The organism is Bacteroides difficilis (genome assembly GCF_048319815.1).
In the GTDB taxonomy this organism is placed as follows: domain Bacteria; phylum Bacteroidota; class Bacteroidia; order Bacteroidales; family Bacteroidaceae; genus Bacteroides; species Bacteroides zhangwenhongii.
The window spans coordinates 865072-922742 of the sequence record NZ_CP182814.1 but is presented as its reverse complement, the minus strand read 5'-3'; the positions used below and the strand labels follow the sequence as shown (position 1 = coordinate 922742).

The window sequence follows — 57671 nt, the reverse complement described above, 5'->3', positions numbered from 1 at the left end:
ATGAGAAGATTGATACGCTTTACAACGGGAACATTCAGGTCTATGTGGATTCTCTGTATGCCACGTCCCAAATAACCTCTTCCAAAGGTCTGAAACGTTTCTTGGAGCGGGATACTACCTATAACTTATTTGAGGATCCGGCTGTAGCTTTAAGTCTCGATCTGATAGTGAAGTATTATGAGATGAATCAAAGTATCTCTGAGGCTTCCGAACAGATAGAACAGGGGGAGCGTGTGTTCAATGCTGCCATGCGTCGTATGTATGCCGACCGTAACTTCTACCCCGATGCTAATTCTACCATGCGTTTGAGCTTTGGGACGGTGAACGGTTACTCACCTTTTGACGGAGCTGTTTATGATTATTATACGACTGTAAAAGGAATCTTTGAAAAGGTGAAAGAGCACGCCGGAGATATTGACTTTGCTGTCCAACCGGAACTGCTGAGTCTGTTTTCTTCCGGTGATTTCGGTAGATATGCTAATGAAAAGGGGGATATGAGTGTTTGCTTTATCTCTAACAATGATATTACGGGAGGAAATTCCGGCAGTGCCATGTTTAATGGTAAAGGTGAATTGTTGGGATTGGCATTCGATGGTAATTGGGAAGCAATGAGCAGTGATATTGTCTTTGAACCCGAGCTTCAACGTTGTATAGGTGTAGACATCCGTTATGTACTTTTTATTATAGAAAAGTACGGAAAAGCAGGGAATCTTATCAAGGAGTTGAAAATAGCCAAATAAAACAGTTTATATGTATACCGAAGTCTTTTTCACCACAGATTACACGGATTAACACAGATTAAGAGAGGAGAAACGTTTTATTCTTTTCTTTCTTCAATTCACGTTTAATCTTCGTCTTAATCTGTGTTAATCCGTGTAATCTGTGGTGAATCTATTTCTTCGGTTTTCTGCGTGCCCATCCTTCTTCGCTGAAGTCAGGCTCTTTGTCTTTGAAGAACGCCTGCCAATCATCCTTCTTTTTAGGACCACGTGCGTTTGCATATCCCCGTTCGGCACGGCTTGGTTTCTCTTTCTTGCCCGCTTTGGAGCCTTTCACCGAGACCTCTTTGGGCTTTCTATCCTTGTTCTCACGGCGTGGGGCACGTTCTTTGCCTCCTTCTTCGTTGGATACTTCCACTACCACTTTGCGTCCGTTCCATTTACTGCGACTTAAAGCTTTTACTACATTGATCGTCTCCTTTTCCGGAACTTCGAAGAAAGAGAAGTTCTGCATCAGGTCGATACGTCCGAGCTCAATACGTCCGCGTGTATTGCTGTTGAGCAGACCGATAAGATCGCTAGGGAAGAAACTGTCCGTCTTACCCAAGTTGATGAACAGACGGTTGAAGCCCGGAGCGGCTTTCCTGCTTCTTTTCTCGAAACCACCTTCTTTGCGATCACCCCGTCCGGCACGTTCTCCGCGACTGTCGGTCGGGATCTCTATTTCGGCACGGTTACGGTAATATTCAGCGAAACGGTTGAACTCATGCGACACCATGCGTTTAATCAAGTCTTCCTTGCTTAACCACTCCAGTTTGCGGTAAATGTCCGGCATGAACTCGGCAATCTCTTCCTCATTGACTTTCACCTTTTCAAGCTCGTCAATCACTTTCAGCAACTGCTTCTGACAGATTCCGGCTGCCGTCGGCATTTCGCCCGGAATGAACTTTTTGCCGATAATGCGCTCTATCTCGCGCATCTTTCCTTTCTCGCGGAGGTTGATGATAGCGATAGAAGTACCAGTCTTTCCGGCACGTCCCGTACGACCGCTACGGTGGGTATAACTTTCCGTGTCATCCGGCAATCCATAATTGATGACATGAGTCAGGTCGTCCACGTCCAGACCACGGGCAGCTACGTCCGTAGCGACAAGCAGTTGCAAGTTGCGGATACGGAATTTTTGCATTACAGCATCGCGTTGCGCCTGCGAAAGTTCACCGTGCAGTGAATCGGCGTTATAACCCTCCTGCATCAGTTTGTCTGCAATCTCTTGAGTTTCCTTACGTGTGCGGCAGAAGATGATACCGTAGATCTGCGGATAATAGTCAACGATGCGTTTCAGCGCTTCGTATTTATCTTTGGCGTGCACCGTATAGGCAACGTGCTTTACGTTACTGGTGCTTTCGTTTTTACGACCAATCGTGATTTCTTTTGCGTTCTGCAGGTAATTCTTTGAGATACGCGCGATTTCCGGGCTCATCGTTGCCGAGAAAAGCAATGTGTTACGCTCCTTCGGAACATCGGCAAGAATAGCGTTGATACTTTCCGTAAATCCCATGTTCAGCATCTCGTCCGCTTCGTCCATCACAACGTTGCGGATAGTCGATAGAGATACGGTTTTGCGTTCCATCAAATCCAGCAAACGTCCGGGAGTGGCGACAATGATATGTACCCCCCTTTTCAAGCTGCGTATCTGACTGTCGATAGAAGAACCGCCATATACAGGCAGCACTTTCAGTCCGTCAATGTATTTGGAATAATCATTCAGATCACCTGCTATCTGGAGGCAAAGCTCACGGGTAGGGCAGAGGATAAGTGATTGTGGAATTCTGTTTTTTACGTCAATCTGTTGGAGCAAGGGCAAACCGAATGCGGCTGTTTTACCTGTTCCTGTCTGTGCAAGAGCTACTACATCATTATTTTCTCCTAAAAGGTACGGAATCACTTCTTCTTGTACCGGCATGGGATTCTCATATCCCATCTCTTCAATTGCTCTACGTATCTCCGGAGAAACGCCAAGCTCTTCAAATGTCTTCATTAAATCTCTGTATATCTTTTATTTCGGCTGCAAAGATAGTCAATTTATTAACAATATACTGCGTAACTGCTCTATTTCTTCTGCCGAAAGTCCGATTCCTTTTTTCAAGTAGGCTTGAACGCTTCCATATTCCGACTCAATTTGTTCTTTGGCGGCATTCAGGAAGTCCTCTTTGGCCGAGTAGATGGTGGTAATTGCTTCCTGTGAATTCACCGGTAGCTCGTAGGCGTATTTTGAGGCTTTGGGTATATTGAAATAGTCGTTGCTTAGACGGTAATCGGACATAATCACGTCTTCATTCACCCCTAATGCAGCAAGCAGTAAGGCCGACACTACTCCTGTCCGTCCTTTTCCGGAGGTACAGTGAATCACGGCAGGATAACAGTCCGGATTGAGAAGTACGTTGAACACCTCCTTGAACTCTTTTTGATAATTTGCTACCAGTTCACGGTTCATCCGTTCTACCAGACGGTAAATGGTGTCACTCTTTATTTTCTCTTTCTGGATTCCTTGCAAGATACTTTCCATATTGCCTGTCGGAATAGGTATATGCACAATCTTGAATTCGTTATCACTCAATTGCGGGTAGTTATGGCGTTCTTCTTCCGAACGGAGGTCGATGATGGTTCGTACACCCATGTTTTTGAGTTCCCGTCGTGAGCAGGGGGAAATGCTGTCTATCTGTGCGGAACGATAAAGCATACCCCAACTGATGATTTTCCCTGTATCAGTAGATTTATATCCTCCCAAGTCACGGAAGTTCTGTATGCCGGGAATATTGACATTACGGGTAGCCACTCTGACCCGGTATTTGTTGTTGAACACCATCAGATAGTAATAACGCTGGGACGGGTCCTCCGTTATAATTGTCATCTTACCGCTGGAGATATTGCTCATTGCCACCGGAGAATCTTCCGGAATCGATGTAGGAGAAGTGGAAGCGTATACTTGTACCCGCCCTTTCAGTAAAGGAGTGGTCTCCCATTTGATGACGCAGTTTCCTACATTGTTTTCTTCGCATACCACTGATATGGTCGGCGGGGTGTCGGAACAGGATGGAAGCACCAATAGAATGGTAAGCCAGCTTAACAGGTTCTTGTACATAGTTTCTTTGTCTGGGTGAATCATATACGCAAAGTTAGGAATTACCGGCAGATGTGGTAATTCCTTTGCGATAATTAGCCAAAGTTAATAGTAATTTACGTGTGTTCCCGTTATCGGTATCCCTTTGCGAATTCCACCGAAACCGAATTGCTGAAACTGCGGCAAACTTCGGCGGCAAAGTCTTTTCCGCACTGAATGATTTTATCCCAGATCTCTTCATTCAAATTATTCAGGTCGCGGTAACGGACATCATATTTAAGCAGTCCGTAGATCAGGCCTGCGTTAAAGTTATCACCGGCTCCGATGGTGCTGACGGCTTCCAACGGCTCTATCGGGTATTCTTTGCTGACCAGGTTGGTACGCAAAGACACTTTGTCGCCACCGGCGGTGCAGACAAAACGGGGACAGTAGAACTTTATCTTATCTTTGTATATTTTGTCTACGTCCTGCATATTATACATGTAGAGGAAGTCCTCCAAAGAACCGCGCACAATATCTGCATATTCCAGATTCTCGATAATGGTAGGGGCCAGTTTCATCGCTTCATTCTTGTGTGAAGAACGGAAGTTCGGATCATAGTAGATAATGGCTCTCTTCTCACGCGCCTGATCTAGTAATTCGAGAATCTTCTCCCTTAGAACCGGATTCAGTGCGTAATAAGAACCCACCATGACAATGTCGTCTTCCTCTAGTTTCGGAAACAGAACATCCAGACGTTGCTTCGGGTAGTCCTTGTAAAAGATATATTCAGCGTCACTTTGCTCATTGAGAAAAGCGAGCGATACAGGTGATTTGCCGTCGGGAAATACATTCACATGATCGGTTGGGATGTTGTTTTCACGCATGAATTGCAGGATGATATTCCCTACACGGTCATTGCCGGTCTCACTGATGAAACCGACGTTGACTCCCATTCTTCCTAAGGACACGATGCCGTTGAACACGGAGCCTCCCGGCACGGCTGCGGAAGGCTGTTCTCCTCGAAAGATGATATCGAGGATGGTCTCTCCGATACCGATTACTTTTCGCATAGTGACCTTGATTTTTCTCCCAGATAACCGCCGTGGTGGCGTTTCGAATATTCTTCTATGGTGAATTGGGTCTTTTTCATGGTCTGTACCACTAAGATATCGCCGATGACGGTCATCGCGGTTGTCGAGGTGGTAGGAGTCATTCCTAATGTACAGACTTCAGCCGGTTTTCCGGTGCTCAGGCAGACATCCGATTCTTGTGCCAACGGACTGTCCGGATTTCCGGTGATCACGATGAACTTCAAGTCCGGATCGAGGTTATGTGCCAGCCGGGTCAGTTCGACAATCTCACGTGTCTTGCCGGAATTGGAGATTAATAAAAGCAAGTCGTTCTTCTGCAGGATTCCCAAGTCGCCGTGTTGCGCTTCGCTTGGGTGCAGGAAAACGGACGGAATACCGGTGGAACAGAAAGTAGTAGCAATGTTCATCGCAATTTGTCCGGCTTTTCCCATGCCGGAAGTAACCAGTTTCCCGTTTTTCTGATGTACTTGTTCTACAATCAGTTGTACAGCTTTCTCGTATGCGTCTGTTACAGGGATGTTGAGCACGGCTTGTGCTTCCTGTTGCAATAGTTGTTTGATGGAGTCTATCATATAATCAGTTTATTTTTTCTTTTAATTCTTCCGGCGTGTTTGCTATTTCGTAATAGGTGGAGAAAGGCTGCCGGGCAAATCCTTTATCCTCTAATGTCTTGAGTGTTTTCAACAGTTCGTCATAGAAACCGTATTCGTTGTAGAAGATGACTTTTTTCCGGTGGTATCCGATAGAAGCGGCAGCCATTACATGGAATATCTCGTCCAATGTGCCTATGCCTCCCGGCAATGCTACCAGGATATCCGATTGCTCTGTCATGATATCTTTCCGGTCACTAAGGTTGTGGGTATGGATCACTTCATCAAGGAACGTGCAGACACGTCCTTTCTCTTCCAGTTTGGTAGGAACTACCCCGATTACTTTACCGCCGTTTTCCTTCACGGCACGCGCTACGCATTCCATAAGTCCGAGATCGGCTCCTCCATAAATCAACGTTTTACCTGTTTTACCCATCCACTCGCCGATTTGGCGGGCACTTTCAAAGTACATTTTGTCAATGTTTGCGGCGGCAGAACAGAATATTCCTATCTTTTCCATATACGTTGTTACTGTTATAGTCCACAAATATCTGCAATTTTCTATAAACAGCAATAAGTTTTATTGTATTTTTGCGGCATAATTCAATAAGGAAGTAGAAAACAATGCATTATAACGAATATACACTACCGAATGGCCTTCGTATTATCCATGAACCGACTCTCTCGAAAGTAGCTTATTGTGGTTTTGCCATCGACGCCGGAACACGCGATGAGGCGGAGCACGAACAGGGGATGGCTCATTTTGTGGAGCATCTCATCTTTAAGGGGACGGAGAAGCGGAAAGCCTGGCATATCCTTAACCGGATGGAGAATGTAGGCGGCGACTTGAATGCCTACACCAATAAAGAAGAAACGGTAGTCTATTCCGCTTTCCTGACCGAACATCTGGAACGGGCGCTCGAATTGCTGGGGGATATTGTGTTTCATTCCACTTTTCCCCAACACGAGATTGAGAAGGAAACGGAGGTTATCATTGATGAAATCCAATCATACGAAGACACTCCGTCGGAATTGATATTCGATGATTTCGAGGATATGATTTTCCGTAACCACCCGTTGGGGAGGAACATCCTGGGTAAGCCGGAGCTGTTGCGTAGCTTTCGCACCGAAGATGTCCTTTCATTTACGCGCCGGTTCTATCAGCCGGGAAATATGGTATTCTTCGTTCAAGGGCAATATGACTTCAGAAGAATAATCCGTCTGGCGGAGAAGTATCTGTCGGATGTCCCTGCCGGAGAGGTAAACAGCCGACGTGTGCCTCCTTCGCTTTATGTTCCCGAGCATTTGACAGTCGCTAAGGATACGCATCAGGCTCATGTGATGATTGGCAGTCGTGGATACAATGCGTATGACGATAAGCGTACGGCGCTTTATTTGCTGAACAATATTCTTGGCGGTCCCGGTATGAACAGCAAGCTGAATGTATCTCTGCGCGAACGTAGGGGACTGGTATATAATGTCGAGTCCAATCTGACTTCTTATACCGATACGGGAGCTTTCTGTATCTACTTCGGCACTGATGTTGAAGATATGGATACCTGTCTGAAACTGACCTATAAAGAGTTGAAGCGGATGCGGGATACGAAGATGACTTCGTCCCAGTTGGCGGCGGCCAAAAAGCAACTGATAGGACAAATAGGAGTGGCTTCGGACAATTTTGAGAATAATGCTTTGGGAATGGCGAAGACCTATTTGCATTATCACAAATACGAGTCGTCCGAGCTTGTCTTTAAACGCATAGAAGCTTTGACGGCGGAACAGTTGTTGGAGGTGTCCAATGAAATGTTTGCAGAGGAATATTTGTCTACGTTGATTTACAAATAATTAGTAGGCGGTCTTGCTTTTCGCTGATTAAATTCGTATCTTTACAGGTTTTATTCTTTTCTCTAAAGAGATGTCACTCTATAAGGTGCCGTTTGTCACCCTATAAAGTGCCTTTTGTCCCTTTGTAAGGTGCCGATGGTCACCTTGCAAGGTGACGACTTCCCGGCTACATAAAACCGCACTGTTTTCTGCACTGAACATTCTTATTCTCTGCACTGAAGAGTCCTAAACATAGTAAGAAAAGAATTATGGCTTATTACAATTTGAAGAAAAAACCGTCCCTTACCACGAAAGAGGGTGAGAAGGAAACAATGTATGCCGACATTGTGTATAGCGGAACGATTACGGCAGAGCGTCTTATCCGGACAGTGGCCCAAAGAACCGGTTTCAAGGAGGGGATGATAGAAGGAATCCTTTCCGAGTTGCAGAACGAGACGTTGGAGTACCTGAGTGAAGGATATCGGGTGGAGTTGGGAGAGTTCGGATTCTTCTCTGCCAAAGTAAAGTCCCGCCTGGTGGAGAACAAGAATGACTTGCGTTCAAATTCCGTTTCCTTTGATGGAGTGAATTTCCGTGCGTCCAAGTCTTTCCGTACCGGTATCAGGGGAGACTTGGAGCGTAGGAGGTGTATTGGTTTCCGTACTTCGAAAGAGTGGGACAGGGAGCAACTGGAACAAATTGTATTGCAGCATATCCGGAAGCATGGGTTCATCACAAGGACTACTTATACTGAAATCACAGGTCGCTTGAAGAACTCCGCGCTTGCCGACCTCAAGTCTTTTGCGGCCGAAGGGGTTATCAAGAGAGTGGGACGTGGCAATCAGATGCATTTTATTGTGCCGCCCGTTGACGATCTGTAGCTTGTGTGCGCATTTGCGGAACGGATGAAGAGTGATTCTAATTAAAAAAGAGGAATGCTACTTGTTTTCGTCTGTATAATTCGTATTTTTGTAGCAGATACGTGTGTGATAACAATCTAAAAACAGAAGCAGTATGTTGGTAACGGGTAGAAAACTTCCTATCGGGATTCAGACTTTCGAGGATATTCGCAATGACGGGTATCTGTATGTGGACAAAACGGCATTGATGTGGACTATAGCGAACATTGGCAAGCCTTTCTTCTTAAGTCGTCCGCGCCGGTTCGGGAAAAGTCTGTTGATATCTACGTTCGAAGCTTACTTCAAGGGGAGACGTGAGCTTTTTACGGGGCTTGCTGTGGAAGAGTTGGAGAAGAAGTGGGAAGAGCATCCAGTGCTTCATCTCGACTTGAATGCCCGTAAGTACACCACTCCGGCGGATTTGGATGCTATTTTAAATCAGCACTTAGAACGATGGGAAGCGGTGTATGGAGAAGAAAAGCGTGACCGTGCTTCGGAAGAACGTTTTGCTTATGTCATCCGTCGTGCTTCCGAACAAACGGGCAAGGGCGTTGTGGTATTGGTGGATGAGTATGATAAGCCACTGTTGCAGGCCATTCAGAATGAACCTCTTCTTGAGTCTTACCGTTCTACCTTAAAGGCTTTTTACGGGGTATTGAAGAGTGCGGACCGTTACCTCCGTTTTGCGTTTCTGACCGGTGTCACAAAGTTTTCTCAAGTTAGTGTGTTCAGTGACTTGAATCAGTTGAATGACATCAGTATGAATTATGATTTCTCTACTCTTTGCGGTATCACGCATGAAGAGCTTCTTTCCAATTTTGAGCCTGAACTTATGGCTTTGTCGCGTGCCAATGGCATGAATGTGGAGGAAGTTGTGGATGCGATGACTCGTCAATATGACGGTTATCATTTTCATCCCAATGGCGAAGGTGTATTTAATCCGTTCAGTGTTTTGAATGCGTTCTTCAGTAAAGAGTTTGGCAATTACTGGTTCCAGACCGGTACACCTACTTTCCTTGTAGAACTGTTGAAAGAGAGCGATTACGATCTTCGTTTGTTGATGGACGGTATAGAGACAGCCGCTTCCGCTTTTACCGAATACCGTGCGGATAGAAAGAATCCTATCCCGTTGATTTATCAGAGTGGTTATCTGACTATAAAGGAATATGACAGGGAGTTTGGATTGTATCGTTTAGGTTTTCCTAACGATGAAGTACGCTATGGTTTTCTCAACTTCTTGGTGCCGTTCTATACGGCGGTAACAGATGAAGAGCGAAGTTTTTATGTGGGTAAGTTTGTCCAAGAACTGCGCAGTGGCGATATCGATGCTTTCATGCGCCGCTTTGAAGCCTTCTTCGCTGATTTCCCATATGAACTGAATGACCGTACAGAGCGTCACTATCAGGTAGTCATTTATTTGATATTTAAATTGATGGGGCAGTTCACCCAAGCGGAGGTCCATAGCTCACGGGGTCGTGCAGACGCTGTTGTAAAGACTCCTAAGTTTGTTTATGTGTTCGAGTTTAAGTTGAAAGGAACTGCCGGACAGGCCCTGCAACAGATTGAAGAGAAAGGCTATACGCTTCCATATGTGGCAGAGGGCCGGCAAGTGATAAAAGTCGGTGTGGAGTTCAGTGCGGAAAAGCGGAATGTGGAGCGCTGGATGGTGGAAGAAGAAAAATAACTGAATAACTAACCTTTGTATTTTAAAGCTTGATATTCCAATGAAAAAGAATAGTCTGTTATTCCTTGTATTTCTTTCTTTGCCGTTATATACTTGGGCCGATAAGACTTTAGATTCACTCTTGAACGTGCTTGACCGGACGATTCAAGAGCATGAGACATACGTTGCCCAGCGTGAGTCGCGTATCGGACATCTTAAGTCATTGGTAAATGGAACAGAGGTCAAGTCAGCGGAACATTACAACTTGAATAATCAGATATACAAAGAATACAGAGCTTTTATCTGCGATTCCGCCATTCATTATTTGAATGAGAATATACGGATTGCAGAGTATCTGCATGATACAGACCGGAAGATAGAAAGCAAGCTGCAGCTCTCATTACTATTATCTTCAACGGGGATGTATACAGAGTCTATCGACGTTTTGGAGTCGGTAGGCCGTCAGGAGGTAGCCGCTCGCTTAATCCCGGATTATTACACTTGTTTCGATCATGTGTATGGAGAATTGAGCGTTTATACACAGGATAAAGCCCTTTCGGGACATTATTGGAGTATCTCGCAGGCATATAAGGATTCTTTGTACGCCATATTGCCGCCTGCATCGGAAGAACGTCTGTTGATGCGTGAAGCGTTGCTTCGTGACCAACATCAATATGAGGAAGCCTTGAAAATAAATGACCTCCGATTAGCGGAGATGGAGCCGTATACACCCCAGTATGCGATTGCTACTTATCATCGTTCCCTCATCTACAAATATAGTGGGGATCATCTAGGGGAGGAGAAGAATCTTTGCATCTCCGCTATTTCAGATATCCGTTCGGCTATTAAAGATCATGCGTCGCTGTGGATGCTTGCCCAACTGCTTTACGAAGATGGTGATATGGAACGGGCATATCAATATATGCGTTTTTCCTGGAATGCGACTAAGTTTTACAATGCCCGTTTGCGTAGCTGGCAAAGTGCTGATGTACTTTCACTGATTGACAAGACTTATCAGGCAATGATTGAAAAGCAGAATGGTCGTCTCCAGCAATATCTGTTGCTTATCACTACATTGCTAGTACTGTTGATAGTGGCTTTGGGCTATATCTATCGTCAGATGAAGAAACTTGCGGATGCACGAAACCATCTTCAACAGGCTAACGAGCAGTTAAACGGACTGAATGAGGAGTTGAGGCAGATGAACAGTTGCCTGTCCTCCACCAACATAGAACTTTCAGAGTCCAATCAGATTAAGGAGGAATATATCGCGCGGTTTATCAAGCTGTGCTCCACCTATATTAACCGTCTGGATGCTTATCGGCGTATGGTGAATAAGAAAGTATCCGCCGGACAGATAGCGGAACTTTTAAAGATAACCCGTTCGCAGGACGCTCTTGACGAAGAGTTGGAAGAGTTGTATGCCAACTTCGATACAGCCTTTCTACATCTGTTCCCCGATTTCGTGAAGAAGTTTAATGACCTGCTGCAGGATAATGAACGGATTGTATTGAAGAAAGACGAACTGTTGAATACCGAATTACGTATTTTCGCTTTGATACGTCTAGGCATTGAAGACAGTTCACAGATCGCCGAGTTCCTTCGTTATTCGGTGAACACAATCTATAATTACCGTGCAAAAGTGAAGAACAAAACTCGTGGCTCGAGAGAGGATTTTGAGGATTTAGTACGAAAAATCCGCTAATCAAGGCTGTAAACTATCCACTTTTTTAGACTGAAGAAAAGAGGGTAAGCGTTTGGAAATGAGATGTTTGCCTTTTAGTGGTATCCACTTATTGCCCCCTCCTTATGAATCCGTTCTCATTTCTTTATAATTTTGACCTGTGCTTCGGAAGCAATGAGAGGAACTCCATTGCGGACGGACGTTTATTATTAACTTTAAAATTAGTACGCATGAAAAAGAACAGGCGAAAAATCCTTTCGGGGAGTCGCAAGATTCTCTTTGCTATTCTGGCAATGTTTCTATCATTGAGTGCATCCGCACAACAAATTACTGCCTCCGGTCAGGTGCTGGATGCGCAGAACGAACCGCTTATCGGTGTTAGTGTACAGGAAAAAGGAACGACTAACGGTGCGATTACCGATCTGGATGGTAACTTTTCATTAAATGTTCAACAAAATGCCATTCTGGTATTCTCTTATGTGGGCTATAAGTCGCAGGAGATGAAGGCTGCCCGTCAAATGAAGGTTACACTTCAGGAAGATAATGAAGTGCTCGATGAAGTGGTGGTAATCGGTTATGGCTCGGTGAAACGGAAAGATGTGACGACAGCCATTTCTTCCGTATCCACCAAAGATCTGGATATGCGTCCCATTGTATCTGCCGGACAGGCCATTCAGGGTAAGGCGGCAGGTGTATCGGTCATCCAGCCCAATGGTACGCCGGGAGGCGAGATGTCTATCCGTGTGCGTGGTACTACTTCAATGAATGGGAGTAACGATCCGCTATATGTAGTAGACGGAGTGCCGGTAGACAATATCAAGTTCCTTTCTCCGAATGATATTGAGAGTATGCAGATCTTGAAAGATGCTTCTTCCGCATCTATATACGGTTCGCGTGCCGCTAACGGTGTGATCCTTATTACGACAAAAGCAGGTGCGACGGGAAATGCGAAAGTTTCTCTGACTGCCCAGTTCGGACTGAATAAAGTGGCCGATAAAGTGGAGTCCTTGAATGCGGCACAGTACAAAGAATTGCAGGACGAGATCGGACTGGTGTCTCTGCCTGACGGATTGCCCGACCGCACCGATTGGTTTGACGAGACATACCAGACAGGGAAGACCCAGAATTATCAGATTGCTGTATCCAATGGCAACGAGAAGATGAAATACTACCTTTCTGCCGGATATCTGAATGAACAAGGCGTGTTGGACATCTCTTATTACAAACGTTATAACTTCCGTGTGAATCTCGAAAATCAGGTTCGTAAATGGTTGACCGTTAGTGCTAATATCTCTTATTCCGACTATACAAGCAATGGAGGAGGCGCTATGGGAACAGGAGCGAATCGGGGAGGTGTTATTCTGGCGGTTATCAATACTCCGACGTATGCTCCGGTTTGGGACGCTTTGAACCCTAACCAGTATTATAATAATTTTTATGGAGTGGGCAATATCACCAATCCACTGGAGAATATGGCACGTGCAAAGAACAATAAAGATAAAGAAAATCGTTTATTGGCTTCCGGTAACGTGTTGCTGACGATTCTTCCTGAGTTGAAATTCAAATCGACACTTACTCTTGACCGCCGTAATGCTGTCAATACTACTTTCCTTGATCCTATTTCCACTACTTGGGGACGCAACCAATATGGAGAGGCTTCGGATAATCGGAACATGAATACGGTCCTGACATTTGATAATGTCTTGACTTATAATAAGAACTTCAAAAAGCATGGACTGGAAGTCATGGCCGGTTCGTCGTGGACGGATTCCGACTATTCAAACAGTTGGATTAACGGTTCTCATTATCGTGATGACCAGATCCAGACCTTGAATGCGGCCAATAAGATTTCTTGGGATAATACCGGAACAGGGGCTTCCCAATGGGGTATCATGTCATTTTTCGGACGTGTAGCCTATAATTTCGACAGTAAGTATCTGCTGACTGCCAATATCCGTGCTGATGGTTCCTCTAAACTGCATCCTGACCATCGCTGGGGGGTATTCCCATCATTCTCTGCCGCTTGGCGTATCTCTTCAGAGAAGTTTATGGAAGATCTGACCTGGATTGATGACTTGAAGCTGCGTGGAGGTTGGGGACAAACGGGTAACCAATCGGGTATCGGAGACTATGCTTATCTGCAACGTTATAACATCGGTCGTATCGAATGGTTTAAGAAAGGTGAGGAAGGGGATAAGACGGATTATGCCAATGCCGTACCGACCATCAGTCAGGCGAACTTACGTACATCCGATTTAACTTGGGAGACAACCACACAGACAAATATAGGTTTGGATCTGACAGTCTTGAATGGACGGTTAACGTTCAATGCGGACTACTACTATAAGAAAACAAAGAATATGCTGATGAATGTATCTCTGCCTGCCGGTGCTGCCGCAGCCACTTCGATAGCCAGAAACGAAGGTGAAATGGTGAACAAGGGTTTTGAACTTTCTATCAGTTCGAAGAACTTCCGTGGCGGAGCATTTACTTGGGATACGGATTTCAATATTTCTTTCAACCGGAATAAACTGACGAAGCTGGAACTGCAAAAAGTGTATTATGATGCGAAGACAGCGGATGTAGTCAATGATTATGTTGTACGTAATGAGCCGGGGCGTGCCTTGGGAGGTTTCTATGGCTATATCAGCGACGGTGTGGACCCGGAAACCGGTGAACTGATGTATCGTGACTTGAATCATGACGGTAAGATCTCATCTTCCGACCGTACTTATATCGGTGACCCGAATCCGGATTTCACTTACGGTATGACCAATACATTCTCCTGGAAAGGATTTAATCTGAGTATTTTTATACAAGGTTCATACGGAAATGATATTTATAACGCCTCACGTATCGAAACAGAAGGTATGTATGACGGTAAGAATCAGTCGACCCGCGTGTTGGGACGTTGGAAGATACCCGGACAGATAACGGATGTGCCGAAAGCTAATTTTAAACTGTTGAATTCTACTTATTTCGTGGAGGATGGCAGTTATCTGCGGTTGAAAGACGTCTCTTTGTCATACAACGTGAAAGGCAAACTCTTGAAGAAATGGGGAATCACCCGTCTGCAACCTTATTTTACAGCTACCAACCTGCTGACGTGGACCAGTTACTCCGGTATGGATCCGGAAGTGAACCAATGGGGCAATAGTGGTACAGTGCAGGGTATCGACTGGGGAACTTACCCGCATTGCAGATCATACGTGTTTGGTATTAATGTTGAATTCTAATGAAAGGAAAGATTATGAAACTAAGAACTATATTTTGTGGATTGACGTCCGGTCTGTTATTGGGGATTTCTTCCTGTTCACTGGATTATGAGCCATTAGACACCTATTCGGATGTGACAGAAGGAATAACGGATAACGGAACGAAGATTGTGTTCAAGGATAAGGCAGCTGTTGAAAGCCATCTGACTACGCTTTACAATCAGATGCGTGACCGTCAGGAACATTGGTATGTGGATTTGTTGCTGATTGCTGATTCTCATGCGGATAATGCCTATGCAGGCACTACAGGAGCGGAAGTCGTTCCGTTTGAAAATAATTCTATTGAAGGATCGAATTCTGTATTGGAGCGTGACTGGAACCGTTATTTGGAGGATATTGCCCGTGCCAATAAGCTGATTTGCAACATCGACCAGGTGAAAGATAATTCATTGACTGCCGATGAACGGGCACAGTATAAAGCGGAAGCGGAGATATTCCGTGCTATGATTATGTTTGATATGGTGCGTCTTTGGGGAGACTTCCCGGTGATTACAACTGTGGCGGATGATATTACTTCGGATAATATTGAAGATGTATATTCCCAGTATTTCCCTGAGCAGAATACGGAGCTTGAAGCTTACCAGCAGATTGAGAGAGACTTGTTGGACGCTGTGAAGTATGCACCGGACAATACACCGGGCAATAAGACGTTATTCACCAAATCGGTGGCACGTACATTATTAGCTAAGATTTATGCGGAAAAGCCGTTGCGTGACTATACGAAGGTAATCCAATATTGTGATGAGGTGAAAGCGGATGGCTTCGATTTGGTAGAAGACTTCAGCGATTTGTTTGGCATGAACGACGCTAATACGGATGCGAAGGTACGTAACACAAAGGAAGCTATTCTTGAAGCACAGTTTACTCCCGGAGCGGGCAATTGGTGTTCATGGATGTTCGGACGCGATTTGGTGAACTGGAATACCAACTTCACATGGGCGAAATGGGTAACTCCGTCACGTGACTTGATTAATGCTTTCAAGAAAGAAGGTGATGAGGTTCGTTTTAAAGAGTCGGTTGTTTATTATGACTGCTCATGGAGCAATTATTATCCGTCGGATAATTATCCGTTCATGTACAAATGCCGTTCGGCCAATAGCAGTATCATAAAATATCGTTATGCTGATGTGCTGTTGCTGAAGGCAGAGGCATTGATAATGCAGGATACACCTGATTTGGAAGCGGCTGCCGGTATTATTGATGAAATACGGGAACGTGCCGGTTTGGGGAAACTTCCTTCATCTATTCGTGAAAACAAGAATTCCATGATTGACGCTTTGCTTAAAGAACGTCGGTTGGAGCTGGCTTTTGAAGGACAACGGTGGTTTGACTTAGTACGTCTGGATAAGGTAGAAGAAGTGATGAATGCTGTGTATGCGAAAGATTCAGGACGCAAGGCGCAGGTTTATGCTTTCGATAAGAACTCCTATCGCTTGCCTATCCCGCAGTCAGTAATTGATGCGAATGATAAGATTCAACAGAATCCGGGTTATTAATATATTAGAAACTTAAGATTATGATAAACATGAGAAATATAGCATTGACTTTTTTAGGATGCTTCACCATATTAGCTGCATGCAGCAACAGTGACGACGCAGAAAAACCGGTAGCACCTGTTCCAACCGGAGATGTGACGATTTATGCAACGACCAACAGCCTGACACGTGATTTAACCCGTGATGCGGTTAACTTCAGCTCGAAGGATAACTTGGCACCTACTTCTATCACGCTGGATCCTACAGAACAATACCAGACAATGGATGGTTTCGGGGCAGCCATAACGGGAGCTACCTGCTTTAATCTTTTAAAGATGCAGCCGGCGGACCGCCATGATTTCCTGACCGAAACATTCTCTGATAACAGTGGTTTCGGGTTTAGCTATATTCGTATTTCGATTGGTTGTTCGGACTTTTCGTTGAGCGAATATACTTGTTGCGATACGAAAGGAATAGAGAACTTTGCTTTGCAGAGTGAAGAGAAAAACTATATCTTGCCGATTCTGAAAGAGATTCTGTCCATTAATCCTTCTATTAAGATTATTGCAGCTCCATGGACTTGCCCTTTGTGGATGAAGGTAAAGAGTTTGGAAGATCTTACCCCGCTGACGACGTGGACAAGCGGACAGCTGAATCCTGCTTATTATCAAGACTATGCTACCTATTTCGTAAAATGGGTACAGGCATTTAAGGCCGAAGGTATTGATATTTATGCTGTGACTCCTCAAAATGAACCATTGAATCATGGCAATTCGGCTTCGATGTACATGAGTTGGGAAGAACAGAGAGACTTTGTGAAAACTGCGCTCGGACCTCAGTTCAAGGCTGCGGGATTGGATACAAAGATTTATGCCTATGATCATAATTATGACTACAGCAATCTTGAGGCAGAGAAACAGTATCCGGTCAAGATTTACGGTGATAGCGATGCATCCCAGTATATAGCTGGTGCAGCATATCACAATTATGGCGGCGATCGTGAGGAACTGCTGGAAATCCATAAAGCTTATCCCGAGAAAGAACTACTGTTTACGGAAACTTCTATCGGTACATGGAATAGCGGACGTGACTTGTCAAAGCGATTGCTGGAAGATATGAAAGAAGTTGCATTGGGAACAGTGAACAATTGGTGTAAAGGGGTGATTGTATGGAATCTGATGCTTGATAATGACCGTGCTCCCAATCGTGAAGGCGGTTGCCAGACTTGCTATGGAGCGGTGGATATCAGCAATAGTGACTATAAGACAATCATTCGTAACTCACATTATTATATCATTGCTCATCTTTCAAGTGTAGTGAAACCGGGCGCAGTACGTATCGGTGCATCCGGCTATTCCGACAGCAATATTATGTATTCTGCTTTCGAGAATACGGATGGTACATACGCTTTTGTTTTGATGAACAACAATGAGAAGACAAAGAAGATAACTATCAGTGATGGTAAACGTCATTTTGCTTATGATGTTCCTGGCAAGTCTGTGACCTCTTACCGTTGGGCGAAGTCGAAATAAGAACCTTAAAAGTATAAAGACATGAATAAAAGTATCTATATAATATTGGCATTGGTAGGAATACTGGCCATGAATTCCTGTAGTGACGATGAATTCCTTTCGGGTAATCCGGATATGGAACTCGGAGCTGGGAAAGTAAGTGCGCTCTATGGCGATAGTCTCCCGTTCACCATTAAGGCTTCGGATGTGGATGTACCTCTTTCTACTTTGAAAGCGAAACTTTTTTATGGAGAGGAGTTGGTGTCGGAAACTGTGATTCGCACCAAGACAAGTGGTAGCGATTATACGGGCAAAGTCTTTGTGCCTTATTATCCCAACGTGATTGATGGTAGGGCTACTTTGAAGTTTGTCCTTCAGAATATCCATTTCACTACTACGGAAATGGAGCGGGAGGTTGTTTTGTCCCGACCGGACTTCCCTTATGTCACTTTGGTTGACGAAATGGGTGAAGAATATCTGATGAAGAGGCAGTCTCTGTATAATTATAGTGTGACCGGTAGATTTCCTCAGGATATGAAGGCTTATTTTAAAACCCCAAAAGTCGGTGAAAACGGTAACGAACTGACTTTCGGCTGGGATAATGAGAATCAGCTTGCGGAAGGGAAGAATGTGGATCCCATCACTTTCTCCGGTACGGAGGCAGAACCTTATGAGGTAACTTTCAATGTGCTTACATACGCAGTTTCTCCATTGGTCAATGTATTGTTTGACGGAGAGAAGATGATAGCACAGGATGCGAATACTTATCTGATACAGAAATCATTTACTCAGGGACAGTCCATAGTAGTTGTGGGTATAGATCTGGATGGCTGGTGGATTAATCCGGATTATTTCAGGAAAGAATCCAATGGCACATTGACTTTCTTACCGATGGATGGCAAGTATCGTGTAGTAGCTAATATGAAACAGAAATATTTTAGTGTGACTCGTATGAACGGTGATAAAGAAGCTACTCTTTCTGATGACGGACATGGTGCTATTTGGTTAATGGGTTGGGGAGTCGGCTCACCTTCATTGGATTATCAATTCGGATGGAATGCAGGAAATAATTACAGTATATCAGAGATTGCGCCTAAGAAATATCAGTTTACCGGAGTGGCAGGTCCTGAACATGGTTCATCAATAGGACAGCGTTTCAGATATGATTATATAGGTTGTAAGTTTTTCTATCAAAATAATTGGGGAGGAGAGTTATCTAAAAATAATAGATTGACAGTCGTTGAAAGTTCAAAAGCATTGATCAAAGTAATAGACGAAGGGAATGATGATGGAAATATTGTATTAGCAGATGGTGTAACCCTTGAGGAAGGAGCTACTTATGTATTAACTGTTGATTTGACAGCCGGAAACGATAAGGGGACAGTTTCTCTGGAAAAAATTTCGGATGGAGAGGTGAAACCGCAACCGACGCTGGTACAGACGTTGTATTTTGATTTCGGTTCGAAGACTTCCGGCAGGGGAGAATTAACAGAAGGCATTGATAAGAATAATCATTATTGGAATAATATCTGTAATAATAATGTAGGAACGGGTGATGCGGCTAAATATGCTGACGCCGGTACTGTTTACTCGCCTTTGTTTAATTCGGATAATGTTCCAACGGAATATAAATTAACTTTAGACGTTCGTTTCTCGACTAATGGAATGGATGGTGCAGGTGGCTTAATGAGTCCTCAGGAAGAACTATTGGGAGATTTTGCTATAAAATCAGTTACTGAAGATTATTTCTATACCGAAAATGATGAAAATAAGGATAGGAGTTTTACTTTCTCTGGTTTGGATAAGGAAAAAGGATATAAGTTTTACATCTTTGGTAGTAGGGGAACCGCTGATACACGTATAGTAAATTATATTATGTCGGGATCCAATGATTATACAGGTGAATTGCAAACTTCAGGAACTAATTGTGGAGGAGACGGTATTAATCAGAACATAAAAAATATCTGTGAATCAGATATTATTTATCCTGATGGAAATGGTAAAATAAAGTTCACTCTGGAAAAAAAGGTCGGTAATTATGCGGCACTTAATGCCCTGAAAATAGAGGAATATACCAATGTTAAATAATAGAAGAATCATAAATCATAAGATTAGTAAGATATGAAAAAATATATATGCTTAGTATTTGCATTATTTGGAATGCTGTCAGTTGGTTCTTGCAATGATGATGATCCTGTTGCCTCTCCCATACCGGGGGAAGACGAAGAGGTAGTGATACCTGCGCCGGAGCCTATCAATCCTGTATTGGTACAAACCCTTTATTTTGATTTCGGTTCGGTAGGAGGGGAAAATAGAGGTTCTCAAACTGAAAGTCCGGATGAGAACGGACACTATTGGAATAACATTTATAATAATGATGGGACTTATGTTGCTATTAACTCTGTATTTAAGGACTTTGTTAACTCGGAAGGTACTTCCGTAGACTATAAACTGACGTTGAATACCCGTTTTTCTACTAATGGAGGTTCTGGCGGAGGTGGTTTGTTAACTCCTGACGCAGAGTTGTTGAAAGATTTTGCCGTATCTACAGCTACAGAAGATTATTTCTATATAGAGAGTGGGGAGAATGGCAATAACTTTACCATTTCCGGCTTGGATAAGGAGAAGGCATATAAGTTCTATGCGTTTGGTAGCCGAAATTCTACAGAGAAACGTGTTGCTTATTATACGATGTCCGGGTTGAACAGTTATCAAGGTGAGTTGCAGATTGCCGGAACAAACTTAGGCGGGGAAGGGGTTAACCAGAATATTGCTAATATCTGTGAGTCCGGATTAGTCTATCCGGATGAAGAAGGCACTCTGACCTTTGCTGTTTCTCGTAGTACGGGAGCATATATGGCAATAAATGCTTTGAAGCTAGAAGAATATACCGATGTAGAACGTCCCCAAACATTTACTTCGTTGACAATAACCGGTAGTGCGGTAGAAGAAGGAGAAGTGCCTATGCACGTGATTTCTCCGACGGACAAGGTAAGTAATAAGTTTGAAGCTTTTTTGTCACTTCAATCGGGTAAGTTTTCTTTCAAGGGGGTAACACCGGAGGGCGTATCTACTGATATTGGAAAGGGACATGAACCTGGTGTTGTGGCGATGAATAGTTACGGTATTTCGGCAGAGGTGACAGGTCCGGTATATATTGTAGTGGATATGTCAAAAAAGAGTTATACCATTACTCCGGTAGAAGAATGGAGTATTGTTGGGAGTGTTACGGAAGGAGGTTGGAATGCCGGAGCTGGTGTACCGCTTGCCTATCAAGGCAAAGGTGTATGGGGCGGACGGGTAAAACTGACCGGACTTGGTACGGCAAGTGACCGTGCCCGTTTCAACTTTATTATGAACAAAAGTTGGGATTATACAATGAAACGTATTTCTGATACTCCTAATGAAGTGGCTTTCTCAAATTCCGGCTATTCTTCCAGTGATATAAATTTGAATCATGGTACGTATAATATCACTTTAGATCTCCGTCGTTTCGCTTTCTATATTGATTGTGGTGAAGAAGGTATAGATCCTTTTAAGATTTCTGTAATGGGATCTTCTGTCGCTAACGGACAGGGGGCAGACAGTAATCATGGTTATGCCTATATGTTCGGAGAATTGCAGGACGAGCGTTTCAAGAATCAGGAGACCCGTCTGCCATGGTATACATCTGGTATTTCTATTGGTGGAAACAGTACATTGAATTTGTTGGCTCGTTACAATGATTTGTTGTATGACTGCGGCAAGTATGTTATCTTCGGACTTTCTTTGGGTAATGAGGGAATACATGGGGCTGCCGATCAGCAGGCTATCTATAATCAATTCAAGGACAATATGCAGACTTTGATTAGTAAAGCGCGTGAAGACGGTAAATATCCCGTGATGATGAATAATTATACTCGTGGAGATTTTGAGGAGAGCGATTATAGGTATGTAAAACAGATGAATCTGCTGATTCATGAGTGGGATCTTCCTTCTGTCAATATGTTAGGTGCAATAGATAACGGTAGTGGTAAATGGGCAGACGGTTATCAGAATGGTACGGATCTTTATCATCCGAATACAGAAGGACACCGTGAGTTCCTTTATGCTATGGTTCCTTCGTTGTTTGATGCAATAGAAGCTGGCAAGACCCTTCCTGCACGTGTCTCCGGAACTTCATACACTTTGGCGGGAAAGGTTTTGGAATTTACTCCGGAAGAAACAGTACATCCGTTTACAATCTCCTTTAAGGTGAAAGGTGCTACAGATGGAACGATTGCCACTTTTACAAATGGTGGCAATACTATGGGAACTTTGAAGATTCAGGAGGGAAAGGTAGTATATAACTCTCCATCGCAAGGTAAAATAGTAGGTGGAGATGTTACGGATAATCAATGGCATGTAGTATCTTTGACACATTATTATGCACAAGGACGTACATTGCTATACACCGATAAGAGTTTAGCAGGAGAATTGAACGAAAAACTGACTGTAGGTAAGTTTATTATCGGTGATAATAGTTCTACAGAGGGCAGAGAGTACAGTGAACTGTTCTTCTACCGTTCAGCAATGAATGAGGAAGAAATAAACAAACTTTGTGATGGAAGTATGTTGAAGTCCAGTTTGGAAATCTATGCTCCGTTGGATGGTTCGAAATCAACAATTGAGAATCTGGCTCAAAGTATGAATACTGTGGTAGTAAAGTCTGAATAAGAATAGAAATTATATGAATATGAAACTCAAAGTAATGTTACTTGGCCTGTCCATAATGACCGCATTGCCTGTCTGTGCGCAGAAACCGGTATATTTGGATACGAATAAGCCAATCGAAGAGCGAGTGAAAGATGCGTTGAACCGGATGACTCTTGAAGAAAAGGTCAAGATGATTCATGCACAGTCTAAATTTAGTTCGGCAGGTGTACCCCGTCTCGGCATTCCGGAAGTATGGGCTACCGATGGTCCTCACGGTATCCGTCCGGAAGTATTATGGGATGAATGGAATCAGGCAGGATGGACAAACGATTCTTGTATTGCTTATCCCGCACTCACTTGCCTTGCCGCGACGTGGAATCCCGAAATGTCCTATCTTTATGGAAAAAGTATCGGTGAAGAAGCACGCTACCGGAAGAAAGACATTCTGTTAGGTCCCGGTGTGAATATTTATCGTACCCCTTTGAACGGACGTAATTTTGAATATATGGGCGAAGATCCTTATTTGTCTTCCATTATGGTAGTTCCTTACATCAAGGGGGTACAGGAAAACGGAGTGGCTGCCTGTGTGAAACATTATGCGTTGAATAATCAGGAGTTCAACCGGCATACAACTAATGTTGAAGTAAGCGACCGTGCGCTTTATGAGATATATCTGCCGGCTTTTAAGGCTGCTGTTCAGGAAGGGGGAACTTGGTCGATAATGGGTTCCTATAACCTTTATCAAGGACAACATGGTTGCCACAATAAACGTTTGCTCAAAGACATTCTTCGGGATGAATGGGGCTTCGACGGAGTAGTGGTGTCTGACTGGGGAGGTGTGCATCATACCGAACAGGCCATCTATAACGGTATGGATCTGGAGTTTGGTTCGTGGACAAACGGATTATCTGCCGGAACGAGAAACGCTTACGATAATTACTATTTGGCTTTCCCTTATCTGCGGTTGATAAAGGAAGGTAAAGTCGGTACAAAAGAGTTGGATGAAAAGGTAAGTAATGTCCTTCGTCTGATTTTCCGCACCTCAATGGATCCGAATAAACCGTTCGGTTCTTTAGGCTCTCCCGAACACGGGCAAGCCGGACGAAAGATAGGCGAGGAGGGAATTGTTCTTTTGCAGAATAATAATAACGTGTTGCCTATCGATCTGAACAAAGCGAAGAAGATTGCCGTTATCGGTGAGAATGCGATTAAGATGATGACAGTAGGCGGTGGTAGTTCTTCTTTGAAAGTCAAATATGAGGTTTCTCCGTTGGATGGATTGAAAAATCGAGTGGGATCGCAGGCAGAGGTTGTATATGCCCGTGGGTATGTCGGTGATCCGACAGGAGAATATAATGGAGTGAAGACCGGACAGAACTTGAAAGATGATCGTTCGGAAGATGAACTCCTTGCTGAGGCTCTGCAGGTGGCTAAAGATGCTGATTATGTAATCTTTTTCGGTGGTCTGAATAAGAGTAGCCATCAGGACTGTGAAGATTCGGACCGTGCTTCTTTAGGTTTGCCATACGCACAGGATAGAGTGATTGGTGAAATTGCAAAGGTAAATAAAAACCTGATTGTGGTTAATATTTCCGGTAATGCGGTAGCCATGCCCTGGGTGAATGAAGTGCCTGCTATTGTTCAGGGATGGTTTCTAGGTTCGGAAGCCGGAATGGCTCTTGCCTCCGTATTAGTAGGAGACGCCAATCCTTCGGGAAAGCTTCCTTTCACCTTCCCGGCAAAACTGGAAGATGTGGGTGCTCATAAATTAGGAGAATATCCGGGCAATAAAGAAGAATTGGCACAGTCTAAACATAAGGGAGATACTATTAATGAAATCTATCGTGAGGATATCTTTGTAGGTTATCGTTGGGCGGATAAAGAAAAGGTCAAACCGTTGTTTCCGTTCGGACACGGATTGAGCTACACTACTTTCGCCTATGGAAAGCCTTCGGCTGACAAGAAAACAATGACAGCAGATGATACTATCTCTTTCACGGTCAATGTGAAGAATACAGGAACTCGTGAGGGGCAAGAAGTTGTTCAGCTTTATATCAGCGATAAGAAATCCTCTCTCCCTCGTCCGATCAAAGAGTTGAAAGGTTTCCAGAAAGTGAAACTGGCTCCGGGAGAAGAGAAAGCAGTAACGCTGACGATTGATAAGAAAGCATTGAGCTTCTTCGATGATGCTAAACACGAATGGGTGGCCGAACCGGGCAAGTTTGAAGCAATTATCGGAAGTTCTTCAAGGGATATTAAAGGAACTGTACCATTTGAGTTGAAATAGGTATATGTTTGGTTAGAGATTTTTTAAGGAGATGACAGAGAGTCTGGGTACTCAGAAAACGCTAAGTGATTGCAACAAATTGACTTAGCGTTTTTTTTATTGCCTAATTTTCCCTGCTAAGATTTTTAAGAAGGATAGGGCAGATTATATTCTTTCTTCACAACAGGCGCAAGATGATGAAACCAACTGGCCTTTTGGGGATTTCATGGCGGTGCAATTGAAAAAATCACTGTCTTTGGAAATTCAAAAATATAAAGCTTCTCACAATAAAGGATTTAGTTTTATGTTTTAATCTTGTAGGACTTCTTTTGATAAGACTTTCATCCATTTGTATATCTTTCACCGCCTAGTACCAACAGACTTTCCGGTCCCATATTGAACAACAGGTCTATGATACTTAAATTAGGTAGAAAACCTAGTTTGGACTCGAAAACCTGATAGTAAGGTTGTGGAATAAACTCTGTATCTACTTCCCGGAAATCCTTTTTGGGATGGATGACTTCCCGAAAATCGAATTCTCCGGGAGCAAACTCCATCTTATATTCGCTAGTACGCTCCATAGTGGGGTGAATATCTATCAATTCACAGACCATCCGGCATAGTTCTTCGTTGAAATCGATTAAAAACTCATATTTCTTTTCGTAGAAAGGACGGAAGTCGTCCTTGTAATATTCAAAGAAAGGAGTACTGTTGTAGGCTGATTCGATGGCGTTCCAGTGCAGATGTCTCCAGTTGCCGTGGTCGGAAATGCGGATATCCTTCATTGGACACTTCAATGTGTCGGGTTTTACGGTTGGGATGGAAAGAGCTAATTCGCCGGATGGGCCGGCAATGGTACATCGGTTACGATACGTTTGTTTGATATAGTGGTCGTGTTGTTCTACAAACACCTTGTCATAAGCCAGCAACTTGGTATAATATTCGACGGGAGCGAGATAAGCTGAAGATAAATAAGCTATTTTCATTTCTTTCATTTTAATTCGTTTAGGGGACTCTATAATGAAGGATATTATTCAGGAGTAGTTTCTTTTATGATCCGGAGATTATTTCACTGTTCTGAAAAAACGGTTCCATCGGTATCCGTCAAACAGTCCTGTATCTTTTTCTTTGGAGAACCATATGACGGAGGCTTTTCCGATGACATGGTCTTGCGGGACAAATCCGAAAAGACGCGAGTCGGAGAAGTTGATGGTATTGTTAGACCCCATCCAATAATAATCTTTTGTGAAATAACAGCGTTTCGTGGGCTTTCCGTCCACGTAGAGGGTATCGTTTTTTATCTCTGCCTGTTTGCCTTCGTGCATCACGAGTGTATTTCGTAGCAGGGTTATGTTCCAGGGACAGACACCTATAAATTGCCCCTTTCTGGGAACAATCAGTGGATTCGGATCAGTGTTTCCCTTGTTCGACAGAGGTTGAATGAAGCACTCTTTTCCATTCATCGCCTGTTCCAACAGATAGTATTCATAACGGCTGAAACTGCGCACGTGGGTACTGTCATTGCTTCCCATCAATCCGTCGTTGGTGATGGAAAGAGTATGCATCAGTGAAGTTATCAGATCTTCTTTTGAGGCAGGATACGAATAAAGCCTTTTCTTATCCGGGTTGAACTGTGCTTCGGGTGAAATAACTGAGAAAAGGGAATCAACAAATAAGGTGTCACCCGGCACTCCGAGACAACGGCTGATATAGATTTCTCGGCGGTCGATGATAGGTTCCCGGATTCCGGCGGGATTATTGAACACTACGATATCTTGTCGCTGTACAGGACTTTCGCACCAACGATGATAGGAGAAAAGCGACATGAAAGGAACTCGTAACCCGTAACTCCATTTGTTGACTAAGATGCGTTCACCTTGGAAAATGGAGTTTTCCATACCGGTGGAAGGGATAAGGTAGGATGTAAAAGCAAATCCTCGGAGCAGAAGCACTACGACTACTGCTCCGGCAAATGCCAGTATCCATTTGAATTTACGAATGTTCATCAATATTTATCACCTTATCACGCTATTCTATCCGTACACTTATCATCCTACCCACTTGAAGAGTCGGTTCCAACGGATCTTACCGTCAAACCATCCGCGGTCTTTATCGAGCGACAGCCATACGACAATCGGCTTGCCTACTACATGGTCTTCGGGCACGAATCCCCAATAACGGGAATCGGCGGAATTATGACGGTTGTCACCCATCATCCAATAATAGTCCATCTTGAAGGTATATTGATCGGTCTTTTCACCGTTGATGTAGATACCGTCCGGTTTCACTTCCAGTTTGTTGCCTTCGTAGGCTACGATGCAACGCTCGTAGATAGGCAGATTATCTTCTGTCAGCGTGATGGTAGCTCCTTTGGCGGGAATCCAGATAGGACCATAGTTGTTGCGGTCCCATTTCGTGTAAAGATTCAACGGATACATCTGGCCTGCGTAATCTTCCGGTTCCATCACAATCTTGCTGATCAGTTTCTTGTTGCCGGACAGCGTGTCATACATCTTCTTAGTGAGCGGGAAATGATATACCGGATTCAGTCTGCCTTGTGCATTCCGGCTGTCGAGTCCCATCTCCAATAATCCGTTTTCCCAGCCGGAGTCTTCTATCAGCATTTGGTCGTCTTTGCTGATACCCAATTCACGGAGCATATCTTCCGGGATATACGGACCGGTAGTCTGCACGAAATAGTTGAATTGCAGGTTTTCGGGATTTTCGATAGCCTTACCGTCAATCATCACTTGTCCGTTGACAATCTGGAGCGTATCACCGGGAAGACCAACACAACGTTTAACGTAATTCTCTCTGCGGTCTACGGGACGCCAGAGGACTTCTCCGTAAGTACGTGGATTATTTAAAATCTGTTTCCGTCCGGCAGCGTAGTACAGGTCGTATACGGCACGCTGCTGTGCACGGGTTAAGCTGTCCATATCGATCCGTTTGGAATAGATACGTTGTCCTTCACCGTAAGCCAGCGTGTAAAAATCTGTTGTCTGTTGGTAGTTGACCGCTACCGTGTCACCTGCCGGAAAATTGAATACGACAATATCGTTCAACTTCACTTTGCCGAATCCCGGCACTCGTTTATATTTCCACTGCGGCCATTCTATGTATGATTTAGAGTTGAAGACGGGCAGTGTGTGTTGTGCCAACGGCATAGAAAGCGGTGTATTCGGCACACGAGGACCGTAGCTCATCTTGCTTACGTACAGAAAATCGCCTACCAGCAATGATTTCTCCAACGAAGAGGAAGGAATCTGGTAGTTTTGGAAGATGTAGATATTGACGAAGTAAACGGCGACCAGTGCGAAAACAATGGCGTCTATCCAGCTCATCACGCTGCGGACAACCGGATTCTTCGACTTTTTCCAGAAAGACCAAGGTACTTTCTTTGTGATATAAATATCGAAAATGAAAGGAACAACAATCAATCCCCACCAACTCCGTACCCAGATAAGGAAGGCAAGATAAAGAAGAATAGCAATGGCGCATTTAATCCATTGTGCGCGTGTGGCTTGTCTCATAATGGTATATATTTGAACTAGGTTCTGAAATCTTAATCGTTCAAGAATGGAAATAAATCACTCATGCCCAAGAATCCTTCGTGCTGGGCTGTATATTCGGCTGCCAATACAGCTCCGAGTACAAAACCTCCACGACTTTTTGCATCGTGTGTGAGGGTAATGCTGTCCACATCCGATTCGTACCGGATGGTGTGCAGACCGAACACTTCTCCTTCACGGATGGAAGCGATGGGAAGTTCGTTCGGAGCGCAGTCATTAGTTCCGCTAATGCTCCCGTCCGGTGCGGCGAATGTTCCTTTCACCCATTTGTCCTTGCGGTCTATATTCTGTAAGATACCTTCCGCCAGGGTGATGGCTGTTCCGCTCGGAGCGTCCAGTTTGTGAATATGATGCGTCTCGCTCATCGTCACGTCATAATTGGGGAACTGATTCATGATCTTAGCCAGATACTTATTGACAGCCGAGAAGATGGTAACTCCCAGACTGAAGTTGGACGACCAGAAAAGGGTCTTTCCACCTTCCGTACAGAGCTTTTTGATTTCTTCGCCATGTTCGGTCATCCACCCGGTGCTGCCTGATACCAGCTTCACACCGGCTTTGAAGGCTTTCATGTAATTACTGTAAGCTACCATCGGATTGGTAAACTCAATGGCTACGTCAGCCGATTTGAATGCTTCCGATTCGAAGTCTTCCTGATTATTGATGTCGATGATGCAGACAATTTCATGTCCGCGACTACGGGCTACCTTTTCTATCTCCTTGCCCATCTTTCCGTAACCGATCAGTGCTATTTTCATTGTTTTCTGACTTATATTCAAAATAATAGTTGCAAAGATAGGATTTTTATTACATTTGCAGTGCACATTAACGTCTTGTTAACATGGAACATCTTCTCCACTACGTGTGGAAACATAAATTATTTCCTCTGAAAGTACTGCAAACCACTGAAGGCTTACCGGTAGAAGTGATTGATTCCGGTCTGCAAAATCCCAATGCCGGTCCTGACTTTTTTAATGCGAAACTAAAGATTGACGGTACGCTATGGGTGGGAAATATAGAAATACATACACACTCCTCGGATTGGTTCCGTCACGGTCACGATAAGGATAAAGCATACGATTCGGTCATTCTCCATGTGGTCGGTGAGGCGGATATAGAGGTAACCCACACGGACGGCGGACAGATTCCGCAATTAATATTGACTTGTCCTGAAAATGTGCAGTCTCACTATCATGAGCTCTGTGTAGCCGATCAGTATCCGGCTTGTTATCCTATCCTCGCCTCTCTTCCCAAACTTACCGTCCATTCTTGGCTGACAGCCTTGCAAACGGAACGTTTGGAAGAAAAAGCCCGCTTGATAACGGAGCGCTTGAAGCATTGCAATCATAATTGGGAGGATGCCTTCTTCGTCACTCTTGCCCGCAATTTCGGTTTTGGTTTGAATGGAGACGCTTTTGAAACGTGGGCGGGAATGTTGCCTTTCCGTGCGATAGATAAACATCGCAATGATTTGTTCCAAATAGAGGCTTTCTTTTACGGCTTGGCAGGATTGTTGGAAGATTCGTTTCTTAAAAAAGGGCAGGAGGATGAGTATAGTCTACGTCTTATCAAGGAGTTCCGTTACTTGCAGCGGAAGTTTGAATTCACCCAAGTGATGAATGCTACTCTTTGGCGTTTTCTCCGGCTTCGTCCCGAAAACTTTCCTACTGTTCGTCTGGCTCAGTTGGCCTACCTTTATCAAAGAGGGGATAAGTTGTTCTCGCGGTTGCTGGAGGCAGGGACACTGACGGAGGTGAGGACGCTTCTTGAGGTCGGTACTTCTTCTTATTGGGAAAGTCATTATCTGTTCGGCCGGACTTCCTCGCAAAAGAAGAAAACGATGGGAGAGCGGTCAAAAGACCTGATTATTATCAATACAGTAGTTCCTTTTCTTTATACTTACGGACTGCATAAGGCAGACGAGGGAATGCGCGAACGTGCCGGGCGCTTTCTGGAAGAATTGAAAGCGGAAGACAATCATATTATCCGTTCGTGGAGTGCGGCAGGTCTTCCGGTGGTCAGTGCGGCGGACAGTCAGGCGTTGATACAGTTGCAGAAAGAGTATTGCGACCGGAGAAAATGCCTGTATTGCCGTTTTGGTTATGAATATTTGCGGCACAAATAATCAAGATATCAAACTAGTCATTATCTTTGCAGCATCAATCAAACTCTTAATTTATATCGTGTTATGAGAGCTAAAAAGTTTGTATACTGCTTGCTGATGATAGTGTTGTTTGCTGGTATTCCCACCGGTAAGGCGGTGGCGCAATCCGGTGAGGACTTCAAACCGTTTCTGGATAAGTTTACTTCCAGTGCAGCATTCCAGTACACTCGCATTAAGTTCCCGTTGAAAACTCCGATTACCTTATTGGCAGATGATGGTGAAACAGAGAAGACATTCCCTTTTACTAAGGAAAAATGGCCTTTATTGGATAGCGAGACGATGAAAGAAGAACGTATCGCGCAAGAAGAGGGGGGAATTTATGTTTCCAAATTCACATTGAACGAGCCTGATCGCAAAGTGTTTGAAGCCGGTTATGAGGAATCGGAAGTCGACTTGCGTGTCGAATTCCAGCTCTTGCCTGATGGAAAATGGTATGTAGTAGATTGCTATACAGGATGGTACGGCTACGACCTGCCTATTGCTGAATTGAAACAGACGATACAACAGGTAAAGGAAGAGAATGCAGCTTGCAAGGAAATACATCCCTAGCGAATAGCCGGTAGGGACTTTGTTTATGGTGTCCCTACATAATATCCCAGTTCGGACTCTTTTCCGTCCACCATCTCTTTGACAATACCGTTTTTGGCATTGAACTCTTGGAAGAGTTCCTCATAGTCACGTGTATAGTCGGCGTCCGGTACTACATTGACATCAAAGGTCAATTCCGCTTTCCCGTCGGGAAGCATATTCCCGAAAATCCGGATACGGTGAACAACCTCGCCTATATTCTTGATACTGTTGTAGGTTGCCTTGAATTGTCGGATACCCTCTTCCGGAATGATGATATGTGAACTTTTATCCAGAATGATACAGCCGCAAGAGGGCTGGATATCCGAAATGACCAGAGGAGCGTCACCGGTGTTCGTGATTGTGAACATGATATCCAGTTGTTGCCCTTGTTTGATAGGATAATAATGCCTCACCGAGTCTTTTATGACCATGGTCGTAGGACGTACTTTCTTCTTACACCCTGAGAGGAAGAAGGGAAATACTGTCAATAAGAGGATATAAAGTACCGATTTGTTCATAGTGGCTGTTTTATGTTATAGGGATTACCTTATTTTTACTTTTATGGGACGAATACGATTTCATCTATACCGATTTGGGCTCTTGGCTTGTTCGACCCGGTAATCTTTATACTTACCTGTTCTGCTCCGTTCAAATCTACCGGAGTGGTTGTTTTAACTAATTCGCCCTTTTCAACGGAATCATCCGTCTCCAGATTGATTGTCTTATAGATTGCTCCGTCCTTCGATATTTCGATTTGCCGGGGAGGGTAGAAACGATGTCTGGGAAGATTCAAGAAACTGATATAAATGTTTCCTGTCTTATTGATACCTTTTACAGGCAGACTGATTTCATATTCTTCTTTCGGAAGAGTTGTCCAGCCGCAATGATAATTGCCGGGTAAACCGTGCGTGCTGTCTGTGAGTCTCTTCAACCCATCTTTGTCCGTTGGAGGAGTTGAAGAAGGCATGATGCCGAGAAATAAGTTCTTTTTAATGTCGGAAGCAAGTATATATTGTTCCCATTCCTTTATATAATAGTCGATTTCATCGGCCGATTCATTATAGTACTCCATCCCTGTGAAAGCATGATGTTCTTTGAGTTGGGTAAGCCATTTCCGCGCTTGCGGAGTCGGTTGGATTTGTTTTCCGTTTCGTTGGGCATATCCGTAAGGATCATAACTGTGGTTGCGTCCCATCTCCAGACGTGTATAAGACAAGGCTGTCTGGAGTTCATGGAGCTTTTTACGCTCTTTCCCTTTCGCATCGGAAACATAATCGCCCATTTCATCATAGAATTTGATAAACTTCTCCGGATTGAGGAATGACTGCTCCAATTCTGCAATACCGGCATAGATACCTAACTTCTTACCGGACTGGACGCTGTTTTCCAGGTTAATGTAATAGTCGTACAGCCATTTCTTTGATAGGGGGTACTCTTGATTGAAATAATCTCTGACCAGTTCCTCAACGGGAAGTTCCGGGTTGATGAGAAGTGCCGACAGTACAAAAGTCCTCATTTCATCGAAAGAAGAATAGCTGTATCCGCTTCCGTTGAAGAAAATGCCACTGGCTCCGTTCTGCTTGAAGAACCGGAGTCTCTGCTGGGCTATCTTCAATATGGGGAAGGGTGTCAGATAATCATCGAAGTTGTTGATGTAATCCCATATATAAATGTTCTTCGTAACTTTCTTCCATTGGTTCAGCTGTTGCATAAACTTTTTTTCCTGTGCATTCTTGCCGTCTATCCGGCGGAGTGGAAAGTCTATGGCACTGACAATGATACCTGCATTGGACGGCAACTGTTTGTCCGTAACCTGTTTGGTGCTCAGATAGGCTATGGTAAAAAAGGAATGTTTGGGAAAACGCTGCGATAGCCGGAGTAACAGTTCTGTGACGGCGGGTGTTGCGTTCTTCTCCGTATTCCCCATCGCTGTGCAACTGGCGCAAGTACAGGCGTACGGAGTATCATCCGGAGCAATGACAAAACGAGAACTTCCCTTTTCACCGATATTATCTGCGATATAGCTCTCAATTTGCCGATACATCTCTTCGGAAGAGAAACAAAGTTGTGAGTCGTCTGTCTTACCGTGGATGGTAGCATATACCTTATCTACATTGTCTCCCAATACTTTTCTCAGGTTGTGTCCCCATATACCCCAACTGTCGTCAAAGTTATTGAGTCCCATTACTCCCGTATAATCGGGATTCAGACCGGAAGGGGAATAGATACTTTGATAATCAAAAGCAAACGTACCGCAAGTATCTGTCAGATTGATGATGGCGGGAGGAAGGTCGGAACCGTCGATACGCGGGTCTTCCTTGCTTATCTTTTTTATCAATTGGTATTGCAGCCACAACATTTGTCTGTCATCGGTAGCTGTGAGTTCTATATCCGATCCTTTGATAGCGATCCTGAACCCTTCCTGCAAGGTCGGATCTATGTGTATGATAACACGCCACATTTCCTTCTCCGATACCCCGAAAGCGACCATTTCATCGTCATTTACACGCTTCTTGAGGTGCTCGTACAGGTATTTGGCCCATCGGGTGTCTTTGTCCGTCGGGTCTTCGCCGATTGTGACGAGGTATCCTTCCTTGGAGGCAAATATCTCGGTGCGCGCCTGCATACGGCAGCCGGATAAAAGGCAGCAAACGCATATCATTCCTGCCAGTAGGGGGCATAGCTTATCAGAATGAAATATAGATCTGTGCATAGATATTATATAGGTTTTTATAGCGTGTCGATATCGTTTCTATTCGATGGAGCGGATCCGTTCCCCGCACTGTATTCGTCTGGTTATAATAGGTATTCCAAGTTCCCATCAGGCCGATGGTAATGTTGGGACTGACCATATATTGGCCTCCCAAACCTACCATTGTGTTGGTATGTGAGAAGGAACCGGGCAACGCATAGTCTAATACGGCCGTTTCCGGTGCCGAACCGATACTTGCCATGGCATTGATATTTGTCTTTCCATCGCTGGCAGGGAAATATTTCGCACCGACCTGCGCATTGTAATAGAATTTGGAGTTAAAGAAATGAAGGTCGAGTTTGGCGTTAAGCCGGACCTCTTCGATGGTCTTGGCTACCTCTCCGCCAACGGTGAGCAGGTTTGTTTTCGACTCATCCCATCCGGTGAATATGTAACCGTTTTCTCCGTTGCTGCCGGCAAAGAATTCGTTATTCCACTCATAATGCTTGTTGTAGGCAGCTACCCGTCTGTAGCCGACGTGTCCCGCTATTTCCCAGTCATTCTTGAGATAATGGCGCAATGCTACATCGGCAGTAATGTCCGGGAAGTATTTGGTGGCAAAAGCGGCATTGATCGTAGTGCTCCATTTCGGTGAAAAGTGATGCGTCCATTCGCCTTGTACCTGAATGCCGACTCCGCCCGGCGTCTGTTCCTCCGCCTCCATATTATCGCTTGCCGATCCGCTTCTTCCGGCATAGTTGATGCGTCCGGTATAAGTGTTCTTCCGGTTTTTGCGGGTATATTCGGCTGTGGCAACAGAGGTGATAATATCCTCTTCACCATAGCGGGCACGCAGATAAGTCAGGGCTATCTCATTTTTAAGCATCATGCTTCGTAAACCCGATAAATGCCGTTGGAAAGAGCGATATTCCATGATTGAAGGCTCGTAGAACTTCTGATAATAATATGCGGAATCAGCTTGTCTGTTAGCCTCATACACCACTCCCTTTGTGTACTTCAAAGATTTGTTCTGACTGTCGAAAAGTAAAGCTGTGTCAAGCACCGCAAGGGCTTGCTCAGGTTCTTTCGCTTTTGTCAGTTGCAAAGCGCGGTATTCACTACTTTGCGAGAAAGCGCCTATAATCTCCTTATTACTCGGATATTTGTTGAGTATTGGCTTCAAGAATTCCAGCGAAGCTTCATATTTCTTGTCACGGTCCAATACGGTAGCCCTTTTGGCTTGATAGAATGGCTCTTCCGGATAGAAATTGATACCTTGTGCCGTATATTTCTCGAATTCATCGTATTTTCCCAATAATCCGGACGAGTTGATGGCATAGCGTAGTCCTAAATCACTCGATGGATTCAGGCTAACGAGCTTGACGGCTTCATCGTATGCTTTCTGCGTAGCCCCCGCTTCCATACATTTCTTGATGTAAGGAATTGCCAGTTCCTCGTATCCTATCACGTAGAAAATGCGCATATCCTCATCACTCTGTTCGATGGCAGACAGATAAAGTTGCAGAGCTTCTTCTGTTTTATCCATTTTATCGAGGATAAACGCCCTTTTCAACGTGCCGTTTTCATAATCGGGGAAATGAAGTGTGATGGTATCCAATGTGGCGAGCGCTTCGTTGTAACGCTTCATATTGATATAGCAACTCAGTGCTTTTTCCCATGCGGCACCGTTTACTTCGTTGTCTATATGCCTTTGTGAGACGAATAATACATGAGGCAATGCCTCCGAATACAGGCCGAGTTCCATAAGTCTTTCGGCTTTTTTCATGTGAAGGGAAGACATAGCCAAAGTAATATCGTAATCGTCGGGATACATATCATACAGCTTCTTTAAAGCCGAGTAAGCGAGATCATCCTCATTCATTTGACGATAAAGCATATATTCCTTATACAAGATTCCCTTGTCTGTGTTACCATATTGTTTCTTCGCCTCTCTGATATAGAAGAGTGCGTCATCGGTGTATCCTCTTGTCACGGAGGTATTCAGCAGATAGTCCAATGCTTCCTTATCCTTGTTTCCGCCTTCATAAGCCATTCCGTAGAGTACATAAGGATCCCGTTGCTTTTCGGAGCGGGCGGCTTCCAGCAACAGATTGTTATACATACGCCGTATTGCCGGACTGTTATTTCTTCTCATCTGTTCCTGTACAAATACCAATGCTTCCGGAAAACGTGCCAATTCACCGAGAATTCCGGCTCTTTTGATGATAAGTGCGGAACTTCCGGGAATAGCCGCCAATCCATTGGACGACCATCCTAAAGCGGCTTCCCGGTTACCTTCCTGCAAATGCAGATTGATAATGTCCAGATAAAACTCTTCATTATCGGGAGATATCTTGATGAGCTCGGTCAGTCTTTCGATTGCTTCCTTCCGGTTACCGCCTTTTTTCATCTGGCGATATCCCATTTCCAGACTATATACATAATCCTTCCGTAAAATGGTATCGTTCGGATAAATCTGATTGATACGTCTCAGCAAACGGTCGGCTTCCACATCGTTGTTCTGTTTGCGGTACAACTCAATCTTTCTGCGCCACAATCCGCGCCAATACGGATTTACTTCCAGCAACTCATTTACATAGCAAATCGCACTGGAGTAATTTTCTGTGATGTCTTCGACATCCACCAGCAAATGTTTGGCATTGACATTATTATAATTATCCTCCACCGCTTTGACAAGATGATAACGAGACTGATCGTAGTCTTTCTCGTGGAACCAGTATTTACCCATGAGCCATTGAAGATCGGAGACTTTCGGGTATTTCTGGAGTCCTTCGTCCAACAGCGCTTTCCCCGCTTCCCACTCTTCATTGGCAAAATGCTCCTGTATGATCTGGGCATATTGCTCCGGCGTCTGGAAACCTTTGTCGCTTCCGATGGAAGAGGTTATCAGCAGGAGCAAACAACCTAATATGGTGATCTTATGGAGAAATACACTGTTCATCTTATCTTGTTATTTATACATTCTTATATTGTTGCGGGTTCAGGATTCACATTGGAATCTTCCTCATTGGCATTTCCTTGCTTCTGTTTGAATCCTGCCCGTTCCATCTTCTTCCACTTGAAATCTCTTTTGGTCAGATAACTAAGGTATCCCCTTAAAGAACAGAAAGAGATGATGGGATGGTAGAATATCGGTTCCAATACGGAGGCAATGATGATCCATAAATATTCGTATCCTCTTTTATAAAGCATTCCGACGTAGTAATCGTAAGTGATAACCACGATGGACAGGAATTGGCAGAATACGTAAATGGTCAGGTAAATCATCCATGCCGTATTCCAGTTGACAGCCCCTGTGAAAGCCAGGTAAATGAAAACGCCGAATCCTGTAACCTCAATGATGGGTGCCAAAAATTCAAAGATAAACATATAAGGTAAGGTTAACAGCCCCATCTGTTTATAGGTTTTCTTGAAAATCATCTTGTGATGGACGCTCAATGTCTGGAATAATCCCCGTGCCCAACGGGTACGTTGGCGGTAAAGCATTGCCAGGTTGGGAGGTCCTTCCGTCCAACAGCAGGTGTCCGGTATCTGTACTATCTTGTAAGGCCGGGAGAAGTCGCACATATATCCCACCATGCGGGTAATCATGTCCATGTCTTCCGCAAAGGAAGTACCGTCATAACCTCCTGCCGCAATGGCTACGGAACGGTCAAAAAGCCCGAATCCACCGGAAACATTCGGCATCCCGTTGATGGCCGACCATCCCATCTTACCTATCAGATAGGAACGCATATATTCCAGATTCTGGAAAAGCGGAATAGGGGTACGCGGAGTCTTGACATCAACAATCTGCCCGTCCTTCACTACGCAACCGTTAGCCATCAGCATGGTTCCGCTCACGGCAATCACTTGTTTGTCAGAAGATATAATCGGTGAAATACAACGGTACAATGCATACTTTTCCAGAATACAATCCACATCCGTACAGATAAAATAAGGATAGGAAGAAGCGTTGATACCTGCGTTGGAAGCGTCCGCTTTCGTTCCTCCGTTCTCTTTATCGACAACGATGAGGCGGCTGTATTTCGGATTTGTAGACTTCAGAAGCCTTTTGAACGGTTTGGTCTTGATTCGTTCGATGTATGCGTATGGTACTTCTATCAGTTCATAATATTCGGTAATTTTCTCCAAAGTCTTGTCTGTACTACCGTCATTCACGATAATAACTTCGAAAACTGGATATTCGAGGGCAAGCATCGAGTTAATATTGTCGATAATAGTCTTTTCTTCGTTGTAGGCAGGGGCAATGACCGAAACACCCGGTGTATAGGGAGATTCTTTGATAATTTTCCGCACATAACTTTCCACATAGTAGTCTTTTCTCCGTTTCAAAGAAATGAAAGAAAGGAAAGCGAATACGATAAAAGATATCGCCAGCATACTCGTATAAAAGAATACGAAATAATTGAAGAAGGTAAATAGTATATCTTTCATATTCTTTTTATATTAACTGGTTAATAAGCGGGTGTTTTGTATGAGCGAATAAGATCGCTGTATGAGAATCGGCTTTTCTCTCCAATTGATCGAATGTTTTCCTGCCCATAGCACTGTAATCGTAAAGGGCTTTCAGAATCACTCGCTTTGTTCCCCAATTGTCAGCGTCATCGTAAGCATTGTACAGGAATCCTAAGGCCTTATCAGTTTTCAAGTCTGCAATAGCTGTGATAATCTGCCGTTTGACTTCTTCGGGCTGTACATTGTACATCTCAATTAGCTTCGGTTCTACCTCTTTGTACTTAAGTTTACCTAACGTCTTTATTGCCTCGCTTCGTATTTCTACAGAACGAGCATTGATTTGCTTGGCGAGAGTCGGAGCACTTTCTGTTTCATTATAAAGTCTGATTTCATTAATGAAGAATATCTTCACATTTTCTTCAGCCGAAGTATTTACCCATTTAATGAAACTAGGCGTATTGTAGCCTACTTTCCGGCGGTGTTCGAGGATAGCATGTAATTCCATCATATCCCATTGCCTTAGCTTCATGCTGATATCTTCATCGAAGAAACGGAACGGGTTTCCCTGACTTAGCCACATATATGTATAGCGTGCCGAATTCCTTAGCTCTATTTTACGGTGATAAAGGAAACGCACCAATACTGCTTCAGAGGCATATCCATTGATGGATTGAATGATTTTCAGGGCTTGTATCTTGGCTCTCTTAGCTCCGAATTGAAGTTCATGTTCAAGGAAACGGGTTATTTGGAATACAGTTTGTATCGAATGGTAGTTCACTTCATTGATTTCATTCTCATGTGCAGTCTTTATCTCGGTCAGCAGTTGAGTAATGATACGAAGCTCGTTGGGCTTAGGACGCTTTTTGGTATCATACTTCAGTCTGTCAGCTATCTCTTCCTCACTTATTGTGCTGGAATCTAAAGAGATAGATAGCATATCTTCATAGTATTTGTCGTAAGCCTTTTGGTATCTACGTTTTTCTTTCTTTCTATTGAATATACCATATATGATATGTAATAAAAGAAATAGGTACGCAATGATGCAGAACATTACAGCAATCGAACATATTCTTATTATTAAAGGATAGCCAATAAACTTGTAATATATCCAGTAGAAATAATATTCTATGTAATCTATGCCATATAATACTTGCTCCATTTCTTTTGATATATTTAGCCAAAAACTTGTATATTCAAAACGAAATCCTTACATTTGTTGTATGGAATGTCTTGTCTTATGCAAATATAAGAAATAACTTGTATATATTATCCATCGCCGATGAACAAGGCTTTTGCGGTAAATTTTATAGCTACTTGTTATTTTCGATGGAAAGGGAAGAAATTAAAGATAAGCAAGGCTGTTATATGATTTGATGTTAAATATTTTTGTGATTAGTTAACAGAAAAAGCTCGCTTATGGATGGCATAAAGCGTGATTTCAATTGAGAAAAGGAAGATGAACAGTTATTAAATTTGAGAATTATGATGAAAATTAGAAGTTTGATGTATGTCCTTATGGGGACATTTACCATTGTTGCCTGTACAAACAGTGACAATGAAGCAACAACGGGAGATAGTCCTACGGACAAGATCTCTACGGGATTTGACTGGGCGACAAGCCGTACAGTCTCGGTATCTATAACATCGGCTAACAAGACACTTGTTTCTTTATATTCTGATGCGGAGTGTAAAATACCTTTGTTGGAGAATGCTCTTGTAGAAGGTGAAACAACTGTGGATTTGAATATTCCGATGCATTCTCAGGCTGTATATGCTAAATATACTGCTATATCAGGCCCTCAGGTACGGACAATTAATTTGAAAGCAGTTACTCGGGCAAATGGTTCTATTAATTTGGAGGATGCAGTAGCGCCAACAAGTGAAGAGGATGCAGGTTTTCGTTTTTATCATAACACAGGAGTTGCTATGTTTGAAGACAACTGGCCGAAGCAATCTAATGGTCCTGACAACGATTTGAATGATGTTGTCATCGAATATGACCTGAAGGTTACCGAGTGCCAGGTAGAAGACTTATTACCTGCACATGGTTATAAGGAAGGGTTGTTGCTTACTTTGGATCTTCGTGCCAAAGGAGGATATTATCCGACGAAGTTGGGTGTGGAGTTGATTGGACTTGATAAGAAGTATATCAATGAGATTACTTCTCGTATTCTTTGGAAAGGAGGACAAGGTACGGAAGAGGAAATAGCTAGAAAAGAAACTAGGGATGACTTTGTTGAGGTAAATACGGATACTTATAAACTGACTGTCGATGTAAAAACAGGTAATCCGGTGATTATGTTGGATGGCTTGTCCGCACTTGGTGATAAACAGAATTTCTTTCAAACAACAGAAGGTTATATTGTCATAGGAAAACCGATGTTACGTGCTGAAATTAAGTTTGCCGGTAAGAATCGTTCTGAAATTACTGATAATGAAGGAAAAACTCAACTGGAAGCTTATAGAAACTTGATTCTGGATACAAAGAAACAAAACTTCTTTATTGTGACGAATGATAATAAAGAGATTCACATGAAAGGATATGAGCCAACTCGTTTCTATACAAATTATGATGTTGATGCAGCAAAAGCTGATGTTGAAATGATAAATGGTATTCCATATTGTAATAAGAACGGCTTCGTTTGGGGGGTAAAAGTACCTGTGGGTGTGAAGCATGCATACGAAAGAGTGCCTTTTGCCGAAGCTTATCCTCAGTTTACTGAATGGGCACAAAGTAATGGAGCCCAGAATAAGGGTTGGTATTTAGCACCATTAGATGGAAAAGTAGTAGAAGCTTGGTAAGTAATACAAATGCATACCCAATACGTTATTTGAGGTATTTTGTACAATTTGAACCCCTCTTTTTTCGAAAAGAGGGGTTTCTTTGTATCCGAAAGAATGATCTTTAAACTAATACCGTAAATAATGAAACGATTTTTTATTAGCTACAGTCTGATTACTTTTCTTCTTTTGGATAGTGTGGTGCTTTTTGCGCAACATACTAGCGTCTTTGCGAAACAGTGGAAAATAGAAGATGAATCCCATGCTTTACAGATAATAGAACATGCCGATACATTGGAACTGATTGTTCCGGGTGGGTTGACTCTATGGTCCTCACAGCGTCTGACGGGTGATTATGAGATCAGTTACCATATCTGTATGGTGATGAAAGGGGGAAGGCACGATCGTCTGAGTGATTTGAATTGCTTTTGGGCTGCCAATGATCCTAAACATCCCGACGATCTTTTTGCTCGCAGCCAGTGGCGCAACGGTGTCTTTAAGAACTATAATACATTGAACCTTTTTTACGTTGGATACGGGGGAAATGATAATTCCACCACCCGTTTCCGACGTTATAGAGGAGAATATTATGGTATCGCAGATGATAAAGTCAAACCGTTATTGAAGGAGTATACTGATGCACCGCATTTGCTTGTACCCAATAAATGGTATGAAATCCGGATTCGGGTAGAAAAAGGAATGACCACTTATGCGGTGAATGGTGAAGAATTATTCCGCTATTCCCTCACCGGAAACGAAGGAGACGGACATTTCGGTCTGCGCCTTTTGCAAAACCACGTGTTGTTTACTGGCTTTAAAGTGACTTCTTTTTGAGACTGTTTATACCGCGCATATAGAAACCTAAATAAGATATAAATACCCATGATGAAACAACTCTTTACCAGATTACGGGTGATTACCCTATTCTCATTTTTGTGTTCAGCATTTCTTCATGCGCAAGTCGTGACCGACGAGCGGATGTTCTCTTTTGAGGAATCGAAGATTCCGGATTACATAACAGGTGTCAATTCGCAACTCTCTATTTCCGATACACATTATAAAGACGGAAAACATTCGTTGAAATGGACCTTTGAGCCCGGAGGGGTATTGGAATTGAAGAAGGATTTAAAGTTTGAAAAGAAAGATCCGACAGGTAAAGATTTATATCTTTCCGCTTTTATAATATGGGTGTACAATGAGGAGCCTCAGGACGCAACAATTGAGTTTGAGTTTTTGAAAGATGGCAAGAAATGTACTTCGTTTCCTTTCGGAATCAATTTCAGCGGTTGGCGTGCTGCATGGGTTTGCTACGAACGGGATATGCAGGGTACTCCGGAAGAAGGGATGAATGAGCTTCGTATTGTTGCTCCGAATGAAAAAGGAAGCCTTTTCATCGATCATTTGATCACTGCGACAAAGGTAGATGCCCGTCAGCAAACAGCCGACTTACAAGTCCCTTTTGTCAATGCCGGAACTAATAATCATTGGTTGGTTGTCTATAAACATTCATTGTTGCAGCCGGATATCGAACTGACTCCGGTGAACGATGCGCAAAAAAAAGAGATGAAGTTGCTGGAGAAGCGTTTCCGTGACATGAATTATACAAAAGGTAAAGTATCGGATAAAGAGATACAGACTATCCGCAAGAAATATGATTTCTATCAGATTACCTATAAGAATGGCAAGGTTTCGGGGGTACCTATTTTTATGGTACGTGCTTCGGAGGCTTATGAACGCATTATACCGAATTGGGACAAAGATATGCTGACTAAGATGGGTGTGGAGATGCGTGCTTATTTCGACTTGATGAAGAAAATTGCCGTTGCCTATAATAATAGTACGGCGAAGCCGGAAGTTCAGAATGAAATGAAGAAGAAGTTCCTGGCAATGTATGACCATATTACCGATCAGGGGGTGGCATACGGTAGTTGTTGGGGAAATATTCATCATTACGGGTATAGTGTCCGTGGTCTGTATCTGGCTTATTTCCTGATGAAAGATGTGTTGCGTGAGGCCGGTAAGTTGCAGGAAGCCGAACGTACCTTGCGTTGGTATGCCATCACTAATGAAGTATATCCGAAGCCGGAAGGTAACGGTATCGATATGGATTCATTCAATACACAGACTACCGGTCGTATAGCAAGCATTCTGATGATGGAAGATACTCCTGAAAAGTTACAATACTTGCGGTCCTTTTCCCGTTGGATAGATTACGGGTGTCGTCCGGCTCCGGGATTGGCTGGCTCGTTTAAGGCGGATGGGGGTGCTTTCCATCATCGTAACCTTTATCCGGCTTATGCCGTCGGTGGTTTAGATGGAGCGACTAATATGATTTATCTTTTCAACCGGACAGAATTTGCTATCTCTGAACTGGCGCATGAAACAGTTAAGAATGTGTTGCTTGCCATGCGTTTTTATTGCAATAAACTAAACTTCCCATTGGCCTTGTCCGGTCGTCATCCCGATGGAAAAGGAAAATTAGTGCCGATGCATTATGCAATGATGGCTATGGCGGGAACCCCCGATGGAAAGGAGGAATTTGACAAGGAAATGGCAGCCGCTTATCTGCGCTTGGTGTCCGGCGCTTCTTCCGATGATCAAGAACCGGAGTATATGCCGAAAGTATCCAATGCGCAAGAGAAAAAGATTGCAAGGCAGCTTGTAGAGAAAGGTTTCCGCCCTGAACCCGATCCTCAAGGAAATCTGGCGATGGGCTATGGCTGTGTCTCGATACAACGTCGCGGTAACTGGTCAGCAGTGGCGCGCGGACATTCCCGCTATCTTTGGGCGGCTGAACATTATCTGGGACATAATCTTTATGGTCGTTATCTGGCACATGGAAGTTTACAGATTCTTACCGCAATTCCGGGACAGACTGTGACGCCTGCTACCAGCGGATGGCAACAGGAAGGTTTCGATTGGAACCGTATGCCGGGTGTGACTTCCATTCATCTTCCACTTGGACAGTTGAAAGCGAAAGTGATGAATGTGGATACATTCTCCGGTATGGAAGAAATGCTTTATTCCGATGAGGCTTTTGCCGGCGGACTGTCACAACAGAAAGAGAATGGAAACTTCGGTATGAAGCTGCATGAACATGATAAGTATAACGGAACCCACCGAGCACGCAAATCCTTCCATTTCATCGGTGAAACAATCGTTTGTCTAGGCTCGGATATTGAAAACGCCAATGCGGAATATCCTACTGAAACCACTATATTCCAATTAGCGGTAACCGACAAAGCGGGACATGATTATTGGAAAGGTTATCAAGGTGAAGGTAAAATATGGATGGATCATCTCGGAACCGGATATTATGTACCCGTTACGGCTCGTTTTGAGAAGAAGTTCCCGCAACATTCCCGTATGCAGGATACCGCTAAGGAGACGAAAGGGGATTGGGCATCATTGGTTGTCGATCATGGAAAAGCCCCTAAAGGTGGAAGTTATGAGTATGCTGTTCTTCCGCAGACAAGTACGGTTGCCTTGCAAGCGTTCGCCAAGAAGCCTGCATATAAAGTTCTCCAACAAGACCGTAATGCCCACATCGTACAGTCTTTATCGGACAGTATTTATTCTTATGTACTGTTTGAAACTCCACAAGCGTTGCTTCCCGGTGGATTATTGCAGCGGACGGATACTTCGTGCCTGGTTATGATTCGCAAAGAATCTCCGGAAAAGATGTTGTTGACCGTATCGCAACCGGATTTGGCATTGTATCGCGGTGCAAGCGACGAGGCTTTTGATAAAGACGGAAAGCGGGTAGAGCGAAGTATCTATTCCCGCCCGTGGATTGATAACGAGAGTGGTGAGATTCCGGTAACTGTAACGTTGAAAGGACAGTGGAATATAAAGGAAACTCCGTTCTGTAAAGTACTCTCCGTTGACAAGAAGCAAACAGTACTCCGCTTCGCTTGCAAAGATGGTGCAAGTCTTGAAGTCATGCTGGAGAAGCGGTAGTTCCCTACGTTGAAAACTTTGGTTTCCTGCCTTGCAACTTTAGTTTCAAGCGCATGAAACTGAAGTTTCTCACCGGTGAAACTAGAGTTTCTTACCGATGAAACCAAAGTTTCCGCGTATGGAAACTAAAGTTTCTAACGGCTGAAACTGTATAGCTCTGTGGTTTAATGTTTTTAGTTGACCACTTTAAGGCTTATTTTCAAAGTCGGTTGACTCAGTTAATACTTATTTTTATTACAAGTTGACGCTCTTTTTCGCTATTTGCTATTAAGGTTGACTTTAAAAAATATCAAACAATAGCGAGGAGATTATCTTAGGGTATGATTCCTCTCTCCCTGCGGTTGTGTAGGACATTCTTTGTGGGTCAATGCAAAGTTAGTGATATTTCCCTAAGTTGCAACCTCTTTGATGGCTTTCTCGCGGTAACTGATCCATCTTTTTTTATTTCTCCAACCTGCTTGCCCGCCTCTGTCGGCGTCATTCCGTCCAGACTCATGTGAGGCCGTTCGTTGTTGTAGAAGTCTATGGCGGCTTCGACGGCAGCTTTCACCCCGTGGATGCTGAAAAATTCCATATCCTTGAGCAGTTCGTTTTTGATGGTATTGTTTACCCTCTCGGCCACAGCGTTGTCCTTCGGATCCCCAGTTTCAGTCATGCTGATCTTGATGCCGAGGCTCTTCAAGCGACCGGTGTATTCGTAGCTGGCGTATTGCACGCCACGGTCAGAATGATGGATGAGAGAGTCTTTCAGGACTTTGACATCCTTTATACGTCTCAGGGCCATCTCCAGAGCCTCCATCGGGTATAGAGTTTCCAATGTTGCGCCAACGCTGTAACCGACAATCTCCTTGCTGTAACAATCTGTAACCAGTGACAGATAGCAGAAATCATATAGACCCTTTTCCGGTACAGTCCAGAATGGTATATAGGTAATATCGCTTACCCATAACTGGTTGGAGGACTCAGGGATGAGCCGTCGTGTCAGGTCGGGATAGGTAGGATAGGCATGATCGGAGTTCGTGGTGCGGGCGCGGCGCTTCTTCTTGCGTACCTTGAGGTTGTACTTCTCAACGATGTCGTAGAAATGATTGTAGCCCACACCGTGATCTTTACCAAACTTCTTGTTGTACATCTCCCATAGCTTGCCCCCGCCTATACCGGGATCTTTACCGCGGATTTCCCTGATATACTCCACGCAGAAAGCCTCTTCGGCCAGTCTGGACATCAGGGTGTCCACATGTTTGTAATAGGCTTGTTTGCTCTTACCAAGCAGTCCACACAGCGACGTCACAGGATAAACCCTGACATCGCGTGTGTGAAGCCTGCTGACTACTTGGTGCCAGCTTTTTTTAAGTCAATGCCATATACTTCCTTACCGAAGTTGACCATCTCTTCATAGAAGTCGGCACGCAGCTTCTCTGTTGCCAGTCGCTTCTTTAATAATGCCACTTCCTGCTTGAGCTTGTCATAATCTGCCGGAGTGACATCCTTGCCTTGTTTCTTCATCTCTTCAGCGATTTGGGGATTACAGGACTCAAAGGTACGAAGAACTCGATAGAAAGAAGAACGGGAAAGACCTGTTTCCTGAAAAATATCCGCTTTTGATTTTTTGTTGACATAATACATCTCATAGATGTGATGATGCATTTTCACCCGCTCCAAGGCAGATGACAGACGTAATGTTTGATCCTTTTCCATAATTGGGATTTTAGGAGTCAACCTATTTTAAAACAAGACACTCCTTCCGCATAAAATTGACTGTAATAAGCTGGCAACGTGTGACAGCAGTTCCTTCTGTCACATTGCCATCACACACTGCTGTCACAGTCTTACAGGTTTACTATCAATGCTTTATCCCCTTTTATGTGACGGATGACAGCAGATGGATGAGTTTAACTTTATGAGAGAGGTTAGAACATGAACATGGCAACCGCTACGATACGGTTATTGCATACAGCATGCGCATCTTTAATTTTCCCGTTCATTGGGTTGAGAGAACCATACCATGCTGTGCTTAACGTATACTCCAGTCCGAACTTCCAGTGAGGAACATTATAAGTCAGTTCTGCACCCGCCGTTACCAATTGGTCGAGATTTGTACCTGTTCCGTAAAGTTGTGCCTTTCCATTCGGAGCATATAATTCGTCGCTTGTTCCCAAGTTCTTGGCGTATCCGACGAAAATTCCCGGTTTCCACTTTTTTCCATAGACAAGGTTGAACCACGAGCTGGAAACACGAATTGGAGTGTACTTCTGTTCTCCTGTACGTTCATCGATAGATTCAATACCGAATCCACCGAGCCCGGAAGCCTGTGTAAGGTTGGAACCCAAAACGCTTTTGGCTGCGATAAACCAATCTTTATTGGTATATTTCATGTGAGCCTCATAGGATAAAGTAGTGATTCGTTCGTCTACCTTGAATCTCTTCCCATTTCCACCGATAGCTTCCTTTCGTGGTTTCATTGACAGCATTTCGATTCCCGCACCAATCAGGAATCCTCCGTTTTTATAATCAGCTCCTACGTAAATTTCCGGAATACAGCCGTTTTTCAAGTATTCGTGGCTCTTTTTACTCTTAGTGGGTTCATCGGGATTGATACCTTGCGAGGTATATTGGGATTGCCATACGGCAGCTCCTGTCAGTTGGAAGTTCTTATTAGTATAGCGGTAACGAATTTGCGGTGCACGGCTGAATGGCTGGAAGGGTGCTCCGACAGAAAGATTCAGAATCTGCGGAGAAACATCTCCAAATAGTGGATGCCAAGTTTGACCGAGCAATAAGGCCGATTTCCCCCAATCCAGATTGAGATAAGCATGGCGCAGGCGGACTACCGAATAAGAAGTACCGGTACCCCGAAAGTCGGCTTCTATTTTGGCGGAAGTCTTGGCTGTCCCCAGTTTAGGACCGGCCACGTCTACTCCCAGACGTGAATATAAAGTATAGAAGTTGCTGCTTGGCGTTCCATTCAAGTCATTTCCGTCTTCGTCACGTACTTTATCTTTCGGATACATATAAAATAATCCGTCTACGGTTTCTTCATTGGCGCGACTGTTGTAGTAGAGGTCGGTGCGAATCTGGCCGTAAAATTTGAACTTGAAGTCCTTTATTTGAGCAAAACTGCCCGATACCATCATCAGGCAAAGAAAGATTAGAATGTATTTTTTCATCATGTGTTTGTTTATAGACGGGCGCAAAATTACAAAAAATAACCGTCAATTAACTTATCGTTGACCAAAAAAGCTAAGAACGGCTTGGTTGTACTTCTGGAGTGTGCCGCTTTTATGGATTGCTTTTAGCGATTTCCGGTCTGCTTCAGGCGCCAGGTATTCCCAGAAGGTTTTCATTTTATTGAGCAGTTGCCCTTCCCCTCCTTCCAATTGTGCGGCATATTGGCTGTATACGGATGTGTGCATGGAGTGTAGTTTGTTCCTCATTTCATCGGCGGATAGTGTACGGTTCTCTTTGTATTCCAGTGCCAATGCCGGATTGGCTAGTAATCCCCGTCCGATCATTATTCCCGCCAGCATGGGAAATTGCTCTTGGATTCGCAGGATATCTTCCCGTCTTTTTATATCACCGTTATAAATAAGCGGATGTTTGCAGACGCTTTGAAAAGCGGCAAAGCCTTTGAGGTCTACGTCTCCTTTATATTGCTGTTTGCCCAGGCGGGGATGCATCGTTACCTGTTTTAGAGGAAGGTCGTTTAATAGGGGAGCGATGGCGAGACACTCCTCCGGATTTTCCCAGCCCAATCTCATTTTTACGGAAAAGCGGATTTGCGGGTACTTCACGACTATACCTAATAATGTCTTGACCTCTTCCGGATAAGGAAGTATTCCCGAGCCGTTATGCCGTTTGGCTAAAAGAGGGAAAGGACATCCCAGATTGATGTCTGCTTCGCCATATCCTTTTTCAATGAAAAGGGAAAGAATGGTCTCCGCTTTTTCTGCGGACGGAGCAATCAGCTGAGGAATTAAATGCGGCACATGATTGTTTGCGAAATCAATCTCTCTGACGTCTTTATTCCTGAAACTTTCCTTCTCAATTCGTACAAACGGGGTATAATAAGTGTCTATACCACCGAAAACGGTAGCATGCGCATTGCGGTAAAATGCTTCTGTATAGCCTTGTAATGGGGCGAAATGAATGGGTAGCTGTTGCAGTTCCATCGATCTGATATTATTTTCTCTATTACTATCTCCTTGTTGCACTTGCAAAGGTACTGTATTTATGATTCGGTTAGTGTTATTGTAAAAGAATAATTTAGGGTTAGAATTCAGAAATCTTTCTCTTGTAGATACGGAGGGGGCGTTGAGAATGAAAATGAGAAGAGAAGAACCTCGCGGCCCCTCTCTTCCGGTGTTAAATTGATTAAAGTCTGATTTTCATATACGTTTTTTATCGGTTAGAAAAATTGTGTAGACACAAAGTCTATTTTATAGCGTTTAGCCATCCGGGTACATATCCCAAACGACTTTGAAGTTGTGCTTCATATAATGATTCTGGAGTTACTTTTGCTCCGATACTTTCTTCATAAGAAAGTTGGCTCTTATCTTTGAATGTAATAGTCCCTCCATAGAGACCGACTACAATAGGCGGGTAAATCTTCCACCATTTGTCATTAGGCAACCACCACGAGAAGCTTCCTGAATGTTCGTCAGTACCTGTCACATTCAGATTCCATAGAGTAAGATCACTTAAATGGTTGGGTACTTCATTTTCATCTCCTCCAGCTCGATAATATACAAGCCCTCCACTACAATTATCAATCAAAGTGGCTCTTGGTTGAGTAGCGTGAGCTTCAAAACAGGCGTCACTGCCCCAAGTGACGTTCCAAAGAACAGTGCCGATACTTGGTTTTGATACGCCACATCCGTGGAACTGCCCTTGACACTGCTTGCCTTTGCTGTCCTTTCCGGCACTTTCATCACGAACTTTACCGATAAAAATGCGTGAAGAACCTTGAGCACGTACAGCGGAATGGCCACGATAACCGCTGATGCGGATATTATAAGCGGAGCAGTTGGCTGATTCTGCCAACGATAATGCTTCGCTGACACTTTCGAAGTTAACATTACGAACCCATGAGTTGACTACACGATTTAACACCAGTGGTTTATATGCACCGTCATATTGCCAGCCAAATTGGTTCTTATCTACGTTATAGTCGTCGCCATGATGTGAAAATCCGTCTAAAGCTTTGCCAATAAATGAGAGATCTTCCACTCCTACATTTTCCATATACTTGTATTCACGGATCTCCCATCCTCCTACGTCATTGTATGCTATATCAATGTCATGCATGATAGGTTCGTAGAAAGTCACAGAAGTTCCACTCACACTTTTTACTTGATGAAACTCGGTGATTTTTACGCCATAGCTGTCGTTTGTATCCATATAGGTTGGATTCTTTGCAATAGCCCAACTGTTATTGATCGTCATTGGACCGATTTCACTTTGTACGAGATCTCTATTGCCACTACGTAAACGTAGTTGTACCCAACTACCACTTTTGATATTCGTTGTTCCATCTACTTTTATAGTAAATGTTCCTCGTGTTGCGTTCTCGGTAACTGATGCTAGTTTCTTTGAATTATTCGGATGGTTGGGGCTGTTGGTATGCTTTATAGTCAATAATGCAGGAGATGAACCTGTATTGGTGACGCTGGTTGGTAAGTTTGGGGTTTCCATAATCAGACGTGTTTTGCTCGGTCCGTCTCCTTTAATGACAAAGTTTCCGGCATAGATTTCAATACCTGTGCTGACGTTATTATTTTTAGAGTCGAGAGCGTCCTGTTGTTTATCAGGATCTTTCTTATTGTCATCGTCATTATGCAATACATAGTCACCAGCGGGAAAATAGATAACGACTCTTGCGTTTGGTTTGATGGCTGATGTATTCTTGGTTCTTGTCATATCGTTCTCTTCTAGAATATCAATCAGTGCTTGCCGGGCATTCATCTTTTTATCCGTCATCCGTTCTTTTACGTTGAACACTTTGTATCCTAAAGAAAATGCGCCTTGCGGCGCACTTTCTCCATGATTATATCCAGCATACGAGTAGTCGAGCAATACATTTTCATTTCCTGTTTTAAACCTTTGCCAGGCAGTTGCCGAATTGGCATCTATTTCTGTTGTGAGCAATTTTACCGGTAGTTTGACAACTCGGCAATAGCCTTCTTTCGAAAATATTTTGATGTATATTAGCTCTTCATATTCTTTATTTTGCACGTTTGTTGCAGGAGCTGTTACAATCAATTCCGTTTCAGTCAGTTTGATACCCCATGTATTGTTTTCAATGACAGCTGTTTCTACATTGGCCTGTTGCACATTAAAACGTTGTTCTTGTTTCAGCCCGAAAGTAACGGTACCACTGTGTTCAATGGTTAGATAGAAGTCCTTACCGTAAATGGGTACCGTGACTTGACTTTCGTCAGCACGTATAGTAAAAGTTGCTTCTCCTGTAGCTTCGTCAATTTCTACGTTGCTGAATATAGAACTTGCACTGGATGCTGCCACTGTTCCATCAGCAATCTGATCATTTCCTAATAGTTCCCAAGTTGTTCCGCCATCAACTGAAATTTCCCAAAAACCTTTTGCACTTACTCGCATTTGGGGAGTTACCCCTGCGTCTCCGGTTTCAGGATAGGCACTGATAGGATTTTCCTCTTTATCTTTTAGTTCTGTTGTTATACCATTGATTGTATAAGTCCAATTCCCGTCTGTATTTACACTGAATAGAGGCATATCGGCCATATCGACTTCTCCACTGTATACAGTAATAGTTTCGCCATTACTTAGTTCCACTGTATAGTTTCCTTGTTCGTCTTTATTGTAGCCGACGATAAGTATTTTACCTTGAACCATCTGTTGATAGTTACTGATGTCTGAGTTCATCTGTTCTATGCTGGCTTCCAAGTTGGCGACTCTGTCTTTCAGGTCATCAATGTCGGAGCGCAAGTCATCCCGTTCGTCGCACGAGTAAAGTGCGACGAGTAGGCTGATACATATTAATGATATTACTTTTTTCATATCTGTCATCGGTATTAGTTGATGGATGCACCATATTGGGCATATTCTGCACTAGGAATGAAGATACCTTTGTCGAGGTCGAAGGTGCCGCTGTCGAAAGGATTAGAAGTTGCGGATTTTAGTTCTTCTGCTCCAGTAAAAGGTAGTTTACCTCCAAAGAACATCTGCCATGTATTATTCATTGTTTTGTAAAGAAGATTATTCGCACAAGTCCCTTTTTCTGGAGTAGTAGTGTTGGAGCGTACGATTACGACATTAGTGTCATCTCCTTTTGTCGTATTTGTCCAAAATATGTTATTGTTTATTGATATTTCTGATAAATTGCCAATATTGATATAGCCACCAGTTGTAGTTTCGAGATTGATAAATGTATTATTTTCTAGAGTTAGACTATTTATACCAGAATTTTGTCCATTGAATAGAACAAATTGTGTAACTTTATTAGATGGACAATAAAATATATTGTTTCTTATTGTAATATTATTGTAATCTTGGTTTTTATTAGTACTTGTATTAATTACAAATTGTTGTGTAGTGGATGAAAGGTTGAATATACAATTCTCTATACTAAAATCAGCTATGCTTCGTTTGTCATTCGTTATAGCAGATAAAGGTTTTCCTGTTAAAACGACTTGACATTGATCAAATGCAACATGGCTAAAGGATTCATCTGCATAAACAGTGAATAAATAATTGGTAAATGTAGGAGCTGCTTTAAATATGATATTCTTGCATAAGAAATGTCCAGTATCACTGTTTTGTCTAAGTCGAATATAGTTAGTTGAGACTTCTACTGTACTAATAGTTTTGGGATTGTCTCCTATAAATAACAAGTTCAAAGCATTAACAGTGCTACTGTATGTGAGAGTGACTCCTTCTTTAATAAAATAAGTTCCAGGAACTTCAATTGTCCTGTTTGTATCAATGAATTCTGCATCTGGGAATTTTGTATTGTTAACTTCGATACCATTTACTGTAAATGTGGCTCCACTTTTATATAGTTCCCAATAACTATCGATGATTTGTACGGCTTTTACTTGAATCTTAGCAACTGCCCAGCTTGCATTTGTATTAGCTTGTACTGTAACCTCACAACTGTTATCAGCCGTAGCACGTGTGAGGGTCGCAGCATTTGCCGGAGCCGTTACACTCAATGTCGCTTTGTTAGTACTTTCGTCAATATCACTAACACTTACTGTCCAACCAGCAGGTCCATTTGCTATAATATTTTCTCCTTTAATTTCAATTTCAGTTGTGGCAGTCTTGCCGTAACCAATTTCCCATACTCCATTTTTAAAGCTTTCTGTAGGTTCTACTATTTTACAGATAACATCTTTCACGATAGGAATGGAGATAGGTTCACTTTCTGAAGTTAGCTTGATTACAAAAAAGTCTCCTTCTACCTTAGCTGATTCAAAGAAAGTATCAGTACTTCCTCCTTCACCGGAACTTACGGCAGATACTTTCTCACCATTTTCGTTTTTTACATCTTCCCATGTTGTACCATTATCATAGCTAACTTGCCAGAAACTACCATCTTTGGTAATTTGGAATTTAGGAGTAATACCATCTGTACCCGGAGTTCCTACAGCCTGTACAGGTGTACCGTTTTGTGTGAGTACAACGCCTTCTACTTCCCATTGTCCGTCAGTATTTACGGTTATCTCTGGAATTTTCACTGTTCCTTCAGAACCTTGAGTTAATTTAATAGTAGAACCATCGCTTAAGGTCAATGTATATGTTCCACTTACTTCGTTTACATTCGTAATGCTCTGACCACCTTCAAGCAAGCGCTTGATGGCTGTCATATTATCATTCAACAAGTTGACTTGTGCTTCTAGAGAACTGACGCGATCTTTCAGGTTATCAACATCGTCTCTCAAATCGTCAGTATCGCATGATGCTAGCGCAAATAGCGCGAATGCGGTTAACAGGATTGATTTAAAGTAATTCATAGATATATGTTATTAGTTATTTTATTTATTAGTTATTCTTATTCGACTACATTAATGACTAAATTGCGCGTCACTGTAGATGCATGATCTATATTTGCATTTCTAGCCAAGAATGTTGCGTTGTAAATACCAATTTCGTTATAAGTATGAGTGTAAGAATCCAAAGATTGGGTAATGTCTTTTATCTTTGTTCCTTGATCTGGGGTACACGAATTTACAGCTATTGGATCTGATACTAGCCAACTGTATTTCAAACCAGATCCTATAGAACTGCTTTGTAAGATGAGAGTTCCGGTGCCCACATTATCCAGATTCCATATACCACTTATACCAGCTTCTGAACCGTATTCAGGGTCTCCTTTCATCTTAGCTTGGTCAGAAAGGTTCCATTTGTTTTTCATATTCAAAGGAACAAAACCAAAGGACCCTGCAGAATATTGGGTGGTTTGGCCATTTTTCATTACATCAGTAAAACACATCTGGTCAAAACGGAAAGTGGATTGAGCTGCATTATTTTTTAATCCTCTATAACAAATAGCTAAAGTGACCTTTTTCCCTATATATTCGGATACGTCAATACTATATGATTGAGTTTTGCTGATAGCCGGATATTCATTGACAATCTCTTTCCATCGGCCATCAGTTTCGAACTGTTCTACTAATATAGAATCATTCTCAAAATTGTCTTTAGATAATCCAGGGAACTCATCCGATATATAAACGTGTCTTTCTGTTCCATTTATATTACCGTATTGTAGATTTATAGAGAAGTCAAGACTGACTTTTTCTAATTGAGAGGGATCAATACTGGATCGTTCGCGATACTGATATTTATATCCTTCTTCGCCACTGAAGAAAGATATAAAGTCTGGATCGCCGGATAATAGGAATTGTACGGGAGTACCTTTTTTCACTGTCACTATCTGACCATCGTAACTGGTATTTTCGTTTGTAGCTACAGATACTTGGAGACCTACCTCTTCATCTAAGCCATCCTCACACGCACCAAAGAATAGGCTCGCCAAACATAGAGCTATTAATTTATATGTTTTCATACTTTAATCTGCTTTTATTAGTTGAAACTTGTTATTACCATCCCGGATTATTTTGTGTAATAGCTTTATTTACACTCATCTCCGCATCGGGAATAGGGAAATAATTGTATGTATCTGTAATATTAAAATATGCATATACATTGGTTTGTCCTTGAGGCCAGTTTGCAGCATTTCCTGATTGAGCTTGAGATACCAATGCTTGCATATTGTCTACAAACTCACCCCAACGGATCAGATCAAAACGACGAGTATATTCAAAACAAAGCTCCATAGCGCGCTCGTCTTTTACAGCTTGACGGAATTCTTCCTTTGATAAGGTTTCCGGATACTCTGTGATACCGGCACGTCTTCTAACATCGTTCAAATAAGTATAGGCTAGTTTGGTAGGTGCGTCGTTAGCTTCATTTTCTGCTTCTGCAATCATCAATAGTACGTCGGAATACCGTAGGATCGGAAAGTTGATAGAAGTATAATTCTTATCTTTCTTATCGGCTTCATATTCACGGCGGAATTTTCCACATGGGCGACTGTAATTAGTCGTTTTTGAAGTATTCTCTGTATCTTTATCACCGTATTGATAAGATATCGGGCCATACTGGGCCATCACTTCTGCTTTTTTACCCAATTCAAAAGTACGGCCGGTTACACCATTGTCGGTATACACATAGGTGAACGGAACGATATTCCAATTGAAACGCTCGATGTCGTGATTGTTTATATATAAATTATATAGTTTAGGGGTACTGTAAATGAAGCCATAACAATAGCCCGGATCAGCTTTCCCTACAATGCTACTATTTGAGGAAAAGTCTTTGGCTGGCACTCCGAAGAAGTTACCGATACGACCTTCCGCTTGTGTGTCTGAAGTGTTGTTTCCTGCAAATTCTGCTTCCCAAATACTTTCGTTGGCTGTGGTGTTGTAACGGTTGGCGCATAAGTCGATGAAGAAATCCCAATAGTTTTCAGCGAGTCCATGACCAGCTCCTATCACTTTTTGTGCGTAAAAACTGGCTTGCTCATAATAGTCTTTTGTTTCTGCCTGCGTCGCATTTCTTTTTTCACGATGATATTCTCCAGCACGGAATAGGTAAACGCGAGCCAATATTCCCCATGCGGTCGATTGCGAGATACGTCCCGGCTTGTAAGATAGTTCCGCTGCCGATTTCAAACCGGTTTCTGCGGCGTCAGCCATTTCAGTGACAATAAAGTTGTAGATAGTTTGTCTATCGGTACGAGGGATATCAAGGCCGACAACACTTTGAGTAGAAGAAGTCTTAAACGGAACATCTCCCCAACATTGAACCAAAGTGAAATAGTAGAAAGCGCGCAGAAAACGGGCTTCTGCTATATATTGTGCTTTTACAGCATCTGACATTCCGGTTACGTGGTCGATGTTTTCTAAAAACATATTAGCACGGTTGATACCTGCGTATAATACGTACCAAAGTGCAGTTACAGTTGCATCACTGGTTGTTGCATTGTTACAGATAAGTCCTCTATCAGCAGGACCACGGCTACCCCCATAATGTGACATATCATCTCCTGCAACTAAGTACATATAATCTGCACCGTAAAAAGCTTGCTGAGAGATAGTGGCATATATACCAGTCAAGAAGGAAGCAGCTTCTTCCTCCGTATTGAAATAGTTCTCCGGAGTTAACTTTGTTGGCTCTTTCTCTAGAAATTCGCAGGATGCGAATGTGAAGCCGACCAGTAAAGATATGATTGCTATTTTTAATGTTTTCATAATCTGAATCTTGTTTTGAATTACTGATTAATCATCGGTTTAGAATCCTAAGCTTACACCGAAGCTAATTGAATAGGCTCTAGGATAAGAAGAATAGTCCAGTCCCGGAGTTAAAGCGCTGCTGCTACGTACAGATACCTCAGGATCGTAGCCGGAATAACTAGTCCATGTCCAAAGATTTTGGGCGGCAACATAAACACGTGCTTTATCGATTTTCCATTTCCGAGTCATCTGTGCCGGGAATGTGTATCCGAGAGTTACGTTTTTCAAACGTAAGAATGAGCCATCCTCTATGATACGTGAAGAGAATACACGGTTCGAACTAGAGTCGGTAGCGGAGGGGATATCACTGGTCGGATTCTCCGGAGTCCAACGGTTGGCGTAACTTGCATACTGGTTTAGTTCACGCGATTTGTTGTTTCCACTCTCAAAGAATAAACGGTTGGCATTCATGATATCGTTGCCGTAAGACCATTGGAAGAATATACTTAAATCTATTCCTTTATACTCGAAGTTATTAGTGAAACCTCCAGTATGTATTGGAAGACCACGTCCAATGATAGTACGGTCATTGGAGTCGATCACACCATCACCATTCAAGTCAGCATATTTAGGCATACCCGGTTGAGTATTGTTTTCTGTTGAGAAGTGAGGAACTCCCGGTTTCAAACTATAAGAACTACCTGATTTGTTGAAATCATCATATTTGTAAGTTCCTTCATAGACGTATCCGTACATCATTCCCATGGAGTAGCCTACTTTGGCTATGTAGCTTGACTGGCTATTGTATTTCTGATCAAACTGTGCAAAACTTAATAACGATGTCTGATTTTCGGCTAATTCCAGAACCTTATTCTTATTAAAGGAGATGTTGAAGTTACTCGTCCATT

General features: G+C 43.2%; 39 protein-coding genes and 1 pseudogene (2 of these 40 only partly in view). 17 read left to right on the top strand and 23 right to left on the bottom strand.

From position 1 onward, the window contains the following. A protein-coding gene (locus tag ACNOGP_RS03550) for a S46 family peptidase (protein WP_418214084.1) crosses the window boundary here: on the top strand, positions 1 to 740 show its final stretch. 1402 nt of this gene lie to the left of the window's left edge; 740 of the gene's 2142 nt are visible here — the last part of the coding sequence; its start codon lies beyond the left edge, outside the window; it ends in the stop codon at positions 738 to 740. A 151-nt stretch (positions 741 to 891) separates the two neighbouring features. Here ACNOGP_RS03550 and ACNOGP_RS03545 read toward each other — a convergent pair whose 3' ends face one another. The 5 genes from ACNOGP_RS03545 to ACNOGP_RS03525 all read right to left on the bottom strand — a co-directional run bounded on the left by ACNOGP_RS03545 (position 892) and on the right by ACNOGP_RS03525 (position 6023). After that, positions 892 to 2757, bottom strand: a complete 1866-nt coding sequence (locus tag ACNOGP_RS03545; RefSeq protein WP_418214083.1) for a DEAD/DEAH box helicase — start codon at positions 2755 to 2757, stop codon at positions 892 to 894. Between the two features lie 39 nt (positions 2758 to 2796). Beyond that, positions 2797 to 3861, bottom strand: coding sequence for a tyrosine-protein phosphatase (locus ACNOGP_RS03540; protein ID WP_143867156.1), 1065 nt, complete (start codon positions 3859 to 3861; stop codon positions 2797 to 2799). 110 nt (positions 3862 to 3971) lie between these two features. Beyond that, the gene (locus ACNOGP_RS03535; RefSeq protein WP_418214082.1) at positions 3972 to 4892 is read right to left on the bottom strand and encodes a carbohydrate kinase family protein; all 921 of its coding nucleotides are present in this window, start codon (positions 4890 to 4892) and stop codon (positions 3972 to 3974) included. Continuing rightward, on the bottom strand, positions 4880 to 5485 hold the full coding sequence (locus ACNOGP_RS03530) for an SIS domain-containing protein (protein WP_007762879.1): 606 nt from the start codon (positions 5483 to 5485) through the stop codon (positions 4880 to 4882). The genes ACNOGP_RS03535 and ACNOGP_RS03530 overlap by 13 nt, the downstream gene beginning before the upstream one ends. Before the next feature lie 4 nt (positions 5486 to 5489). Further along, a complete protein-coding gene (locus ACNOGP_RS03525) occupies positions 5490 to 6023 on the bottom strand; it encodes a TIGR00730 family Rossman fold protein (RefSeq protein ID WP_186966286.1) in 534 nt (177 codons plus the stop codon). 104 nt (positions 6024 to 6127) lie between these two features. Between ACNOGP_RS03525 and ACNOGP_RS03520 the strand changes: the two genes are divergently transcribed. From ACNOGP_RS03520 to ACNOGP_RS03470, 11 genes and pseudogenes are all read left to right on the top strand, one after another. After that, positions 6128 to 7348, top strand: coding sequence for a M16 family metallopeptidase (locus tag ACNOGP_RS03520; protein WP_195474576.1), 1221 nt, complete (start codon positions 6128 to 6130; stop codon positions 7346 to 7348). Between the two features lie 248 nt (positions 7349 to 7596). Next, on the top strand, positions 7597 to 8208 hold the full coding sequence (locus tag ACNOGP_RS03515) for an HU family DNA-binding protein (RefSeq protein WP_287664300.1): 612 nt from the start codon (positions 7597 to 7599) through the stop codon (positions 8206 to 8208). 133 nt (positions 8209 to 8341) lie between these two features. Continuing rightward, on the top strand, positions 8342 to 9910 hold the full coding sequence (locus tag ACNOGP_RS03510; protein WP_418214081.1) for an ATP-binding protein: 1569 nt from the start codon (positions 8342 to 8344) through the stop codon (positions 9908 to 9910). A 40-nt stretch (positions 9911 to 9950) separates the two neighbouring features. Further along, the gene (locus ACNOGP_RS03505; RefSeq protein ID WP_418214080.1) at positions 9951 to 11594 is read left to right on the top strand and encodes a DUF6377 domain-containing protein; all 1644 of its coding nucleotides are present in this window, start codon (positions 9951 to 9953) and stop codon (positions 11592 to 11594) included. 209 nt (positions 11595 to 11803) lie between these two features. Continuing rightward, a complete protein-coding gene (locus tag ACNOGP_RS03500) occupies positions 11804 to 14809 on the top strand; it encodes a SusC/RagA family TonB-linked outer membrane protein (RefSeq protein WP_007762894.1) in 3006 nt (1001 codons plus the stop codon). Continuing rightward, positions 14809 to 16344, top strand: a complete 1536-nt coding sequence (locus ACNOGP_RS03495; protein WP_272721024.1) for a RagB/SusD family nutrient uptake outer membrane protein — start codon at positions 14809 to 14811, stop codon at positions 16342 to 16344. Before ACNOGP_RS03500 ends, ACNOGP_RS03495 begins: the two co-directional genes overlap by 1 nt. Positions 16345 to 16364: 20 nt before the next feature. Then, positions 16365 to 17855 carry a glycoside hydrolase family 30 protein gene (locus ACNOGP_RS03490; protein WP_195474587.1) on the top strand — a complete coding sequence of 497 codons (1491 nt, stop codon included), beginning with the start codon at positions 16365 to 16367 and terminating at the stop codon, positions 17853 to 17855. A gap of 21 nt (positions 17856 to 17876) precedes the next feature. Continuing rightward, positions 17877 to 19922 carry a DUF5016 domain-containing protein gene (locus ACNOGP_RS03485; protein WP_418214079.1) on the top strand — a complete coding sequence of 682 codons (2046 nt, stop codon included), beginning with the start codon at positions 17877 to 17879 and terminating at the stop codon, positions 19920 to 19922. 33 nt (positions 19923 to 19955) lie between these two features. Further along, complete coding sequence (locus ACNOGP_RS03480; protein WP_418214078.1) at positions 19956 to 22529, top strand: GDSL-type esterase/lipase family protein; 2574 nt, start codon at positions 19956 to 19958, stop codon at positions 22527 to 22529. A gap of 13 nt (positions 22530 to 22542) precedes the next feature. Next, positions 22543 to 24795: a glycoside hydrolase family 3 C-terminal domain-containing protein gene (locus ACNOGP_RS03475; protein ID WP_418214077.1), complete on the top strand. Its 2253-nt coding sequence runs from the start codon at positions 22543 to 22545 to the stop codon at positions 24793 to 24795. A gap of 106 nt (positions 24796 to 24901) precedes the next feature. Continuing rightward, positions 24902 to 25087: pseudogene (locus ACNOGP_RS03470) on the top strand (hypothetical protein); the annotation flags it as partial. Positions 25088 to 25115: 28 nt separating this feature from the next. Here ACNOGP_RS03470 and ACNOGP_RS03465 read toward each other — a convergent pair. From ACNOGP_RS03465 to dapB, 4 genes are all read right to left on the bottom strand, one after another. After that, positions 25116 to 25769, bottom strand: coding sequence for a WbqC family protein (locus ACNOGP_RS03465; protein ID WP_418214076.1), 654 nt, complete (start codon positions 25767 to 25769; stop codon positions 25116 to 25118). Between the two features lie 69 nt (positions 25770 to 25838). Beyond that, entirely contained in the window at positions 25839 to 26780 is a 942-nt protein-coding gene (gene lepB / locus ACNOGP_RS03460) for a signal peptidase I (RefSeq protein ID WP_186966305.1), read from the bottom strand. Positions 26781 to 26822: 42 nt separating this feature from the next. After that, positions 26823 to 28307, bottom strand: a complete 1485-nt coding sequence (locus ACNOGP_RS03455; protein WP_007762904.1) for a S26 family signal peptidase — start codon at positions 28305 to 28307, stop codon at positions 26823 to 26825. Between the two features lie 32 nt (positions 28308 to 28339). Continuing rightward, positions 28340 to 29104 (bottom strand): 4-hydroxy-tetrahydrodipicolinate reductase, encoded by a 765-nt coding sequence (gene dapB, locus ACNOGP_RS03450; RefSeq protein WP_195533269.1) that lies wholly within the window; start codon positions 29102 to 29104, stop codon positions 28340 to 28342. A gap of 83 nt (positions 29105 to 29187) precedes the next feature. Here dapB and ACNOGP_RS03445 point away from each other — a divergent pair, with 83 nt between their 5' ends. Both ACNOGP_RS03445 and ACNOGP_RS03440 read left to right on the top strand, forming a co-directional pair. Then, positions 29188 to 30471: a DUF2851 family protein gene (locus ACNOGP_RS03445; protein ID WP_418214075.1), complete on the top strand. Its 1284-nt coding sequence runs from the start codon at positions 29188 to 29190 to the stop codon at positions 30469 to 30471. A gap of 63 nt (positions 30472 to 30534) precedes the next feature. Beyond that, on the top strand, positions 30535 to 31059 hold the full coding sequence (locus ACNOGP_RS03440) for a DUF4348 domain-containing protein (RefSeq protein WP_418214074.1): 525 nt from the start codon (positions 30535 to 30537) through the stop codon (positions 31057 to 31059). A gap of 23 nt (positions 31060 to 31082) precedes the next feature. Here ACNOGP_RS03440 and ACNOGP_RS03435 read toward each other — a convergent pair whose 3' ends face one another. The 5 genes from ACNOGP_RS03435 to ACNOGP_RS03415 are packed head-to-tail and all read right to left on the bottom strand — an operon-like array spanning position 31083 to position 39410. After that, positions 31083 to 31598, bottom strand: coding sequence for a DUF1573 domain-containing protein (locus ACNOGP_RS03435; protein WP_007762912.1), 516 nt, complete (start codon positions 31596 to 31598; stop codon positions 31083 to 31085). 41 nt (positions 31599 to 31639) lie between these two features. After that, positions 31640 to 33793 (bottom strand): DUF4838 domain-containing protein, encoded by a 2154-nt coding sequence (locus ACNOGP_RS03430; protein ID WP_418214073.1) that lies wholly within the window; start codon positions 33791 to 33793, stop codon positions 31640 to 31642. Then, positions 33768 to 36734 (bottom strand): hypothetical protein, encoded by a 2967-nt coding sequence (locus tag ACNOGP_RS03425; protein ID WP_418214072.1) that lies wholly within the window; start codon positions 36732 to 36734, stop codon positions 33768 to 33770. The genes ACNOGP_RS03430 and ACNOGP_RS03425 overlap by 26 nt, the downstream gene beginning before the upstream one ends. A 23-nt stretch (positions 36735 to 36757) precedes the next feature. Continuing rightward, a complete protein-coding gene (locus ACNOGP_RS03420) occupies positions 36758 to 38230 on the bottom strand; it encodes a glycosyltransferase family 2 protein (protein WP_418214071.1) in 1473 nt (490 codons plus the stop codon). A gap of 7 nt (positions 38231 to 38237) precedes the next feature. Continuing rightward, complete coding sequence (locus ACNOGP_RS03415; protein WP_186966312.1) at positions 38238 to 39410, bottom strand: HEAT repeat domain-containing protein; 1173 nt, start codon at positions 39408 to 39410, stop codon at positions 38238 to 38240. Positions 39411 to 39733: 323 nt separating this feature from the next. On the opposite strand from ACNOGP_RS03415, the gene ACNOGP_RS03410 reads away from it, so the two are divergent. The 3 genes from ACNOGP_RS03410 to ACNOGP_RS03400 all read left to right on the top strand — a co-directional run bounded on the left by ACNOGP_RS03410 (position 39734) and on the right by ACNOGP_RS03400 (position 44992). Further along, complete coding sequence (locus tag ACNOGP_RS03410; RefSeq protein ID WP_418214070.1) at positions 39734 to 41053, top strand: DUF4842 domain-containing protein; 1320 nt, start codon at positions 39734 to 39736, stop codon at positions 41051 to 41053. A gap of 120 nt (positions 41054 to 41173) precedes the next feature. After that, the gene (locus ACNOGP_RS03405; RefSeq protein WP_418214732.1) at positions 41174 to 41866 is read left to right on the top strand and encodes a DUF6250 domain-containing protein; all 693 of its coding nucleotides are present in this window, start codon (positions 41174 to 41176) and stop codon (positions 41864 to 41866) included. Positions 41867 to 41914: 48 nt separating this feature from the next. Continuing rightward, the gene (locus ACNOGP_RS03400) at positions 41915 to 44992 is read left to right on the top strand and encodes a chondroitinase family polysaccharide lyase (RefSeq protein WP_418214069.1); all 3078 of its coding nucleotides are present in this window, start codon (positions 41915 to 41917) and stop codon (positions 44990 to 44992) included. 364 nt (positions 44993 to 45356) lie between these two features. Here the strand turns inward: ACNOGP_RS03400 and ACNOGP_RS03395 are convergent, their stop codons facing one another. The 9 genes from ACNOGP_RS03395 to ACNOGP_RS03355 form a co-directional block, all read right to left on the bottom strand. Continuing rightward, a complete protein-coding gene (locus tag ACNOGP_RS03395; protein ID WP_418214068.1) occupies positions 45357 to 46283 on the bottom strand; it encodes an IS3 family transposase in 927 nt (308 codons plus the stop codon). A gap of 38 nt (positions 46284 to 46321) precedes the next feature. After that, positions 46322 to 46690 (bottom strand): hypothetical protein, encoded by a 369-nt coding sequence (locus tag ACNOGP_RS03390; protein ID WP_270539437.1) that lies wholly within the window; start codon positions 46688 to 46690, stop codon positions 46322 to 46324. A 212-nt stretch (positions 46691 to 46902) separates the two neighbouring features. Beyond that, positions 46903 to 48159 carry a DcaP family trimeric outer membrane transporter gene (locus tag ACNOGP_RS03385; protein WP_418214731.1) on the bottom strand — a complete coding sequence of 419 codons (1257 nt, stop codon included), beginning with the start codon at positions 48157 to 48159 and terminating at the stop codon, positions 46903 to 46905. Between the two features lie 54 nt (positions 48160 to 48213). After that, a complete protein-coding gene (locus ACNOGP_RS03380) occupies positions 48214 to 49161 on the bottom strand; it encodes a tRNA-dihydrouridine synthase family protein (protein ID WP_418214067.1) in 948 nt (315 codons plus the stop codon). A 262-nt stretch (positions 49162 to 49423) separates the two neighbouring features. Then, positions 49424 to 52024, bottom strand: a complete 2601-nt coding sequence (locus ACNOGP_RS03375; RefSeq protein WP_418214066.1) for a DUF4955 domain-containing protein — start codon at positions 52022 to 52024, stop codon at positions 49424 to 49426. A gap of 14 nt (positions 52025 to 52038) precedes the next feature. Continuing rightward, complete coding sequence (locus ACNOGP_RS03370) at positions 52039 to 53979, bottom strand: PL29 family lyase N-terminal domain-containing protein (protein ID WP_418214065.1); 1941 nt, start codon at positions 53977 to 53979, stop codon at positions 52039 to 52041. Positions 53980 to 54017: 38 nt separating this feature from the next. Beyond that, positions 54018 to 55034: a DUF5017 domain-containing protein gene (locus ACNOGP_RS03365; protein WP_143867063.1), complete on the bottom strand. Its 1017-nt coding sequence runs from the start codon at positions 55032 to 55034 to the stop codon at positions 54018 to 54020. Between the two features lie 34 nt (positions 55035 to 55068). After that, entirely contained in the window at positions 55069 to 56781 is a 1713-nt protein-coding gene (locus ACNOGP_RS03360) for a RagB/SusD family nutrient uptake outer membrane protein (RefSeq protein WP_418214064.1), read from the bottom strand. A 39-nt stretch (positions 56782 to 56820) separates the two neighbouring features. Beyond that, on the bottom strand, positions 56821 to 57671 hold the 3' end of the coding sequence (locus tag ACNOGP_RS03355; RefSeq protein ID WP_418214063.1) for a SusC/RagA family TonB-linked outer membrane protein. Its footprint extends 2350 nt past the window's final position; only the last 851 of its 3201 coding nucleotides appear in the window; its start codon lies off the right edge, out of view; the stop codon is at positions 56821 to 56823.

Excerpts from the sequence above, each read along its gene's own strand:
- ACNOGP_RS03455 (WP_007762904.1), bottom strand. The coding sequence starts at position 28,307 with ATGAGACAAGCCACACGCGCACAATGGATTAAATGCGCCATTGCTATT.
- ACNOGP_RS03390 (WP_270539437.1), bottom strand. The coding sequence starts at position 46,690 with ATGGAAAAGGATCAAACATTACGTCTGTCATCTGCCTTGGAGCGGGTG.
- ACNOGP_RS03480 (WP_418214078.1), top strand. The coding sequence starts at position 19,956 with ATGAAAAAATATATATGCTTAGTATTTGCATTATTTGGAATGCTGTCA.
- ACNOGP_RS03435 (WP_007762912.1), bottom strand. The coding sequence starts at position 31,598 with ATGAACAAATCGGTACTTTATATCCTCTTATTGACAGTATTTCCCTTC.
- ACNOGP_RS03510 (WP_418214081.1), top strand. The coding sequence starts at position 8,342 with ATGTTGGTAACGGGTAGAAAACTTCCTATCGGGATTCAGACTTTCGAG.
- ACNOGP_RS03440 (WP_418214074.1), top strand. The coding sequence starts at position 30,535 with ATGAGAGCTAAAAAGTTTGTATACTGCTTGCTGATGATAGTGTTGTTT.
- ACNOGP_RS03495 (WP_272721024.1), top strand. The coding sequence starts at position 14,809 with ATGAAAGGAAAGATTATGAAACTAAGAACTATATTTTGTGGATTGACG.
- ACNOGP_RS03410 (WP_418214070.1), top strand. The coding sequence starts at position 39,734 with ATGATGAAAATTAGAAGTTTGATGTATGTCCTTATGGGGACATTTACC.
- ACNOGP_RS03490 (WP_195474587.1), top strand. The coding sequence starts at position 16,365 with ATGATAAACATGAGAAATATAGCATTGACTTTTTTAGGATGCTTCACC.
- ACNOGP_RS03525 (WP_186966286.1), bottom strand. The coding sequence starts at position 6,023 with ATGGAAAAGATAGGAATATTCTGTTCTGCCGCCGCAAACATTGACAAA.
- ACNOGP_RS03500 (WP_007762894.1), top strand. The coding sequence starts at position 11,804 with ATGAAAAAGAACAGGCGAAAAATCCTTTCGGGGAGTCGCAAGATTCTC.
- lepB (WP_186966305.1), bottom strand. The coding sequence starts at position 26,780 with ATGAACATTCGTAAATTCAAATGGATACTGGCATTTGCCGGAGCAGTA.
- ACNOGP_RS03445 (WP_418214075.1), top strand. The coding sequence starts at position 29,188 with ATGGAACATCTTCTCCACTACGTGTGGAAACATAAATTATTTCCTCTG.
- ACNOGP_RS03380 (WP_418214067.1), bottom strand. The coding sequence starts at position 49,161 with ATGGAACTGCAACAGCTACCCATTCATTTCGCCCCATTACAAGGCTAT.
- ACNOGP_RS03540 (WP_143867156.1), bottom strand. The coding sequence starts at position 3,861 with ATGTACAAGAACCTGTTAAGCTGGCTTACCATTCTATTGGTGCTTCCA.
- ACNOGP_RS03370 (WP_418214065.1), bottom strand. The coding sequence starts at position 53,979 with ATGAATTACTTTAAATCAATCCTGTTAACCGCATTCGCGCTATTTGCG.
- ACNOGP_RS03415 (WP_186966312.1), bottom strand. The coding sequence starts at position 39,410 with ATGGAGCAAGTATTATATGGCATAGATTACATAGAATATTATTTCTAC.
- ACNOGP_RS03520 (WP_195474576.1), top strand. The coding sequence starts at position 6,128 with ATGCATTATAACGAATATACACTACCGAATGGCCTTCGTATTATCCAT.
- ACNOGP_RS03365 (WP_143867063.1), bottom strand. The coding sequence starts at position 55,034 with ATGAAAACATATAAATTAATAGCTCTATGTTTGGCGAGCCTATTCTTT.
- ACNOGP_RS03375 (WP_418214066.1), bottom strand. The coding sequence starts at position 52,024 with ATGAAAAAAGTAATATCATTAATATGTATCAGCCTACTCGTCGCACTT.
- ACNOGP_RS03535 (WP_418214082.1), bottom strand. The coding sequence starts at position 4,892 with ATGCGAAAAGTAATCGGTATCGGAGAGACCATCCTCGATATCATCTTT.
- dapB (WP_195533269.1), bottom strand. The coding sequence starts at position 29,104 with ATGAAAATAGCACTGATCGGTTACGGAAAGATGGGCAAGGAGATAGAA.
- ACNOGP_RS03530 (WP_007762879.1), bottom strand. The coding sequence starts at position 5,485 with ATGATAGACTCCATCAAACAACTATTGCAACAGGAAGCACAAGCCGTG.
- ACNOGP_RS03485 (WP_418214079.1), top strand. The coding sequence starts at position 17,877 with ATGAATAAAAGTATCTATATAATATTGGCATTGGTAGGAATACTGGCC.
- ACNOGP_RS03400 (WP_418214069.1), top strand. The coding sequence starts at position 41,915 with ATGATGAAACAACTCTTTACCAGATTACGGGTGATTACCCTATTCTCA.
- ACNOGP_RS03465 (WP_418214076.1), bottom strand. The coding sequence starts at position 25,769 with ATGAAAGAAATGAAAATAGCTTATTTATCTTCAGCTTATCTCGCTCCC.
- ACNOGP_RS03545 (WP_418214083.1), bottom strand. The coding sequence starts at position 2,757 with ATGAAGACATTTGAAGAGCTTGGCGTTTCTCCGGAGATACGTAGAGCA.
- ACNOGP_RS03505 (WP_418214080.1), top strand. The coding sequence starts at position 9,951 with ATGAAAAAGAATAGTCTGTTATTCCTTGTATTTCTTTCTTTGCCGTTA.
- ACNOGP_RS03475 (WP_418214077.1), top strand. The coding sequence starts at position 22,543 with ATGAATATGAAACTCAAAGTAATGTTACTTGGCCTGTCCATAATGACC.
- ACNOGP_RS03425 (WP_418214072.1), bottom strand. The coding sequence starts at position 36,734 with ATGAACAGTGTATTTCTCCATAAGATCACCATATTAGGTTGTTTGCTC.
- ACNOGP_RS03430 (WP_418214073.1), bottom strand. The coding sequence starts at position 33,793 with ATGCACAGATCTATATTTCATTCTGATAAGCTATGCCCCCTACTGGCA.
- ACNOGP_RS03515 (WP_287664300.1), top strand. The coding sequence starts at position 7,597 with ATGGCTTATTACAATTTGAAGAAAAAACCGTCCCTTACCACGAAAGAG.
- ACNOGP_RS03385 (WP_418214731.1), bottom strand. The coding sequence starts at position 48,159 with ATGAAAAAATACATTCTAATCTTTCTTTGCCTGATGATGGTATCGGGC.
- ACNOGP_RS03360 (WP_418214064.1), bottom strand. The coding sequence starts at position 56,781 with ATGAAAACATTAAAAATAGCAATCATATCTTTACTGGTCGGCTTCACA.
- ACNOGP_RS03420 (WP_418214071.1), bottom strand. The coding sequence starts at position 38,230 with ATGAAAGATATACTATTTACCTTCTTCAATTATTTCGTATTCTTTTAT.